56 protein-coding genes and 1 riboswitch (1 of these 57 cut by a window edge) are annotated in these 55782 nt (G+C 70.6%); of the genes, 23 read left to right on the top strand and 33 right to left on the bottom strand.

Features of this window, described 5'->3' with window-relative positions; genetic code table 11:
- The first annotated feature begins 136 nt into the window (after positions 1–136).
- On the top strand, positions 137–700 hold the full coding sequence (locus DEJ25_RS10625; protein ID WP_110903290.1) for a PH domain-containing protein: 564 nt from the start codon (positions 137–139) through the stop codon (positions 698–700).
- A 140-nt stretch (positions 701–840) separates the two neighbouring features.
- On the opposite strand, the gene DEJ25_RS10620 is transcribed toward DEJ25_RS10625, so the two are convergent.
- The 7 genes from DEJ25_RS10620 to gcvT form a co-directional block, all read right to left on the bottom strand.
- Positions 841–2583, bottom strand: coding sequence for an ABC transporter ATP-binding protein (locus DEJ25_RS10620; protein WP_110903291.1), 1743 nt, complete (start codon positions 2581–2583; stop codon positions 841–843).
- Positions 2580–3530: an ABC transporter permease gene (locus DEJ25_RS10615; protein WP_110903292.1), complete on the bottom strand. Its 951-nt coding sequence runs from the start codon at positions 3528–3530 to the stop codon at positions 2580–2582. Before DEJ25_RS10615 ends, DEJ25_RS10620 begins: the two co-directional genes overlap by 4 nt.
- Complete coding sequence (locus DEJ25_RS10610) at positions 3520–4449, bottom strand: ABC transporter permease (protein ID WP_110903293.1); 930 nt, start codon at positions 4447–4449, stop codon at positions 3520–3522. Before DEJ25_RS10610 ends, DEJ25_RS10615 begins: the two co-directional genes overlap by 11 nt.
- A 229-nt stretch (positions 4450–4678) precedes the next feature.
- Positions 4679–6319 (bottom strand): ABC transporter substrate-binding protein, encoded by a 1641-nt coding sequence (locus DEJ25_RS10605; protein ID WP_181421534.1) that lies wholly within the window; start codon positions 6317–6319, stop codon positions 4679–4681.
- Positions 6320–6688: 369 nt separating this feature from the next.
- Positions 6689–9628, bottom strand: a complete 2940-nt coding sequence (gene gcvP, locus DEJ25_RS10600) for an aminomethyl-transferring glycine dehydrogenase (protein WP_111044648.1) — start codon at positions 9626–9628, stop codon at positions 6689–6691.
- Positions 9625–10002, bottom strand: a complete 378-nt coding sequence (gcvH, locus tag DEJ25_RS10595) for a glycine cleavage system protein GcvH (protein ID WP_110903296.1) — start codon at positions 10000–10002, stop codon at positions 9625–9627. The genes gcvP and gcvH overlap by 4 nt, the downstream gene beginning before the upstream one ends.
- 5 nt (positions 10003–10007) lie before the next feature.
- A complete protein-coding gene (gene gcvT, locus DEJ25_RS10590) occupies positions 10008–11132 on the bottom strand; it encodes a glycine cleavage system aminomethyltransferase GcvT (RefSeq protein ID WP_111044647.1) in 1125 nt (374 codons plus the stop codon).
- 178 nt (positions 11133–11310) lie between these two features.
- Positions 11311–11418: riboswitch (glycine riboswitch) on the bottom strand.
- A gap of 115 nt (positions 11419–11533) precedes the next feature.
- Here gcvT and DEJ25_RS10585 point away from each other — a divergent pair.
- From DEJ25_RS10585 to DEJ25_RS10570, 4 genes are all read left to right on the top strand, one after another.
- Entirely contained in the window at positions 11534–11908 is a 375-nt protein-coding gene (locus DEJ25_RS10585) for a BlaI/MecI/CopY family transcriptional regulator (protein WP_110903298.1), read from the top strand.
- On the top strand, positions 11880–12659 hold the full coding sequence (locus DEJ25_RS10580) for a M56 family metallopeptidase (RefSeq protein ID WP_111044646.1): 780 nt from the start codon (positions 11880–11882) through the stop codon (positions 12657–12659). Before DEJ25_RS10585 ends, DEJ25_RS10580 begins: the two co-directional genes overlap by 29 nt.
- Before the next feature lie 80 nt (positions 12660–12739).
- Positions 12740–13222 carry an FBP domain-containing protein gene (locus DEJ25_RS10575; RefSeq protein ID WP_181427414.1) on the top strand — a complete coding sequence of 161 codons (483 nt, stop codon included), beginning with the start codon at positions 12740–12742 and terminating at the stop codon, positions 13220–13222.
- Complete coding sequence (locus DEJ25_RS10570; RefSeq protein WP_111044644.1) at positions 13219–13488, top strand: hypothetical protein; 270 nt, start codon at positions 13219–13221, stop codon at positions 13486–13488. Before DEJ25_RS10575 ends, DEJ25_RS10570 begins: the two co-directional genes overlap by 4 nt.
- A 41-nt stretch (positions 13489–13529) precedes the next feature.
- Here the strand turns inward: DEJ25_RS10570 and DEJ25_RS10565 are convergent, their stop codons facing one another.
- Positions 13530–14414 carry a LysR substrate-binding domain-containing protein gene (locus tag DEJ25_RS10565; protein WP_111044643.1) on the bottom strand — a complete coding sequence of 295 codons (885 nt, stop codon included), beginning with the start codon at positions 14412–14414 and terminating at the stop codon, positions 13530–13532.
- 68 nt (positions 14415–14482) lie between these two features.
- Here DEJ25_RS10565 and DEJ25_RS10560 point away from each other — a divergent pair, with 68 nt between their 5' ends.
- The 3 genes from DEJ25_RS10560 to DEJ25_RS10550 all read left to right on the top strand — a co-directional run bounded on the left by DEJ25_RS10560 (position 14483) and on the right by DEJ25_RS10550 (position 16247).
- Positions 14483–14989 (top strand): GNAT family N-acetyltransferase, encoded by a 507-nt coding sequence (locus DEJ25_RS10560; protein ID WP_110903303.1) that lies wholly within the window; start codon positions 14483–14485, stop codon positions 14987–14989.
- A 104-nt stretch (positions 14990–15093) separates the two neighbouring features.
- Complete coding sequence (locus DEJ25_RS10555) at positions 15094–16014, top strand: SDR family oxidoreductase (RefSeq protein ID WP_111044642.1); 921 nt, start codon at positions 15094–15096, stop codon at positions 16012–16014.
- Between the two features lie 26 nt (positions 16015–16040).
- Positions 16041–16247 carry a hypothetical protein gene (locus tag DEJ25_RS10550; protein ID WP_110903305.1) on the top strand — a complete coding sequence of 69 codons (207 nt, stop codon included), beginning with the start codon at positions 16041–16043 and terminating at the stop codon, positions 16245–16247.
- Positions 16248–16286: 39 nt separating this feature from the next.
- Here the strand turns inward: DEJ25_RS10550 and DEJ25_RS10545 are convergent, their stop codons facing one another.
- Both DEJ25_RS10545 and DEJ25_RS10535 read right to left on the bottom strand, forming a co-directional pair.
- Positions 16287–16667, bottom strand: a complete 381-nt coding sequence (locus DEJ25_RS10545) for a hypothetical protein (protein ID WP_110903306.1) — start codon at positions 16665–16667, stop codon at positions 16287–16289.
- Positions 16668–17058: 391 nt separating this feature from the next.
- A complete protein-coding gene (locus tag DEJ25_RS10535) occupies positions 17059–18246 on the bottom strand; it encodes a MalY/PatB family protein (RefSeq protein WP_258366472.1) in 1188 nt (395 codons plus the stop codon).
- A gap of 120 nt (positions 18247–18366) precedes the next feature.
- Between DEJ25_RS10535 and DEJ25_RS10530 the strand changes: the two genes are divergently transcribed.
- On the top strand, positions 18367–19143 hold the full coding sequence (locus tag DEJ25_RS10530) for an isocitrate lyase/phosphoenolpyruvate mutase family protein (protein WP_110903308.1): 777 nt from the start codon (positions 18367–18369) through the stop codon (positions 19141–19143).
- Positions 19144–19229: 86 nt separating this feature from the next.
- On the opposite strand, the gene DEJ25_RS10525 is transcribed toward DEJ25_RS10530, so the two are convergent.
- The gene (locus tag DEJ25_RS10525; protein WP_258366133.1) at positions 19230–21071 is read right to left on the bottom strand and encodes an amidase family protein; all 1842 of its coding nucleotides are present in this window, start codon (positions 21069–21071) and stop codon (positions 19230–19232) included.
- Positions 21072–21139: 68 nt separating this feature from the next.
- Positions 21140–22015 carry a cohesin domain-containing protein gene (locus DEJ25_RS16715; protein ID WP_111044640.1) on the bottom strand — a complete coding sequence of 292 codons (876 nt, stop codon included), beginning with the start codon at positions 22013–22015 and terminating at the stop codon, positions 21140–21142.
- 144 nt (positions 22016–22159) lie between these two features.
- Between DEJ25_RS16715 and DEJ25_RS10515 the strand changes: the two genes are divergently transcribed.
- Complete coding sequence (locus DEJ25_RS10515) at positions 22160–22771, top strand: HD domain-containing protein (protein ID WP_111044639.1); 612 nt, start codon at positions 22160–22162, stop codon at positions 22769–22771.
- Positions 22772–23060: 289 nt separating this feature from the next.
- Positions 23061–23348 (top strand): hypothetical protein, encoded by a 288-nt coding sequence (locus DEJ25_RS10510; protein ID WP_110903312.1) that lies wholly within the window; start codon positions 23061–23063, stop codon positions 23346–23348.
- A 122-nt stretch (positions 23349–23470) separates the two neighbouring features.
- On the opposite strand, the gene DEJ25_RS10505 is transcribed toward DEJ25_RS10510, so the two are convergent.
- Positions 23471–23812, bottom strand: a complete 342-nt coding sequence (locus DEJ25_RS10505) for a hypothetical protein (RefSeq protein ID WP_110903392.1) — start codon at positions 23810–23812, stop codon at positions 23471–23473.
- Between the two features lie 152 nt (positions 23813–23964).
- On the opposite strand from DEJ25_RS10505, the gene DEJ25_RS10500 reads away from it, so the two are divergent.
- Positions 23965–24429: a nucleotidyltransferase domain-containing protein gene (locus tag DEJ25_RS10500; protein WP_110903313.1), complete on the top strand. Its 465-nt coding sequence runs from the start codon at positions 23965–23967 to the stop codon at positions 24427–24429.
- Positions 24426–24806 (top strand): HepT-like ribonuclease domain-containing protein, encoded by a 381-nt coding sequence (locus DEJ25_RS16440; RefSeq protein ID WP_146240665.1) that lies wholly within the window; start codon positions 24426–24428, stop codon positions 24804–24806. Before DEJ25_RS10500 ends, DEJ25_RS16440 begins: the two co-directional genes overlap by 4 nt.
- Before the next feature lie 16 nt (positions 24807–24822).
- Here DEJ25_RS16440 and DEJ25_RS16710 read toward each other — a convergent pair whose 3' ends face one another.
- The 4 genes from DEJ25_RS16710 to DEJ25_RS10470 form a co-directional block, all read right to left on the bottom strand.
- Entirely contained in the window at positions 24823–24966 is a 144-nt protein-coding gene (locus tag DEJ25_RS16710) for a hypothetical protein (RefSeq protein ID WP_181427413.1), read from the bottom strand.
- A 187-nt stretch (positions 24967–25153) separates the two neighbouring features.
- Positions 25154–25858, bottom strand: coding sequence for a TIGR02391 family protein (locus DEJ25_RS10485; protein ID WP_110903316.1), 705 nt, complete (start codon positions 25856–25858; stop codon positions 25154–25156).
- 235 nt (positions 25859–26093) lie between these two features.
- Complete coding sequence (gene ychF / locus DEJ25_RS10480) at positions 26094–27167, bottom strand: redox-regulated ATPase YchF (protein ID WP_111044638.1); 1074 nt, start codon at positions 27165–27167, stop codon at positions 26094–26096.
- A gap of 338 nt (positions 27168–27505) precedes the next feature.
- Positions 27506–27766 (bottom strand): hypothetical protein, encoded by a 261-nt coding sequence (locus DEJ25_RS10470; RefSeq protein ID WP_111044636.1) that lies wholly within the window; start codon positions 27764–27766, stop codon positions 27506–27508.
- A gap of 60 nt (positions 27767–27826) precedes the next feature.
- On the opposite strand from DEJ25_RS10470, the gene DEJ25_RS10465 reads away from it, so the two are divergent.
- Together DEJ25_RS10465 and DEJ25_RS10460 are read left to right on the top strand one after the other, a co-directional pair.
- A complete protein-coding gene (locus DEJ25_RS10465) occupies positions 27827–28489 on the top strand; it encodes an exonuclease domain-containing protein (RefSeq protein ID WP_110903319.1) in 663 nt (220 codons plus the stop codon).
- 105 nt (positions 28490–28594) lie between these two features.
- Complete coding sequence (locus tag DEJ25_RS10460; protein ID WP_111044635.1) at positions 28595–29353, top strand: GntR family transcriptional regulator; 759 nt, start codon at positions 28595–28597, stop codon at positions 29351–29353.
- A gap of 15 nt (positions 29354–29368) precedes the next feature.
- Here the strand turns inward: DEJ25_RS10460 and DEJ25_RS10455 are convergent, their stop codons facing one another.
- The 11 genes from DEJ25_RS10455 to iolC all read right to left on the bottom strand — a co-directional run bounded on the left by DEJ25_RS10455 (position 29369) and on the right by iolC (position 41610).
- The gene (locus DEJ25_RS10455) at positions 29369–29776 is read right to left on the bottom strand and encodes a tautomerase family protein (RefSeq protein ID WP_110903321.1); all 408 of its coding nucleotides are present in this window, start codon (positions 29774–29776) and stop codon (positions 29369–29371) included.
- A 160-nt stretch (positions 29777–29936) separates the two neighbouring features.
- The gene (locus DEJ25_RS10450) at positions 29937–31130 is read right to left on the bottom strand and encodes a Gfo/Idh/MocA family protein (protein WP_110903322.1); all 1194 of its coding nucleotides are present in this window, start codon (positions 31128–31130) and stop codon (positions 29937–29939) included.
- A gap of 10 nt (positions 31131–31140) precedes the next feature.
- The gene (locus DEJ25_RS10445; RefSeq protein WP_111044634.1) at positions 31141–32253 is read right to left on the bottom strand and encodes a transaldolase family protein; all 1113 of its coding nucleotides are present in this window, start codon (positions 32251–32253) and stop codon (positions 31141–31143) included.
- Positions 32250–33119, bottom strand: a complete 870-nt coding sequence (locus DEJ25_RS10440; protein WP_110903324.1) for a sugar phosphate isomerase/epimerase family protein — start codon at positions 33117–33119, stop codon at positions 32250–32252. Before DEJ25_RS10440 ends, DEJ25_RS10445 begins: the two co-directional genes overlap by 4 nt.
- Positions 33120–33122: 3 nt before the next feature.
- Positions 33123–34184, bottom strand: coding sequence for a Gfo/Idh/MocA family protein (locus DEJ25_RS10435; RefSeq protein ID WP_111044633.1), 1062 nt, complete (start codon positions 34182–34184; stop codon positions 33123–33125).
- 55 nt (positions 34185–34239) lie between these two features.
- Entirely contained in the window at positions 34240–35193 is a 954-nt protein-coding gene (locus DEJ25_RS10430) for a sugar phosphate isomerase/epimerase (protein ID WP_110903326.1), read from the bottom strand.
- Positions 35194–35226: 33 nt separating this feature from the next.
- Positions 35227–37116, bottom strand: a complete 1890-nt coding sequence (gene iolD, locus DEJ25_RS10425; RefSeq protein ID WP_110903393.1) for a 3D-(3,5/4)-trihydroxycyclohexane-1,2-dione acylhydrolase (decyclizing) — start codon at positions 37114–37116, stop codon at positions 35227–35229.
- A gap of 35 nt (positions 37117–37151) precedes the next feature.
- A complete protein-coding gene (gene iolB, locus DEJ25_RS10420; RefSeq protein ID WP_110903327.1) occupies positions 37152–38045 on the bottom strand; it encodes a 5-deoxy-glucuronate isomerase in 894 nt (297 codons plus the stop codon).
- A 7-nt stretch (positions 38046–38052) separates the two neighbouring features.
- Complete coding sequence (locus DEJ25_RS10415; protein ID WP_111044632.1) at positions 38053–39594, bottom strand: CoA-acylating methylmalonate-semialdehyde dehydrogenase; 1542 nt, start codon at positions 39592–39594, stop codon at positions 38053–38055.
- Positions 39591–40580, bottom strand: a complete 990-nt coding sequence (locus DEJ25_RS10410; protein ID WP_110903329.1) for a class I fructose-bisphosphate aldolase — start codon at positions 40578–40580, stop codon at positions 39591–39593. The genes DEJ25_RS10415 and DEJ25_RS10410 overlap by 4 nt, the downstream gene beginning before the upstream one ends.
- Positions 40573–41610: a 5-dehydro-2-deoxygluconokinase gene (iolC, locus tag DEJ25_RS10405; RefSeq protein WP_111044631.1), complete on the bottom strand. Its 1038-nt coding sequence runs from the start codon at positions 41608–41610 to the stop codon at positions 40573–40575. Before iolC ends, DEJ25_RS10410 begins: the two co-directional genes overlap by 8 nt.
- A 150-nt stretch (positions 41611–41760) precedes the next feature.
- Between iolC and rmuC the strand changes: the two genes are divergently transcribed.
- Positions 41761–43020: a DNA recombination protein RmuC gene (gene rmuC, locus DEJ25_RS10400; protein WP_110903394.1), complete on the top strand. Its 1260-nt coding sequence runs from the start codon at positions 41761–41763 to the stop codon at positions 43018–43020.
- Positions 43021–43217: 197 nt separating this feature from the next.
- Here the strand turns inward: rmuC and glpX are convergent, their stop codons facing one another.
- Positions 43218–44207, bottom strand: coding sequence for a class II fructose-bisphosphatase (glpX, locus tag DEJ25_RS10395; protein ID WP_110903331.1), 990 nt, complete (start codon positions 44205–44207; stop codon positions 43218–43220).
- Between the two features lie 156 nt (positions 44208–44363).
- Here glpX and fbaA point away from each other — a divergent pair, with 156 nt between their 5' ends.
- Positions 44364–45392 (top strand): class II fructose-bisphosphate aldolase, encoded by a 1029-nt coding sequence (gene fbaA / locus DEJ25_RS10390; RefSeq protein WP_110903332.1) that lies wholly within the window; start codon positions 44364–44366, stop codon positions 45390–45392.
- 108 nt (positions 45393–45500) lie between these two features.
- Positions 45501–46760 carry a M18 family aminopeptidase gene (locus DEJ25_RS10385; RefSeq protein WP_110903333.1) on the top strand — a complete coding sequence of 420 codons (1260 nt, stop codon included), beginning with the start codon at positions 45501–45503 and terminating at the stop codon, positions 46758–46760.
- Positions 46761–46817: 57 nt separating this feature from the next.
- Here DEJ25_RS10385 and DEJ25_RS16705 read toward each other — a convergent pair whose 3' ends face one another.
- Both DEJ25_RS16705 and DEJ25_RS10370 read right to left on the bottom strand, forming a co-directional pair.
- On the bottom strand, positions 46818–47651 hold the full coding sequence (locus DEJ25_RS16705; RefSeq protein ID WP_181427412.1) for a DUF6264 family protein: 834 nt from the start codon (positions 47649–47651) through the stop codon (positions 46818–46820).
- The gene (locus tag DEJ25_RS10370; protein WP_110903335.1) at positions 47648–48712 is read right to left on the bottom strand and encodes a 4-hydroxy-3-methylbut-2-enyl diphosphate reductase; all 1065 of its coding nucleotides are present in this window, start codon (positions 48710–48712) and stop codon (positions 47648–47650) included. Before DEJ25_RS10370 ends, DEJ25_RS16705 begins: the two co-directional genes overlap by 4 nt.
- Positions 48713–48836: 124 nt before the next feature.
- Between DEJ25_RS10370 and xseA the strand changes: the two genes are divergently transcribed.
- From xseA to DEJ25_RS10345, 5 genes are all read left to right on the top strand, one after another.
- Positions 48837–50078, top strand: a complete 1242-nt coding sequence (gene xseA / locus DEJ25_RS10365; RefSeq protein ID WP_111044629.1) for an exodeoxyribonuclease VII large subunit — start codon at positions 48837–48839, stop codon at positions 50076–50078.
- A gap of 135 nt (positions 50079–50213) precedes the next feature.
- On the top strand, positions 50214–50477 hold the full coding sequence (locus DEJ25_RS10360) for an exodeoxyribonuclease VII small subunit (protein WP_110903337.1): 264 nt from the start codon (positions 50214–50216) through the stop codon (positions 50475–50477).
- On the top strand, positions 50474–51112 hold the full coding sequence (locus DEJ25_RS10355) for a DUF4245 domain-containing protein (protein ID WP_110903338.1): 639 nt from the start codon (positions 50474–50476) through the stop codon (positions 51110–51112). The genes DEJ25_RS10360 and DEJ25_RS10355 overlap by 4 nt, the downstream gene beginning before the upstream one ends.
- Positions 51113–51223: 111 nt before the next feature.
- Positions 51224–51838 carry a carbonic anhydrase gene (locus tag DEJ25_RS10350; protein WP_110903339.1) on the top strand — a complete coding sequence of 205 codons (615 nt, stop codon included), beginning with the start codon at positions 51224–51226 and terminating at the stop codon, positions 51836–51838.
- A 103-nt stretch (positions 51839–51941) separates the two neighbouring features.
- Complete coding sequence (locus DEJ25_RS10345; RefSeq protein ID WP_110903395.1) at positions 51942–53354, top strand: aspartate ammonia-lyase; 1413 nt, start codon at positions 51942–51944, stop codon at positions 53352–53354.
- Between the two features lie 350 nt (positions 53355–53704).
- Here the strand turns inward: DEJ25_RS10345 and DEJ25_RS10340 are convergent, their stop codons facing one another.
- Positions 53705–55093 carry a PhoH family protein gene (locus DEJ25_RS10340; protein WP_375334555.1) on the bottom strand — a complete coding sequence of 463 codons (1389 nt, stop codon included), beginning with the start codon at positions 55091–55093 and terminating at the stop codon, positions 53705–53707.
- Between the two features lie 552 nt (positions 55094–55645).
- Positions 55646–55782 carry the 3' portion of an aminotransferase class V-fold PLP-dependent enzyme gene (locus DEJ25_RS10335; RefSeq protein WP_111044628.1) on the bottom strand. It continues 976 nt past the right edge of the window, so 137 of the gene's 1113 nt are visible here — the last part of the coding sequence; the start codon falls outside the window, past its right edge; it ends in the stop codon at positions 55646–55648.

Below are 55782 nucleotides of genomic sequence, written 5' to 3'. Positions count from 1 at the left end.
CAGACCTCCGGGTTCGCCTCCCCGGGACATCGGGTCTCCTGCCGGTACGTGCTCGGCCTGTCTGGTCCGCTCGGTGGGTGGTCCCGGGGAGGCGCTCTCGTCGCCCGCCGATGCGGTCTCTCCTAGGCTTGCCCCCATGCCCGAACGGACAGCGCCCACCCGGATCGTCGCGACCAACATGCGCCGCTTCGCCGTCGCACTCTGGGTCGTCGCCGTCGCCCTCGTCGTCATCGGACTCGTCACGAACGGCCTCCGCGCCGCGTGGCTGGTGCCGGTGCCGTCCCTCTTCACCGCCTGGTTCGCCTGGGTCGTGCTCTGGCGTCCGCGCATCGAGCTGACCGAGGACGAGTTGGTCGTCGTCGACGTCCGCCGCACCACCCGCTTCGCCTGGCGCCGCGTGCAGGACGTCCGGTCGAAGTACGGGCTCGAGGTCGTCACCGACCAGGGTGAACAGCGGGTCTGGATCGCGCCGCGTCCGACGGCACGGCTCGCGATCGAACGGCCGGGAGGCCCGGTGCAACTCAGCGTCGCCGCTGCGGCGGACGAGATGCGTGCGCGGGTACCCGCCCCGGTCGCGTACGACGGCGCTCCCCCGGCGACGGTCACCGCGGCACCGATCGTGCACCGTGTGCACGGCTGGGCGATCGTCGCCCTCGTCGTCCTCGGGATCGCCGGCAGCCTGGCCGGCGCGCGCCTCTGACCTGACCGACACCGCCATCGACCACCGGGGCGTTCCCGGTGTGCGCGTCGTGAGGCGGGCCTCCCGTCCGACACCCGGAACGACGGAACGCGCCGTCCCGAGGCGGGGCGGCGCGTTCCTCGTGTTGCGGGCTCTGCGGGTCAGCGACCGAACTCGAAGCCGGCGCCGGGGATGGCGGCCAGCAGGTCCTTCGTGTACTGCTCACGCGGGTTGGCGAAGACCTCATCGGTCGTCGCCTTCTCGACGATCTGGCCCTTGCGCATCACGCACACGTTGTCCGCGACCAGACGGACGACCGCCAGGTCGTGGGTGATGAACAGGTAGGTCAGACCGAGCTCCGACTGCAGCTCGGTGAGCAGGTCGAGGATCTGACCCTGCACGAGCACGTCGAGGGCCGAGACCGCCTCGTCGAGGACGATGACCTCCGGCTTGAGCGCCAGCGCACGCGCGACGGCGATGCGCTGCCGCTGTCCACCGGACAGTTCGCTCGGGTACCGGTTGACCATCGACTTCGGCAGTGCCACCTGGTCGAGCAGCTCGAGGACCCGGGCACGGCGCGAGGCCTTGTCGCCGACCTTGTGCGTGCTGAGCGGCTCGGCGATCGTGTTGCCGACGTTGTACATCGGGTCCAGCGAGCCGTACGGGTCCTGGAACACGGGCTGGACGCGGCGACGGAAGTCGAACAGGTCCTTGCCCTTGAGCGCACCGATGTCGATGCCGTCGAACTGCACCGAACCGGACGTGATCGACTCGAGCTGCAGGACGAGCTTGGCGACGGTGGACTTGCCCGAACCGGACTCGCCGACGAGCGCCGTGGTGGTGCCCTTCGGGATCGCGAAGGAGACGCCGTCGACGGCCTTGAGTTCTCGGGTCGCCATGCCCTGACCACGCAGCTTGTAGACCTTCTGCAGGTCCTTGACGACGATGAGGTCCTCGGCGGGCCTGCTCTCGCGCTCGTGGGCGCGGGCCAGGAGTTCGTCGTCCTCGCTGCCGGTGTCGGCGATCGCGACGGACTGGTGCTGCACCTTCGACTGGATACGACGGCTCGCGAGCGACGGTGCCGCGGCGACGAGTCGCTGCGTGTACGGGTGCTGCGGGTTCGCCAGGATCTCCTTGGACGGACCGGCCTCGACGACCTGGCCCTTGTACATCACCACGAGCTTCTCGGCACGCTCGGCAGCCAGGCCGAGGTCGTGGGTGATGAACAGGACCGAGGTGCCGAAGTCGCGCGTCAGGCTCTCGAGGTGGTCGAGGATGACACGCTGCACGGTGACGTCGAGGGCCGAGGTCGGCTCGTCGGCGATGAGCAGCTTCGGGCGGCTGGACAGACCGATGCCGATGAGGACGCGCTGGCGCATACCGCCGGAGAACTCGTGCGGGTACTGCTTCAGACGGCTCTCGGCGTCACCGAGTCCGGCCTCCTGCAGGACCTCGACGGCCCGGGCACGGATCGCGGACTTGCCGGTCGCCATGCCGTTCGCCTTGATGGCCTCTTCGACCTGGAACCCGATCTTCCAGAGCGGGTTGAGGTTCGACATCGGGTCCTGGGGGACGTACCCGATCTCGGTTCCGCGGATCTCGGCCATCTGCTTCTCGTTCAGGCCGACGAGCTCGCGCCCGTTCAGCTTGATCGATCCGCCGGTGATCTGGCCGGTGCCGGGGAGGAGCTTGATGATCGCCTGCGCGCTGGTGGACTTGCCCGAACCGGACTCCCCCACGATCGCCAGGCGCTCGCCCTGCTCGAGCGTCATGTTGACGCCACGGACGGCCTGAACCAGACCGGACTGCGTCTTGAAGCCGACGTGCAGGTCGGTGATCTCCAGCAGCGGGGCGCCGGGTGTGCCGGACGCCTTGGCGTTCGGCTCGGTGAGTGTCTCGCTCATCGGCGGGCCCTCGCCTTCGGGTCGAGCGCGTCGCGGACCACGTCACCGAGGAGGAGGAACGCGAGCACGGTGATGGACAGGGCGGCGGACGGCCAGAAGATCGTCGACGGGCTGGTGCGGATCGACGACTGCGCGGCACCGATGTCGAGGCCCCAGCTGAGTGCCGACGGCGGGAGGCCGATGCCGAGGAACGACAGGGTGGCCTCCGCGACGATGAACGTGCCGAGGGACACCGTCGCGACGACGATGACCGGAGCGAGCGAGTTCGGGATCACGTGCCGCACGAGCGTGGTGAAGCGGCTGACACCGAGCGCCGCGGACGCGGTCACGTAGTCGGCCTGCTTCGCGCTGAGCACGGCACCGCGCATGATGCGCGCGATCTGCGGCCAGGCGAAGACGGCGAGCACGAGCGACACCGTCACGGCGTTCCGCGCCGGCACCACCGACATGATCACGATAGCGCCGAGGACGGTCGGGATCGAGAAGAAGACGTCGCCGATGCGGGAGACGATCGTGTCGAGCCAGCCGCCGTAGAACCCGGCGAGGGCACCGATGACCACGCCGACGATCGTGACGAGCACGGTCGCGAGCAGGCCGACGATGAGGGAGTTCTGGGCACCCCAGATGACGCGGGCGTACACGTCGTAGCCCTGCCGCGTGAAGCCGAGCAGGTGACCGGCACGCGGGCCCTCGTTGCTGTCGTCGAGGTTCGCGGCGCGCGGGTCCAGGTGCGTGAACAGCCCGGGCGCGATCGCGACGACGATGATCAGCAGGATGAGGACCGACGAGATCCAGAACGTGGGACGGCGGCGCATGGACTCCCATGCGTCGGTCCACAGCGAACGGGTCTTCTCGTCCTCGTTGACCTGGTCGACCGCCAGGAGCGGAGTCTCCTCGATCGGCGCGACGTAGTGCGTCGCCGAGCGGGGTTCGGTGTTACTTGGCATAGCGGATCCTCGGGTCCAGGACGGCGTAGAGCAGGTCGACCAGGAGGTTGGCGAGCATGAAGATGATGACCATCACGGCGACGAAGGAGACCACCGTGGGGCCTTCGCCGAGCTTGACGGCCTGGAACACCGTGCCACCCACACCGTGGATGTTGAAGATGCCCTCGGTCACGATCGCACCGACCATCAGGTTGCCGATGTCGACGCCCAGGTAGGTCACGACCGGGATCAGCGAGTTCCGGAAGATGTGCACCCCGACGACGCGACGACGGGACAGACCCTTCGCGGTCGCGGTCCGCACGAAGTCAGCGCTCATGTTCTCGGCGACGCTCGCACGGGTCAGACGCACGATGTAGGCGAACGACACCGACGCCAGCACGATCGCCGGCAGCACCAGCTCGGACCACGGCGCCTGGCCGGATACGGTCACGCGGAACAGGCCGAGGTTGATGCCGAGGACGTACTGCAGCAGGAATCCGACGACGAAGGTCGGGACCGAGATGAGCAGCAGCGAGACGACGAGGGCCGTCGCGTCGAACAGCTTGCCCTTGCGGAGACCGGCGACGACACCGACGACGATGCCGGCCACGGCCTCGAAGACGAGCGACAGGATCGCCAGGCGCGCGGTGATCGGGAACGCCGCTGCGAGCTGCTGGCTGACCGGCAGGCCCGAGAACGTCGTGCCGAGGTCACCGCGGAACAGGCCACCGACCCAGAGCAGGTACTGGACGAAGAACGGCTTGTCGAGGTTGTACTGCTGCCGGATCGCTTCGATCACCTGCGGCGACGGCTGGCGGTCGCCGAACAGTGCGGCGACCGGGTCCCCGGGCAGCGAGAACACCATGAAGTAGATGAGGAACGTGGCCCCGAAGAAGACGGGGATGAGCTGCAGGAGGCGCTTGCCGAGGTACCAGAGCATCAGATCCCTGCCTGGTTCGCAGCGCGCATGTCGTTCAGGTTCATGTCGTGAGGGGTGGACGGTCCGAGGGTCGGCACGGGTGTCCGGTGCGGGCGGCGGCGCCCGCGTTCGTGGGGGAAGGTGTGACCGCCGTGGTACGGGGGCTCGGGGACCGTGGTCCCCGAACCCCCGTCCGGTTGGCCGCGGAGCAGGATACCTGTCCGCGATGTGTCTCGCGAGGAGACGTGTGTTACTTGGTGACCTCGATGTCGTAGTACAGCGGGACGGAGTCCCAACCGAACTTGACGTTCTTCACGTTGTCGGCAGACCAGACACCGGTGACGTTGGAGTACCAGAGCGGGATCTCGGGCAGGTCCTTGAGCAGCAGCTCCTGAGCCTTGTCGAAGGACTTGTTGCCCTCTTCGACGGACGAGGCCGAACGGCCCTTGGCGAGCAGTTCGTTGTACTCGGCCGAGTCGTAGCGCGAGTAGTTGTTCGACGAGCCTTCACCCATGGTCGGGCCGAGGAAGTTGTACAGCGACGGGTAGTCGGCCTGCCAACCGGTGCGGCTTCCGCCCGTGAGCTTGTCGTCCGTCTGCAGCGCGAGCGCCTCGGCGAACGTCGGGAGGGCCTTGCCCTCGGCCTTGATGCCCAGCGTGCTGGAGATCGAGTTGGTCACGGCGGTGACCCAGGCCTCGTGTCCACCGTCAGCGTTGTACGCGATGGTGAGCGTGTCGTTGTACGGCGAGATGTCGTCGGCCTGCTTCCACAGCTTCTTGGCCTCGGACTTGTTGTACTTGAGGACGTCGGAGCCCTTGAGGTCGCCGGTCCAGCCGTCGATCACCGGGGAGGTGAAGTCCTTGGCCGGGGTGCGGGTGCCCTGGAAGATCTTGTCGGTGATCTGCTTGCGGTTGATCGACAGCGACACCGCCTCGCGACGGAGCTTGCCCTCTTCGCCCTTCCAGTGGTCGAGGTAGTAGGGCAGGTAGATCGCCTGGAAGATCGCGGCGGCCTGGTTGACGTTCGAGTCGGGGAAGTCCGACTTGTAGGTCGCGAACGCGGCGTCCGGCACGGCGTCGAGGACGTCGAGGTTGCCGCCCTGGGCGTCGGAGTACGCGGTGTCCTGGGACGTGTAGAACGTGATCGTCAGACCACCGTTCTTCGGCTTGCGCTTGCCCTGGTAGTCCTTGTTCGTGACGAGCTTGATGTCCTGGTTGTGCGTCCAGGCGCTCTTGCCGTCGAGCTTGTACGGACCGTTGCCGATCGGGTTCTCACCGAAGGCCTTGGTGTCGTCGTAGAAGACCGAGGGGAGCGGCACGAAGGCGTTGTAGCCGAGGGACAGCGGGAAGTCCGACTGCGCCGACTTCAGCGTCACGGTGAACTCGTCGTCACTCTTGACCTTGAGGCCGGTGAGCTCGGAGTCCTTGTCGGCGTCGTAGCCCTCGATGTTCTCGAAGAAGTAGCTCGCGCCCTGCGCGTTCGACTTCTGGGCTGCCCAGTTCCACGCCTTCGTGAAGGACTCGGCGGTGATGGCCTCGCCGTTGGTGAACTTCCACCCCGAGTTGATCGTGATGTCGAAGGTCTTCGAGTCGTCGGTCTCGACGCTCTTGGCCAGTTCCTTCACCGGCTTGCCGTCGGCGTCGTACGAGAACAGACCGTCGAACAGCGACGTGATGATCTTGCCGCCACCGGTCTCGGTGGTGTTCGAGGGGATGAGCGGGTTCTGCGGTTCGCTGCCGTTCGTGGTGACGATGCCGGTGGCGTTGGCCGAACCGGAGCCGGAGCCGGAGCCCGAGCCGCTTCCGCCACCGTTGCCGGAGCAGCCGGTCAGGGCAATTGCTGTGGCCCCGAGCACGGCGAGGGCAGTGAGCCCAGCGCGCTTCTTGATCAAGAGTTCCTCCTGGTGCATGGGACGCGCCGGGCACAGAGGTCCCTCCCGGCACGTTTGACTCCTGAACTGTAGGCAGTGCAGAGAGAACCGACCAAACCCTGCGCGCATCGGTTACACGCCTGAAACCAAGTTGCAGGATCGTTGCGGCACAATGCAACTTCCGCGCGTCTGAGCCGGAGTACCGCTCATCTGTTGCGTTTGCATCAACGTCCGTGCAGCGCGCAGGTGACGCCCGGGTGAACCACAGATGTCGCCCGCGAGCGGTTGCATTCGGAGCGCTCCACCCCGCACGATGCGCGCCGGAGGCCCGTGGCGATCCCGCCACGGGCCTCCCGTCCGTCCTGCCGCCCTGTCCGGGCTGCTGTCGTCCTACGCGAACGCCTCCACCGGCGGGCAAGCGCACACGAGGTTGCGGTCCCCGTACGCCTGGTCGATCCGGCGCACCGGCGGCCAGTACTTCCGACCGGCCTGGCCGGCCGACGGGTAGACCGCCTGCTCACGGGTGTACGCGTGCTGCCACTCCCCCGTGATCACCGACGCGGCCGTGTGCGGCGCGTTGACGAGCGGGTTGTCCTCCGCCGGCCACTCGCCCCGGGCGACCGCGTCCGCCTCGGCACGGATGGCGAGCATGGCGTCGACGAAGCGGTCGAGCTCGGCCAGGTCTTCGCTCTCGGTCGGTTCGACCATGAGCGTGCCTGCGACGGGGAACGACATCGTCGGTGCGTGGAAGCCGTGGTCGATGAGCCGCTTCGCGACGTCGTCGACCGTGATGCCCGTCGCCTCGCGCAGGGGACGCAGGTCGAGGATGCACTCGTGCGCGACCAGGCCGGACTCCCCCGTGTAGAGGACCGGGAACGCCTCGCGCAGACGTGCCGCCAGGTAGTTCGCGCCGAGCACGGCGACCTCGGTCGCCCGGGTGAGCCCCTCGACCCCCATCATCCGGACGTAGGTCCAGGTGATCGGCAGGATGCTCGGGCTGCCGTACGGCGCTGCCGAGACCGGCCCGCCGGCGTGCGCGAGGCGGTCGCCGTCGACGGCTGCGTCGGCACCGGTGCGACGGTCGGCCTCCTGCGCCATCGGGTGGCCTGGCAGGAACGGTGCGAGGTGCGCCTTCGCCGCGACCGGACCGACGCCCGGGCCGCCGCCGCCGTGCGGGATGCAGAACGTCTTGTGCAGGTTGAGGTGCGAGACGTCGCCACCGAAGTCCCCAAAGCGGGCGTGCCCGAGGAGCGCGTTCAGGTTGGCACCGTCGACGTAGACCTGGCCGCCGGCGTCGTGCACGGCGTCGCAGATCGCGGTGATGTCGTGCTCGTAGACGCCGTGCGTCGACGGGTAGGTGATCATCAGCGCGGCCAGCTGTCCGGCGTGCTCGGTGGTCTTCGCACGGAGGTCGACGAGGTCGACGTTGCCGTCCTCGTCGCAGGCCACGACGACGACCCGCATGCCTGCGAGGACCGCCGAGGCGGCGTTCGTCCCGTGCGCGCTCGACGGGATGAGGCACACCGTCCGGGCGTCGTCCCCGCGGGACCGGTGGTACCCGCGGATCGCGAGCAGCCCGGCGAGTTCGCCCTGGCTGCCGGCGTTCGGCTGGACCGAGACCGTGTCGTACCCGGTGACCTCGCCGAGCCAGGTCTCGAGGTCGCCGATCATGTCGAGGTAGCCCTGCACGTCCTCGCGCGGGGCGAACGGGTGCAGTCGGGCGAACTCCGGCCACGTCACGGCTGCCATCTCGGTCGCCGCGTTGAGCTTCATGGTGCAGCTGCCGAGCGGGATCATGCCGCGGTCGAGCGCGTAGTCCTTGTCGGAGAGGTGCTTGAGGTACCGCATCATGCGGGTCTCACTGCGGTGCGCGGAGAAGACCGGGTGGGTCAGGAACGCGCTCTGTCGCTCGAGCGCGGCCGGGAGGCCCGTGCCCGCGTCACGCACGGCGGTCTCGGTCCCCGGGACGGTCACGTCGGCGGCACCGAACACCGCGGCGAGTGCGGCGACGTCCTCCGGCGTGGTCGTCTCGTCGGCAGACAGCTGCAGGGTGTCGGCGTCCACGAGGTGGAGCAGGTACCCGGCGTCGTGCGCGGCGCTGACGAGGGACTCGGCGCCACCGGTGAACCGGAGCGTCAGGGTGTCGAAGAAGTCGTCGTGCACGACCTCGGCGCCCGCGGCACGGGCGACGTCGGCGAGCGCCGCCGTCGTCCGGGCGACCCGGTGCGCGATGAAGCGCAGGCCTTCGGGCCCGTGGTAGACCGCGTACATCGACGCCATCACGGCGAGGAGCACCTGCGCGGTGCAGATGTTGCTCGTCGCCTTCTCGCGGCGGATGTGCTGCTCGCGGGTCTGCAGGCTGAGGCGGTAGGCCATGCCGCCGTCGGCGTCGAAGGACACCCCGACGAGACGACCGGGCAGCTGGCGCTCGAGACCGGCACGGACGGCGAGGTAGCCGGCGTGCGGGCCACCGAAGCCGAGCGGGACACCGAAACGCTGGCTGGTGCCCACGGCGACGTCGGCGCCGAGGTCCCCGGGGCTGGCGAGCAGGGTCATCGCGAGCAGGTCGGCCGCGACGACGGCGATGCCGCCACCCGCGTGGACGCGCTCGATGGTGCGGCTCGGGTCGACGACCCGGCCGGAGGCGCCCGGGTACTGCAGGACCACGCCGAAGGCGCCGTCGAGCTGCTCGTCGGTGGGCCCGTCGGCGGCGTCGAAGCCACGCAGGGTGATGCCGACGGCTTCCGCGCGGTGGCCGAGGATCGCGGCGGTCTGTGGGAGGAGGTCGGCGTCCACCAGGAACGCGTCGCCCTTGACCTTCGAGGCACGGCGGGCGAGGAGCATGCCCTCGACGACGGCGGTGCCCTCGTCGAGCATCGACGCCCCGGCGGTCGCCATGCCGGTGAGGTCGGACACCATCGTCTGGAAGTTGATCAACGCTTCCAGCCGGCCCTGCGAGATCTCCGGCTGGTACGGCGTGTAGGCCGTGTACCAGCTCGGGTTCTCGAGCACGTTCCGCTGGATGACCGCGGGCGTGTGCGTGTCGGAGTAGCCGAGGCCGATCATCGCGCGTCGGACGGTGTTGCGCCCGGCGACGGCACGCAGTTCGGCGAGCGCCTCGGTCTCCCCCACCGCGGCCGGCACGGACGAGTGCGCGATCGGTGCGGCGTGGATCGACTCCGGGACGGCGGCCCGGACGAGGGCGTCGAGCGAGGGCTGCCCGACGACGTCGAGCATGGCCTGCTGGTCGGCGGGAGTGGTGCCGATGTGACGGTCGGCGAAGGTGGTCTGCAGGTTCGTCGACGTGGTGAGGTCCTGGTCCGCGGTCATGCGATCGAGGCCCGGTACGTGTCGTGGTCCATGAGGTCCTCCGGGAAGGAGGTGCCGTCGACCTTGAGCTTGACGAGCCAGCCGGCGCCGAACGGGTCCTGGTTGACGGTGTCCGGGGTCGCGACGACGGCGTCGTTGACCTCGACGACCTCGCCCTCGATCGGGGCGAAGAGCTCTCCGACGCTCTTGGTCGACTCGATCTCACCGAGCTGCTCGCCCGCGGTCGTGGTGGTGCCCACGGCGGGGAGCTCGACGTAGACGACGTCACCGAGCTGTTCGGCCGCGTGGTCGGTGATGCCGACGGTGACGACGTCGCCCTCGACGAGGATCCACTCGTGGTCCTTGGTGTACTGCAGTGCGGTCTGGTCGGTCATGGGGATCAGCCTCTCGAAGCGCGACGGTAGAAGGGGAGAGCGGTGACGGTTCCGGGGATGGCGGTACCGCGGACGTCGATGTGGAGGGCCTGTCCCCCGTCGGCGCAGTCCGGGTCGACGAAGGCCATCGCGACCGGGTGGCCGAGCGTGGGCGAGAGGGCACCGGAGGTGACGGTGCCGACGACGACTCCGTCGCGGAGCACGGCGTACCCGGCACGGGCAGCGCGGCGACCCGCCATCGTGATGCCGACGAGCACGCGGGCGTCCGGACCCGGCTGCACGCCGGCGTCCCCGACGAACGAGCCCGAGGTCGCGACGACCCGGCCGAGCCCGGCCTGCGCCGGACGGACGGAGGTGTCGAGCTCGTGACCGTAGAGCGGCATGCCCGCTTCGAGACGGAGGGTGTCGCGAGCGGCGAGTCCGGCGGGCACGACCCCGCGCTCGGCACCCGCGTCGAGCAGGGCGTCCCAGAGCACCGGCGCGGTGTCGGTGTCGCTGTACAGCTCGAAGCCGTCCTCGCCGGTGTAGCCGGTGCGGGCGATGAGGACCTCGCTGCCGTCGAAGAGCGCGTGCAGCACCCGGTAGTAGCGGAGTTCATCGAGCGGGGTCTCCGGCTGCAGGCGGTCGGCGACGACGAGGGCGTCGAGCGTCCCGGCGGCGGCCGGACCCTGGATCGCGACGAGGGCGGTCCGGTCGGAGTCGTCCGTGACCGAGACGTCGTGCCCGGCGGCGCGTTCCCGCATGGCCTGCACGGCGACGTCCCGGTTGCCGGCGTTCGCCACGACGAGGAAGACGTCGTCACCGGTGCGGTACACGACGAGGTCGTCGAGGATCCCGCCGTCCGGGGTCAGGAGCAACGAGTACTTGGCCCGACCGACCGGCATCGTGCCGAACGACCCGGCGAGCGCGGCGTCGAGGTACGGGACGGCGTCGGGCCCCTGCACGCCGATCTCGGCCATGTGCGAGAGGTCGAACACGCCGGCTGCCTGGCGAACCGCGTGGTGCTCGGCGAGGTCGGACGAGTAGCGGACCGGCATGCGGTGGCCGCCGAAGTCGGTGAAGGTGGCGCCGGCGGCGACGTGCGCGGCCTCGAGTGGCGACGAACGCAGCACGGACGATGGGTCTGACATGGACGGAGTTCTCCTGGCATCGGCAGGGCCCGACGACCGTCGTCGGGTGCGGAACTCCCCCTCTGTCATGGGCCTGAGAGCTTCACCGCGGCCCATGAGGTCCGGCGGCTTTCACCGTGGGCGAGACGACGACGCCGTGGGAGGTGCCCACGATCGGGTGTCTGCTTTTCAGAGTGGCCTGCCCGCTGCGGTGTTGGACCTGAGAGATTGGCGGGGAGCTTGCTCCTTCGGTGCCCTGGCCCGGATGCAGTGCGCTCCGAGTCGGGGGCTCTCCCGCGGCGGGTGGTCGGCCGTCGTGTTCTGTTGTCCGGTGAGCATACCGAGCCCGCGTTACGGGCATGTGTCGCGGGTTCGGACCGCGGCTCCTCAGGTGACCCTTCGACATCACGTAGAGTGACGCCGTGGCAGGACAGCGATCGCGCCCCCGTGGGCAGCTCGAGCAGGCGGTGCTCGAGGCGCTCTGGACCGCCGACGCCGGGCTGACTGCACGGCAGGTCCTCGAGGTCTTCGACGAACCGCGGCCGGCCCTGACGACGGTCCTCACCGTGCTCGACCGTCTCGGCCGCAAGGGGACGGTGCTCCGCGAGCAGCACGACGACGCCCCGCTCACCTTCCACGCCGCGCACTCGCGGGAGGACCACACCGCCTCCCTCATGACGAACGCGCTGGCCGCCTCCTCCGACCGCGAGGCGGCGCTCCTGCAGTTCACCGGCTCGCTCGCCTCCGGGGACCTCGAGGTCCTCCGCCGTGCGATCGACTCCCGAACGCGTCCCTGACCGGTCCGCCCCCGTGGTCGTCACCGGCGCCTGCCTCGTCGTCCTCGCCCTCGCCGTCGTCGCGCTCGCCCCGCGCGTGCTGACGCGGGCGGGATGGACCATCGACCGTCCGCTGACCGCCATCGCCGCCTGGCAGGCATCCGTCGTCGTCGGGGTCGCCGGCTTCGTGGTCGGCATCGCCCTGGTCGTCCTCGCCGGGCGCCCGCTGACCGACCCGTTCGGCATCGGCGACTCCCCGAGTCACGGCCTGAACGTCGGTGTCGCCGTGCTCGCCGTCATCGCGTTCGCCGTCGCCGTCCGCGTCCGGCCCGGCCCCGAGCACGAGGCCGTCCGCGAGGCGATCCGCACCGGCGCCGCTCCCCACCGCGAGGTCGACGGCACCCTCGTCGCCGTCCTGCAGGCCGACACGGCCCTGGCCTGCGCGGTCCCCGGTCGTTCCGGCGGGGTGCTCGTCAGCACCGGGCTCACGGAACAGCTGCACACCGACGAGCTGGAGGCCGTGGTCGCCCACGAGCGCGCGCACCTGCGGCAGCACCACACGGCCGTCGTCGGCTTCGCCGAGTCCGTCGAACGCGCCGTCCCGTGGGTCCCGGGAGCCCGTGCGATGGCCCGGTCGACCCGGGTCCTCGTCGAGTTCGCCGCCGACGACGCAGCCGCACGCCGGGTGGGCCGCGACGCGTTGCGCCGGGCGGTCCTGGTGGCGGACGCGACGGGTGCACTCGGCGCGGTGCGGGCCTCCAGACTGTCCTGAACCGGCCGGGAGGGCCGCCCTGCGCCCGCCTGCCGGCGCACGGGGCTACCCTGGTCCGGTCCGCCACCGCGAGGGGAACCGTGCAGCCGCTCACCGAATCCGACATCCGATCGTCCTTCGTCAACGCCACGCCCGACGAACTCGCCCAGCTCCCGATCCCGGGGCTGCACGAGACGCTGTGGAACGAACGCGAGTTCCTCGGCTGGCGTGACCCGCAGGCCGCCCGTCGCGGCTACATGGTGTCCTGGATGGACGGCAAGCCGGTCGGGATCGTCGTCCGGGCAGCCGGGGGTTCACTGCGCGCGGGCATCGCCGCGATGTGCTCGTTCTGCCACTCCCCCCAGCCGGCGACGCAGGTGCGGCTCTTCTCCGCCGCCCGCGCCGGTGAGTCCGGGCGGAACGGCAACACCATCGGCACCTACATCTGCGAGGACCTGGGCTGCCCGATGCTGATCCGCACGGCGCCGCCGCACCTGAACCCACCAGCGACGATCGCGATGCGCTCCGAGTCGTTGCTGCAGCGGTTGCACAACTTCACGGCCGACCTGCTGACGACGGAGTGAACCCGGACCGCTTCCGCACCGCGCGGTGGGCCGTCGTCGAGGAACTCGGGGACGGCCGCTGGCGTCTCACCGTCCGGGACGAGGCCGACGACGAGCTCGGCGCGTTCGGTCTGGGGGTCGAGGGGCCGTGGGATCCGGACGTCGAGCCGCACGTGGGCTTCGTGCTCACGCAGATCGGGCTCGCGCTCGCCGGAGCCCGGCCATGGCGTGCGGACGAGCTCGGCGACCAGCGGGCACCGGTGTTGCCGCTGGCACTCGTCCGCTGACGGTCGCGCTGACGACCGCGCTGATGGGCCGTGCCCGCTCGTCAGTCCGCCGCGGCGAAGTTCCGGAGGACCTCGCGGTCGTCGTCCGACCGTGACGCCCAGACCAGCTCGCTCCGGTGTGCGCTGCCCTCGAGCGGCAGGAGCACCACGGTGTCCGGGGCCGCGAGCGCCGCACTCTCCGGCAGCACCGTCACCCCGAGTCCGACGCCGACCAGGTGCAGCACGGTCGCCCACGTCGTCGCCTCCTGCACGATCACCGGCCGTCGACCGCCGGAGGCCACGGGTGCGGTGTTCCGTTCGGTGGCGAGCGCGCCGGCTTCCGCGGGGAAGAACACGAACGGGTCATCGAGCAGCTCCGGGCCGCGCAACGATGCGCGGCCGGCGAAGCGGTGGTCTCGCGGCACGGCGGCGACGAAGGGCTCGCTGCGGAACCGGACGAACCGCACCCCCTCGGCCGGATCCGGGTCGCGGACCACTGCCAGGTCGAGCTCCCCACGCTGCACGGCCGCGACGAGCCGGGAGGAGAACCCCTCCGTCAGTTCCACGCGGACCAACGGGTAGCGCAGCCGGAACCGCTGCACCAACTCGATCGGGCCGAGCGGCAGCGCCGAGACGACGAACCCGACGTCGAGCCGCCCGGCCTCACCGCGCCCGGTCCGGATGGTCTCGTCGAGGTCCCGCCGGGTCTGGGCGAGCAGCGACCGGGCTCGTCCCTGCAGCACCCGACCGGCCGGGGTCAGCGCCACACTCCGGGAGGTCCGGGTGAACAGGTCGACACCGAGAGCGACCTCGATGCGCCGGATCAGCTGCGACAGGGCGGGTTGGGCGATGCCGAGCCCCGCCGCCGCCCGTCCGAAGTGCAGCTCGTCGGCGAGCGCCAGGAACGCCCGCAGCTGGCGGAGGTCGACCTCGGGAGCACGATCCATGCGCCGAGCCTATCGATCAGACTGAACGAGTATTGGACTTGACTCCGTCGGTTCCGGAGGATGGACACATGCCCGACACCACCACCGAGATCGTCATCGACGACATGTCCTCCGCTGCCGACGCCGCCGCGTTCCAGTCGCTGAACGAGCGGTGGATCACGGCGTTCTTCACGCTCGAGGACGAGGACCGCCGGCTCCTCGGCGACCCCGTGCAGCACATCGTCGACCCCGGTGGCGTGGTCCTCGTCGCCCGCCTCGGGAGTGAGGTCGTCGGCTGCGTCGGACTCGCCCCGCACGGCACCGGACCCGCCCCGCACGACACCGACGAGTTCGAGCTCGTCAAGATGGCCGTCGACCCTGACCACCAGGGACACGGCACCGGCCGCCGGCTCATCCGCGCCGCGATCGACCGGGCGCGGGACCTCGGCGCACGCCGGGTGCTGCTCGAGACGAACAGCGCTCTCACGAGCGCGATCCACCTCTACGAGACGACCGGGTTCCGGCACCTCGGAGCCGACGAGCACCCGCCGAGCCCGTACGTCCGCGCCGACGTGGCGATGGCACTCGACCTCTGACACGGGGCAGGCCGGGAGGCCCGGGACCGGACCGCCCGTCGGCGCGAGCCGGACCACGCAGCGGTTGACGGGCCTCCCGGCCGGTCCGCGTACCGTCCGGCCGCATGCCCCGCGACCAGTACGAGTACAGCGACCCGACCACCCGGTACCCGAGCACCAGCCCCGAGCCGCAGCAGCAGCCCGAACCGGGCCTGGAGTCGCGGATGGACCCGAAGCCGGACCACGGCGAGGACTCGTACCGCGGGACCGGACGACTCGCCGGGCGTCGTGCGCTGATCACCGGCGCGGACTCCGGCATCGGCGCAGCGGTCGCGATCGCGTACGCGCGAGAAGGTGCCGACATCGCCCTGGCGTACCTGCCGGACGAGGAAGAGGACGCGCAGCGGATCGTCGCCCTGATCGAGGCGGCCGGACGGAAGGCCGTCACCATCCCGGGCGACCTGACCGCGAAGAACTACCCTGCCGCCCTCGTCGAACGGGCTGTCGCCGAACTCGGCGGACTCGACGCGATCGTCACCTGTGCCGGCAAGCAGCACTGGCGAGCCGAGGTCACCGACATCCCCGACGACCAGCTCGTCGACACCTTCACCGTCAACGTCCTGTCGCTCTTCCGGCTCGTCCAGGCAGCGCTGCCGCACCTGGAGCCCGGGTCGACGATCATCACCACCGCCTCGATGGAGGCGTACCAGCCGGCTCCCGACCGGCTCGACCACGCCGCGTCGAAGGCCGCGGTCAACAACTTCTCGAAGGGTCTCGCGCAGCAGCTCATCCCCCGGGGCATCCGCGTCAACGTCGTCGCTCCCGGGCCCGCCTGGTCGGTGCTGCAGGTCTCCGCCGGGGTCGACCCGGAGACCCTGCCGGACTTCGGGTCGAGCGAGTCGCCGATGGGTCGGCCGGGGCAGCCCGCCGAGCTGGCACCGGCGTACGTGTTCCTGGCGTCGCATGAGTCGAGCTTCGTCGCCGGCGAGACCCTCAACGTGAACGGCGGCATGGTCACACCCCGACCGCTCGCCGCCGTGTCCTGAGGCGCTCTCGTTGCTACGCTCACGGCATGGCGACGCACGAGGTCCAGGCCGTCCGTGAGCAGGGCATGTGGCAGGTGTTCATCGACGGGTTCCCCGTGACCGAGGTCCGCCGGTGGCCGTCGGTCGCCTTCGTGGCCCGGGAGTGGATCTCGCTCACCGACCAGATCCCGTCGCGTGAGGTCGACCTGCACGTGACCGTCATCGGTCGCAACCACTTCGCGCCCGTCGCCTGACGGGAGCGAGTCTGACCGGAGTAGGTCGGACCGGAGCGGTCAGTCCGCAGCCGCCACGAGCTGCTGGGCCCGCTGGTACGACACGTCGAGCAGCGGACCGATCTCCCGAACGGTCAATCCGGCATCGTGGAGCTCCTTCGCCGCCGCAGCGGTCTCGTCAGCCGCCGCTCGGCGTGCGCGGTCGGCCTCGTCCCGGAGTTCGACAGCACGGTCCAGGTGCGCGCGCACCGAGTCCGGCAGGACGAACTCGACCTGGACCAAGAAGGCCTCGGCCGGGCGGTCGTGCATGTTCGCCAACCAGTCGCGGGCCATCGGTTCGACCTCGCGCTGCCGTCGAGCTTGCGTCCGGAGCTCGCCGTCGATCCAGACGAGCCAGTAGCGCCCGTCCCGCTGTGCGCGCACGTTGTGCGTCGTCGTCATGATCCGTCCTTTCCGTCATCGCAGCTGCGGATGATCGATCGTGCGAGCATCTCCCGGATCTCCCGGTGCCGGGGGATCTCGATGCGCTCACTGCCGAAGAGGAAGACGTCGTGCCTCCCGCCGTGCCGGAGGAGCACGAAGGGAACGCCACGCCGTGCCGCTCGTTGACGGAGCAGGCGAACGAGGTCCGCGCGCTTCACGGTACCTGTCCAACACCGATTGGACAAGAATGTCTAGCAGCGTTGGACGCCCCGTTGCCCTGTTGTCTGGTCTGCACGCAGCCACGATCGCTCGCCGCCGTGAGGCGGCAGGAGTGATCCGCAGTCCCTGTGGACGGACCACCGCGACGCCCCGCCTGAGGAGGACAGCTGGCAGTGGCTCCCGCAGCTCGTCAGGCGACGTGCCAGACGACAGCCTCCTGCGCACTCGACGGGTACGCGGCAGCGATGCGGAACACCGCCTCGCGGAGGGTCTCCGGCGAGCATGCGAGGTTGATGCGGGCGAAGCCCTTGCCCTCGGTCCCGAACGGCAGCCCCGAGTTCAGCGCGACGAACGCGTGCTCGCGCAGCTGCACAGCCGGGTCGTCGCCGAGGCCGAGCCCGCGGAAGTCCAGCCACGCCAGGTACCCCGCCCGAGGCCGGGCGTAGACCACGCCGGGCAGGTGCTCGGCCAGGAGCTTCGCCAGCAGACGGTCGTTCGCGACGATGCGGTCGACGACGTCGTCGAGCCATCCGACGGCCAGGGTGAACGCGGCCAGGTTCGCGTGCAGCCCGAGGATGCTCGTGCGGCAGGCGACCTCCTCCCACAGGGTGTCGAGGAGCGCCGCCGTCCGCGAGTCCCCGGCGACGATGACCGAGCACTTCACGCCGGCGAGGTTCCAGCCCTTGCTCGCGCTCGTCACGCACACGCTCCGCGCACCGAGTGGTTCGGCGATCATCGCGAACGGGGTGAACTGCACACCGGGGTGCGTCAGCGGAGCGTGGATCTCGTCACTGATCACGAGGACGTCGTACTCGGCCGCCAGACGAGCCAGCGCCTCGAGGTCTGCCCGGTCGTGGACGAGACCGATCGGGTTGTGCGGGTTGCAGAGCAGGAACACGCGGACGCCGCCCGCGAACGCCCGTTCCAGGCCGTCGAGGTCCAGCCGGTAGACGCCCCACTGCTCCCGGAGCGGGACCTCTTCCACCTGACATCGGGCCTCTTCCACGAGCTCGAAGAACGGCGGGTACACCGGCGGCGTGATCGCGACCCGTCCGCCGTCAGGCAGCGCGAGCCGGAGCGTCTCGACGATCCCCACGCTGACGTCCGTCGCCAGGTACACGCGCCCGGGGTCGACGTCCCACCCCCATCGGTCGCGGGCGAAGCCGGCGAACGCGGGCGCGAGCGGCCCGGGACCGTCGAGGTAGCCGAGGTCCGACTGCTGCACCCGTTCGACGAGGGCCTGCCGGATCTCCGGCGCGACCTCGTGGTCCATCTCGGCCACGAACAGGGGCAGCACGTCTGGCGCGTACCGCGTCCACTTGATGCTCGTGCGGACCCCGCGGAGCGTGCCGACCGGGTCCTGTTCGTCGCTGGTCATGCGTCCCAGCATGCTCCTGACGGGAGGCCCGGTGCGAGTCCGGACGTCATCGGACGTCGTCTGCCGCCCACTTCCGCCGATCGGGCACGCCCGGATCCGCGCCCGCCTAGTGTCGGCGGCATGACCACGAGCACCGCCGAGAAGGCGACGACCCTCCAGTCCCTGCACACCGCCCCCGAGATCCTCCGCGTCGTGAACGTCTGGGACGCGATCAGCGCGAAGACCGTCGCCGCGTTCCCGGAGACCCGCGCGATCGCGACCGCCGGGCACTCGATCGCCGCGATGTACGGCTACGAGGACGGCGGCATGTCGCTCGACCTCGCCCTCGCTGGCGCGAAGACCGTCGTCGACGCGGTGGACCTGCCGGTCAGCGCGGACCTCGACGACGGCTACGAGGACCCGGCCGAGACCATCCGTCGTGCGATCGGCATCGGCGTCGTCGGTGCCAACGTCGAGGACCGCCTGCGCCCGTTCGACGAGTCCGTCGCCAGGGTGGCCACGATCATGCGCGCAGCCGAGCAGGAGGGCATCGACTTCCAGCTGAACGCCCGGACCGACGCGATCGCCCGTGGCGGCGACCGTCCGATCCAGGAGAGCATCGCGGACGCCATCGCCCGTGGAAAGGCCTTCCTCGACGCCGGAGCCCCGCTCGTGTTCGTCCCCGGTGCCGTCCAGCGTGAGGTCGTCGAGCAGCTGGTCGAGGGCCTGGGCCGCGGCAAGCTCAGCGTCATCGGGCTGCCGGGCGCCCTGCCCGCCGCCGAGTACCAGGCGCTGGGCGTCGCCCGCATCTCCTACGGTCCGCTGACGCAGCGCGTCGCCCTGCGGGCGCTCCGCGACCTCACGGCCGACCTGTACGCGGGCGGCGTGATCCCCGAGGACACCCCGACGCTCAACTGAGCCGTCGACGGACGGGAGGCCCGTGGCGGTGTCGCCACGGGCCTCCCGTCCGTCAGGCGGTCATCATCGCGACCGCAGGTCGCGGCCTACCCGAGCGCCGGGTACAGCGTCGGCGAGGTGCGGGCGTGCGTCGCCTGCTCGAAGCCGTAGCCGAGCCCGATGACGGTCCCCTCGTCGTACGAGCGGCCGAGGAACTCCAGGTTGACGCCGGCGCCGGTGATCGTGGCGTCCGCTGCGGTCGCCTGCCCCATCGGGACCGTGACGGCCGGCATGCCGGTGTTCGGGCTGAGGCGCATGTTGGTGCCCTGCGTGCCGTACGGCGTGCCGGACGGGTAGACGAGCGCGTCGAGGTCCTGCGCGTCCATCATCCCGGTGACCACCTGCTTGCCGGTGGCGATCTGCGTGGTGTGCGAACCGTTCGGTCCCGCCCACGCCTGGTACTGCGCGTCGGTGATCGCGTCACGCTGCTGGTAGGTGCTCTTGCGGCTCGGCACGTACTCGCCCGAAGCGAGGATGCCCTGCAGCGACCGTGCGGTGACGTCCGGGTCCAGGTGCTTCGCGACGTACTGGTCCAGGTCGTGCTTGAACTCGTTCGTGCTGCCGCTGCCCTCGCTGAGGACCCGGTTGAACTCCGTCGTCGCGGTGATCGGGACGACGGTGGCGCCCTGGGCCTCGAGGGTCGCCTGCGCCTGGGCGAAGAGCCGCGCGGTGGTGCGGTTCGTGCCGACCATCGAGGTCACGTAACCGATGCGCTTGCCCTTCAGCGCGGTCGGGTCGAGGAACTGCGTGTACGAGGTGGGGACCTTGCCGGTCTGGCCTTCGGTGACCGGGTCGGCGGCGTCGACCCCGGTGACAGCGTCGAGCGCGACGGCCGCGTCGGTCACCGAGCGGGCGAGGGGCCCGCCGGTGTCCTGCGACAGCGCGAGCGGGATGATGCCGTCGCGACTCGTCAGGCCGACGGTCGGCCGGATGCCGACGAGCTGGTTGTACGACGAGGGGATGCGGATCGAGCCGCCGGTGTCGGTGCCGAACCCGATGCCCGCCAGGTTGGCGGAGACGGCCGCACCGGTGCCACCGCTCGAGCCGCCGGCGGTCTGGCTCGTCACGTAGGGGCTGGCGACGAGGAGCGAGGAACCGGCCGGCTGGTTCGAGGAGAACTCCGACACGAAGCCGTACGCGAACTCGTCGAGGCTGGCCTTGGCGAGGACGACCGCTCCGGCGTTCCGGAGGCCTGTGACCATCGCCGCGTCGGTGGCGGTCTGGTTGTCGTCCCAGCAGCCGCAGCCGCCCGTGGTCGGCATGTCCTTCGTGTCGTAGTTGTCCTTCAGTGCGATCGGCACGCCGAGCAGCATGCTCGTCATGCCGTGTGCCGCTCGTTCGGCGTCGGCGGCCTTCGCGGCGGCGACTGCTCCGGCGTTGGTCGTGACGATGGAGTTGAGCGGTCGCCCGCCCGCCCCCGTGTCCGTGGTGGTCCGGTCGTAAGCCGCGATGCGGTCCAGGTAGTCCTGGGTGATCTCGGCCGAGGTCGTGACCCCGGCGTTCATCGCGGCCTGCATGTCGAGCGTCGAGGCCTCGACGAGCTGGAAGGGCCCGTCGTCGTAGATCATCCGCTGGGACAGGCCGGCGACGTCCGTGAGCGTGATGGTGCCGTTGCCGTCCGCGTCGGCGGCCGAGACCGTCGACCAGTCCGGGTCGGTGCTGGTCGTGCCGAGGTGGTCGGACAGGACGGTGAGGTCGGCCTGCGTGACCTGGTCGTCGCCGGTGAGGTCGAGCGCCGTGTAGTACGGCGCGAGCATGGCGGCGGGGCTCGCGTCGACCGCGGCCGGTGCCGCGTTCGCGACGAGGGACGGGGTCGCGACGACGGCGGTGCCGACGAGGGCCAGGAGCGCGGCTCCGGCGACGGTGGTGCGGCGACGGCGGGTCGTCACGGGGGTTCCTCCGGGGGTTCGGGATGTCGTGGTGTCGTCTGCCAGGTCACGGCGACGGGGCGTGGCGGTCATCGGACGTCCTCCGTCGAGGCGGGGCGACGCGCGCGACGGCGGGCGAGGACGAGGCCGGCACCCGCGAGCAGCAGGGCTGCGCTCGCGGCGATCCAGGGTGCGAGGTCGGCGCCGGTGAACGCGAGCGCGCCGCCGGCGGGCCTGCCGGAGGTGCTGCCCACCGGGTCCGTGCCCGTCCCGGCGTCGGTGCCGGTGCCGGTGCCGTCGGTTCCGCCCGCGATCGGGGTCGCGCTCGGCGTCGCCGTGGGAACGCCGATGGGGGTGGCGGTCGGCGTCGGTGTCGGTGTCGGTGTCGGTGTCGGCGCTGCGGCGATCGTGACGGTCGTCGATGCCGGGTCGGTCAGCGTGGTGGTGCTGCCGTCGGACGCGACCACGGTGACGCGCGTCACGGCGAGGTCGACGGTGGCGGGGCTCGTCGCGGTCAGCTCGACCGAAGCGGCGAGGTCGCCGGAGATCGCCGGGGAGGTCCCGAGCCGGGTGTGCAGCAGCGAGATCGTGTCGCCGTCCTGCTCGACGGAGTCGAAGCCGCCGTCCGGGCCGGTCACGCTGCCGTCGACGACCTCGAGCGAGTCCGCGTCGGCGGCGAGGTCGATCTGGTACGCGAAGACGTCGGTCGTCGCGGGCAGGGTGAGGTCGACCTCGAGGGTGTCGCCGACCGTCACCGAGGCCGACGCGGTGATCGTGGCCGTCGTGGCGACCGGGGCGGCCGACGCCGGGGAAGCGGCGAGGACGGCGAGGCCGAGGCCGCCGACGGCGATGACGGCCGTCCGGAGCGCGGCGGTTCGGGGCGTCGTGGTTCGGGGCGTCGTGGTTCGGGGCGTCGTCGTTCGGGGCGTCGTCGTTCGGGAGCGGAGCCGAGTGCGGTGCTGCATCCGTGCGGGTCCTTCGTCAGGGTTCGGGCTGAACGCTTGCTCAGTGCTCGAACCGTAACGACGGGGTGTTTCGCGCTCAGGCCCGACCGGTTTCCCGCGTGTTACGCCTTCCGTCGGGGCCGCCGGGGCCACTAGCGTGCGGTCATGGCCCTCGACCTCGACGCACTGCTCGCTCCGCCGACGCCGACCGCGGCCCGGGCGCTGGACGTCGTCGGTGCCTGGTCGTCGCCGGCTCTCGTGCACCACTGCCTGCGGTCCTGGGCGTGGGCGACGCTCCTGGCGCCGACGATCGAACTCGCCCCGGACCCCGAGCTGCTCTTCGTCGCGACGATGCTCCACGACCTCGGTGTCACCCCGCACTTCGACGCCGTGCAGGTCCCCTTCGAGGTCGCTGGCGGCGCCGTGGGCAGTGTCTTCGCGATCGGCGCCGGCTGGCCCGCCGCACGCGCGCGGCGCGTCGGGGAGATCGTCGAGCGGCACATGTGGCCCGAGGTCGACCCGGACCTCGACGCCGAGGGGCACCTGCTCGAGGTCGCGACCTCGCTCGACGTCTCCGGCGTCGGCATGGAGCGCTGGGACCACGACGACCTCCGCACCGTGACCGCCGCCCTCCCCCGTCTCGGCTTCTCCGACGACTTCCACGAGCTCGTGCACGACCAGGCGGGTCGGAAGCCTGAGTCGGCAGCTGCCCGGCTGGACCACTCCGGGAACGTGCTGGCCGGTGGCCAGCGGTGGGCGAGCCTCCTGGCCGGTTGAGGCGCAACGGTGTGCCGGGCGGTCCGGTGACGGTCGGGCGGACTGGACAAGTCCTGCTCTCGTGCGTAGAGTGTCTTCCTGGTGCATTGCAGCGAACCCATCTGACTCGCGCACACCGACCGTCTCGAACCGATCCCCCTGGGTCGCATTCCAGCGAGACCACCGCTCCCCGACTGGCGAGCACTTGCACGTCGAATGCCGACGTGCGCGTCCGCGCTCCTGCGGCCGACGAGACCAATGAGTCCGTCCGGCCCCGCGCGACGCCGAACGACTGAAGAAAGACAGCACCATGACCACGAACGAACGCACCATCATCACCGGGACCGCCATCGCGGCTCCCACCGTCTCCCCCGACCGCATCGCCGAGTTCCCCGTCCGCGAGGACCGCTCGCAGCGCGAGTTCCTCGTGCGCATGCCGGCCGACGACCTCGGGCTGTTCCTCACGCCCGGCGTCCGCGTCGCCGTCGACGGCGAAGCGGGCTGGGTCGTCCCGGGCCGCTCCTGGCGCGGCGAGGCCAGCCGGACCATCCTGCAGGCGCGCGCCGTGCAGGCGCCGGAACTGGCCCTGGCCGCCTGACACCCGCGCACACCGGAACGCCGTCCCTTCGGGGGCGGCGTTCCGTCGTTCCGGGCGAAGGCCCCGGCTCTGGCCCTGGCACCGGCCCTGGCCCTGGCCCTGGCCGGGACCCCGGTTGCGCCCTACCTCGCCTGGTCGCCCTCGGCCGCGCCGACGAACCGTCGGCCACCATCAGCGTTCACCGGCTGCTGCCCGCCGCACTGGTCCGCCGCGTCCCGCAGCCGACGGATGAACGTCGGGTCCTCCGGTTCGAGTTCGTCGTCCGGTGCCTGACGCACCACGATCTCGCTCGACGGTCCGACGAGCATCGTCGTCCGCTCGACCGCCCCGTCCTCGCCGACCGTCGGCACCGCGATCGTGTCCGTGCGGGTGTTCGCCCCGAGCACCGCCGCGTAGTCCGCGACCGCGTCCGCGATCAGGTCCCCCGTCAGGATGTCCGTGCCGTCGTAGTGGATGTACTTCACGATGTGACCTCCCTCGTCCTGACGGTAGGCACCGGGGTGCAGCAGACAGCACAGGATCGGGCGGGAGGCGCGGGCGATGGACAACTCGTGACCTGCGCAGCCGTTGAACGGCCAGAGCCCGACGTCTATAGTCGGTGGCTATAGGAGGAGCCATGCGCCTGGACCACGCCGCAGACCTGATCCGCCTCGCACGTGAGGACATCGGCATGACGCAGACCGCGCTTGCGCGCGCCGCGGGCATGCAGCAGCCGACCATCTCCGCCTACGAGGCCGGCCGGAAGCAGCCGCGCGCTGAGTCGTTCGAGCGCATCATGGCAGCGGCGCAGACCAGGCCGAGCATCCCGCTCACTGTTTACGCGGACGAGATCAGATCCGCTGCAAGTCAGCACCGGCTGCGCGATGTCCGGGTCTTCGGGTCGGCGGTTCGGGGAACGGACACTGCGAGCAGTGACATCGACCTCCTCGTCACCACGGAAGAAGGAGCCGACCTTTTCGATCTCGGCGGCTTCGTCTCGGTGGTCGAAGACATCACCGGTTTCCCCGTCGACGTACTCACCGAGGAGCAGCTCGACGACGAGCACTTCGCGCACGTCCGCGACGACGCGGTGCCTCTGTGAGCGACGAAGCGGAGCGCTTCAGCCCGCGCCCACGAATTGTCCCTGGCGGCGGAGTCGACCGCTGGCCCGGGCTCGAAGCCGCACTCCTCGATCTCTTGGCCGAGTGTTCATCGATCGTCGAACATGGGCGAGCCGTGTTCGAAGCGCCCAGGAGCCTGACCTACCGCGCTGCCGAAGCCGTCGTCATCCACTTCGACGATCTGCTCGGACGACTTCCGGAAGACCGCCTCGGCCGCCTTCCCGGCGGACTGTCTCTCGCTGCCGTGCGTCGGACGCGGAACATCCTGTCGCACGACTACCGGGCGGCGCAGAAGTCGATCATCTGGGACGTCGTCGAACAACGAATCCCAGCGGTGATCGCGGCACTGGTGGAATGACGCGCGTCGACCGACCTCAGAGCACCTCACCGGTGGGGTAGAGCACCCACGGGCCGGGACCGGTCTCGGGGCAGTGCTCGTCCATCACCCGCTTCACCACGTCGTAGTCCGCGGGAGCACGCCGGTACATCAGCGCGACGAGGTCCACTTCGGTCCCCACGCGACCGTCCGGCCAGCGCGCGTCGTAGTGGATCGCACGCCTCGGCCGACGGAGCCACCGTGATGTCCGGATCTCCGCGACGGCGCGGAAGACCGTCGGGAGCTCCTCCGACAGCGGAACCGGTCCGCCTGCTGCTCCATCGTCCCCCATGCCCGCGATCTTAGGACGGAGATGCGGACCAGCCGACTCAGTTGTCGAAGCGGAACTCCACCGCGACCTCCGCGCGCTCGATCCAGCGCGACAGCAGGCTGAAACCTGCCAACGCCTCCATCGATTCTGTCTCTCCGAACTGGTGCACTTCTGCTCCGACGTGATTGATCGTGTTCCGAACCGCAGAGTAGAGCCCACGGCCAAGCAGTGACGCACCGACGTGCACATCCTTGAACAGGTCAGGGTTCGACCGGTCCACGAGCCGAAGACGGGGTCGACCCTCCGCGGGCTCCTCGGTGCTGAACGCCTCCTGCAGAAGCTTCGCTTCCCCGATGTCCTTCCGCCCCATCTTCTTCTGAAGCCGGCTGTTCACGTTGACGCCCGCGGCCCATACCGCGGCGTCGAAGTTGCCACTCGACCAGTGCGACTTCGCGGCGTCCCACACCCACGGGTGCATGCTCTCGCCTGAATACGCCGGCGGTGGTTCGTCCAGCCCCAGCCGGCGGCGCACTTCATCGCCCTCGATCAGCTCCCATCGGAGTTTCGTCGCGAGGTCGCGGTTCAACCAGTGCGGCGCCTTCTCGTAGACCGCTTGCGCGATCAGGGAGACGACGTGCCCGGCCTCTTTGATCTGGCGCTCGCTGCCACGAAACCGCGACTTCTTGTTGGGCCGCTGCTCCTCGACCGGCAGGGAACCCGCTCGGTCAGGCTCAGGTAGTTCTCCAGCTGTTCGAGCGCCCACTCCACGTCCACGGGGAGGAGGCTACTGGGAGCCACCGTCAGCGCGATGCCGGCCAGCCGGCGACGGCGTCCGGGCACCGTGTCCTGGATGCTCGTCACCCGACCGGCCGGCACCCGCGTAGGTCATGGCGTCACCGTATCGGTCCGTCGTGCTGTCGGGGTGACCGTGACGAGGAGCACACGTGAGCTTCGCGATCAACTTCCTCGCGTGGCGGCGGTCGCGACAGCCGTGGCGGTCAGTTGTTGAAGCGGAACTCCACCACGTCGCCGTCCTGCATGACGTACTCCTTGCCCTCGATGCGGGCCTTGCCCTGCGCACGAGCCTCGGCGATGGAGCCGGTGGCGATGAGGTCGTCGAACGAGATGACCTCGGCCTTGATGAAGCCCTTCTCGAAGTCCGTGTGGATGACGCCGGCAGCCTGGGGAGCCTTCCACCCCTTGCCGATCGTCCATGCACGGGCTTCCTTCGGCCCCGCCGTCAGGTAGGTCTGCAGTCCGAGGGTCTCGAACCCGATGCGGGCGAGCTGGTCGAGGCCGGACTCGGTCTGACCGGTCGATTCCAGGAGCTCCTTGGCGTCCTCGGGGTCGAGGTCGATGAGTTCGGACTCGACCTGGGCGTCGAGGAACACGGCGTGCGCGGGGGCGACGAGCGCGGACAACTCGGCCTTCCGCGACTCGTCCGTCAGGATCGCCTCGTCAACGTTGAAGACGAAGATGAACGGCTTGGCGCTGAGGAGCCCGAGCTCCTTGATCGGCTCGAGGTCGATCGAGGTCGCGGAGAGGAGCACGCCCTTCTCGAGCTCGGCCTTCGCGGCGTTCGCCGCCTCGAGGACGGCGGGCTCGGCCTGCTTGAGCTTGAGCAGCTTCTCGTACCGCGGGAGCGCCTTGTCGATGGTCTCCATGTCGGCGAGGATCAGCTCGGTGTTGATGACCTCGAGGTCGTCCTTCGGGGAGACCTTGTTCGCCACGTGCACGACGTCGTCGTCGGTGAACCCGCGGACGACCTGCGCGATGGCGTCGGCTTCGCGGATGTTGGCGAGGAACTTGTTGCCGAGCCCCTCCCCCTCGCTCGCACCCTTGACGATGCCGGCGATGTCGACGAACGACACCGGCGCGGGCACGGTCTTCTCAGAGTGGAACAGCTCGGCGAGCTGGTCGAGACGCGGGTCGGGGAGGTTCACCACGCCGACGTTGGGCTCGATGGTGGCGAACGGGTAGTTGGCCGCGAGCACCTGGTTCTTGGTCAGGGCGTTGAACAGGGTCGACTTGCCGACGTTCGGGAGACCGACGATTCCGATGGTGAGAGCCACGGGAGCACAGCCTACCGGCGGCGGCCTGTCGGGGCCGACCCCAGCCTCCCGTCCGTCTCCCTCGTCCCCGCGCGCACGGCGTGCTCGACGACGGCCAGGGCCTCGGCCTGGAGGCGCTGCGACGCCCGCCAGTCGCCGGGCGCCTCGAGTCGGTGATCGGCTCCGTCGACGGTCCGGAGGCGCGCCCGAGTCCCTCGCACCAGTTCCGGTCGCCAGACGGGATCCACCGAACCGCCGAGTGCGGTGTGCGCGTCGTCCGCTGCGGCGAGCGCGGCACGCACCGCTTCGTGGGTGAGGACCGGCGTCAGCCAGACGCCGGGGACGCCCTCACCGATCGCCTAGGGCAGGGCGGCGCAGCCGAACGACTTGGCGACGACGAGGTCCGGCCGTCGTCCGGCGAGCGCGGTCGTCAGCGCCTGCTGCACGAAACGGACCGGTTCGGCCTCGGCGACGTCGTCCACGGCCCATCGGGGTGCGACGACCTCGCAGTCGGCTTGCCGGGCGATGGCGTCCGTCCACCAGAGCAGGGGCGCCTGCTGGCCGTACCCGGCGCCCGCGAGGACCAGGACGAGCGGGGTGCGCTGCGGCGGGTTCTCCATGTCTTCAGGGTAGGAGCGGACATGCCCCCTCGACGCACCACGCCGCGTCCGGTTCCGGTGATGTCGGTTCTCCGTGCAACGATCGAAGGCGTGCTGAACTTCACCGCCATCGACTTCGAGACCGCGAACAACTCGCCCGCCAGCGCGTGTTCGGTCGGACTCGTGAAGGTGCGCGGCGGTCGGGTCGTCGATCGGGCCTCGTGGTTCATCCGTCCGCCGGCCGGGCACGACGACTTCCTCGAGTGGAACACGCGCATCCACGGGATCGTCGCGTCGGACGTCGTGCACGCGAAGTCGTGGGAGCAGCAGTACCCGGACCTGGTCGCGTTCGCCGAGGGGGACGTGCTGGTCGCGCACAACGCCCGTTTCGACATGGGCGTCATCGCCGGCGGTTGTGCGGCGACGGGGATCGAACTGGCCGAGCACCACTCGATGTGCTCGCTGCAGGTCGCCCGCAAGACCTACACCCTCGACTCGTACCGTCTGCCGATGGCGGCGATGGCCGCCGGGTTCTCGGGCTTCCAGCACCACGACGCCGCCGCTGACGCCGAAGCCTGCGCCGCGATCGTCGTGCACGCTGCCGGTCACCACGGGGTGCCGACGGTCGAGGCCCTCGGTGCCGTCACCCGGGTGACGATCAACCCGGTGCGCGCCCGAGTCGAGAAGCCGAAGTCCGCAGTGCAGCCCCGGCTGTCCCGCCGTCCGATGGTCTTCTCCGACTGACGCGGCCCAGCCGGCCGGTCCTGGCCGCGCCACGCCCGGTGGTATTGTCACGACAATCTGCCCGGCGCTGGTGCTCGGGCCCGTTCTCCCCTGCGAAGGACCGCGATGACCAACGATGGCCAGCTGCCGTCCGACCTGTTCATGGACCTGGACCGGTCGGGTCCGATGCCCCTGTACCACCAGGTCGCCTCACGGATCGAGGAGTCGATCCGCTCCGGCGCGATGCCGCCCGGCGCTCGTCTCGAGAACGAGATCGCCCTCGGCGAGCGCCTCGGCCTGTCCCGCCCGACCATCCGACGTGCCATCCAGGACCTCGTCGACAAGGGGCTGCTCGTCCGCCGACGTGGCATCGGCACGCAGGTCGTGCACGGACCGGTCACCCGCAAGGTCGAGCTGACCAGCCTGTACGACGACCTGACGCAGGGGTCGCAGCAACCGACGACGAAGCTCCTCGACCGCAGCGACGTCCCGGCGACCCAGGCCGTGGCCGAGGCCCTCGGCGTCGAGGTCGGGGCGAGCGTCGTGCACGTCCTCCGCGTCCGGTTCGCCGAGGACGTGCCGATGGCGGTGCTCGAGAACTACCTGCCGCCCGAGTTCGCGGACATCACCGATGAGGACCTCCGCGCCCACGGGCTCTACCAGCTGCTGCGGTCCCGCGGGGTGACGATGCGGGTCGCGAAGCAGCGGATCGGTGCCCGTGCGGCGACCGACGACGAGGCTGGTCTGCTCGAGATCGAGGACGGCGACCCCGTGCTGGCCATGAGCCGGACGGCGTACGACGCCTCGGGTCGAGCAGTCGAGTACGGCGTGCACTGCTACCGGCCGGACCGGTACTCGTTCGAGGTCACGCTCGTCGACAAGTAAGACCTGGCAGGCAGGTCAGCTCGCGCTGGGGACCCCGAGTTCTCCAGTCAGGTACTGGGCGCGACCGAAGCCGAACGACCAGTCCTGGGGACCGTTCTCGACGTAGCCGATGAAGACGTCCTCGGAGGCGACGCCCACTCCGGCGAGCGCGTCGTGGATCGCGGCGTAGAGCGCCTGCTTCGCGTCGTCGGACCGCCCACGCTGGGTGAAGACCTGGATCATGACGACGCCCTCGGTGCGTTCGAAACCGAGGCCGGCGTCCTGCGCGATGATCTGCGTCGCCGGGTGTTCGGTGATGACCTGGAAGCGGTCTCGCTCCGGGATCCCGTAGGCGTCGACGATCGCGCGGTGGGTGGCGTCGGCGATCGCGCGGACGGCTTCCGGGGTGCGACCGGTGGCGAGGTCGATTCGGACGAGCGGCATGGTGCCTCCTGCTGGTGATGACTTTGTCAGGACATACTATCGCCCAGCCGCTGTGGTGGCGACCCGCGGGCGTCGTGCGTCACCCCATGACGGACGGGAGGCGCGTCACCACCTGGTGACGCGCCTCCTGTCCGGGTCGTGGTCGGTGGACCCGCCGGGATCAGAACACCGGTGTCGGCGCGTCCGCGGTGAGCAGTCCGTCGATGCGTGCCACCTCGTGCCAGGCCCCGTCGACGAGCGAGGCCTCCGCCGCTTCCACGATCGACGCTGCTGCCAGCCCGTCCGCCACCGACGGCGCGAGTTGGCGGCCGCTCCGGACGCTCGCCAGGAACTGCGCCGCCTCGATCGTCTTGAGGTCGTCGTACCCCATCGCGGTCCCGGCACCCGGTTGGAAGCGGGCGAACTCGCCGTCCCCGGGCGCGACGTACACGGTCGTGTAGCCGTGCGTCTCCTGCCCGTCGAGGCAGACCTGCAGTTCGTTCATCCGCTGGAAGTCCCAGCGGATCGACCCGGCGGTGCCGTAGACCTCGATCGTGTACTCGGCGTGCGGACCGCGCATCACCCGGCTGGAGTCCATCGTCCCGACCGCACCGTCGTCGAAGCGGAAGAGCAGGGCGGCGTAGTCCTCGTTCTCGACCGACCTGCGGTCACCCGTCGCGGCGGCGCTGCGGTCGACGATCCCGGCGCCGGGCAGCGGCCGCTCCGTGATGAACGTCTCGGCGAGTGCGGTGACGCTCGCGATCCGGCCGACGAGGTACTGCGCCAGGTCCAGGCCGTGCGACAGCAGGTCACCGAGCACGCCGGACCCCGCTCGGTCGCGCTCGAAGCGCCAGGTCAGCGGGGCCGCCGGGTCGGACGAGTAGTCGGCGAGCAGGGAGCCGCGGACGTTCGTGATCCGGCCGAGCCTCCCGCTGCGGACGAGCTCACGCGCCCGCTCCACCGCGGGTGCGTGCCGGTAGTTGAACCCCACGCTCGTCACCACCCCCGCCCGTTGCACGGCGTCGTGGATGTCGCGGGAGTCGCTGGCGTACCGGCCCATCGGCTTCTCGATCCAGAACGGCTTGCCCGCCGCAGCCGCCGCGACCGCCATCTCGCGGTGCAGGAAGTTCGGGGAGCAGATCGAGACGACGTCGACCTCCGGGTCTGTGAGGACCTCGTGCCAGTCGGCGACAGCGCGCTCGTAGCCGAGCCGTTCCGTGGCCTGCTCCCGCGCCGCAGGCACCGGGTCGGCCGCGACCACCAGGCGCGGACGGACTCCGAGTTCCGGGAAGTGGTCCGGCAGCGCTCGGTAGGCGCGGGAGTGCAGGCGTCCCATCCACCCCACCGAGATGAGCCCGACCCCGACCGCGTACATCGTCGACGACCTAGGCGGCCGGGACGATGATGTCGCGCACGAGGGCGTCGAGCTGCGCATCGGCGTCGAGGAACTGGCGGAGCGTCGTGACCGTCGCGCCGAACCGGTCGAACTCGTCGATGGTCATGCCGTCGACGTCGTGACCACGGGCGAACTCCGGCGTCGCACGGCGGAGGGCCTCGACGATGTGTGCCGGTACGTCGTCGTCGATCGCGTCCGGACGGAACGGGAACGCGTTGTCGTTGATGTCCTTCGTCCACTGGAACGGCGGCGACACGACGAGGTCACCGCCCTGGAACTCGGACCACTGCAGTGCGTTCCGGAAGGCCGCGACGAGGACCCGGGATCGGAAGCCGCGCTCCTGGAACACCCGGTACGCGTTCTTCACCGCGGCGACCCCGGCCCACTCGAGGTACCCCGGGTCGATCATCACGTGGTCGCGCTTGACGACGGTCTTCAGCCAGTCGTCGAACCGACCGGCCATCAGGGTGACGACGTGCCCGAACTCCTGCTCGGGCAGACCGTCGGCCGCCCGGCGGTCCAACGCCCGCTCGATCGCCTCGCCGACCGCGACGACCTGCGCCACCGTGAACGACACGGTCGCGTTGATCGAGACGCCCCGGTACGCCGCTTCCTCGATGGCCGCGATGCCGACCTTCGTCGCCGGGATCTTCACGATGATGTTCGGCGCGAGGCCGGAGAAGCGCACGGCCTGCTCGACGAGGGCGTCCCGGTCTCGGTGCAGGCGCGGGTCGGTCTGCATGCTGAGCCGGCCGTTGCGACCGCCCGATGCCTCGAACGCCGGCAGCAGCTGCGCGGCAGCGTTGACCGAGAGCTCCTCGACCGCCATCCACCCGAGTGCGGACTCCCCCGCGGTCGGGTGTTCCTCGGCGAGCTGTCGGATGCGCGGGACCCAGACCTCCGGGTCCTGCCTGATGCACGTGTAGGCGATGACCGGGTTGCAGGTCGCCCCGACCGCTCCGTACTCGGAGATCGCGGTCGCGAGCTCGTGCGGGTCGGCGGAGTCGTTCCACAGCGCAGTGGGCGTTTGCTCCGTCGCCTGCAGGGTGACCGGGCGGACGTCGACCACAGCCGCGTCCTGGGCCTCGAGCGTGCTCGTCATCGGTGGAGTCCCTTCGTGATCTGGTCGAGCTGGAACCGCGACACCGCGTCGGCGTTCTCGTCCTCGGCGAAGACGCTCGACACCGCGACGGTGTCGTCGCGGCCGGAGAAGCCCACGCGGTCGAGCGCGCGCCAGAACGCGTCGAAGTCGACGTCGCCCTGCCCGACCGGCAGGTGCTGGTGCACCCGGACCGGGTTCCCGGGCGGGTTCGTGATGTAGCGGAGGCCGTGCGAGCGACGGTGGTCGTACGCATCCGCCACGTGGATGAGTTGGAGGGAGTCACCGGCGGCGTCGATGACCGCGTCCATGTCCCCGCCGTAGTGGAAGGTGTGGCAGGCGACGTAGACGAAGCCGACGTTCTTCGAGTTCAGCCCGCGGATCACCCGGAGTGCTTCGAGACCGTCCTCGACGAAGTCGTCGGGGTGCGGGTCGATGAGCACCCGGAGGTCCGCGTCCTCGATGATCGGCAGGAGCTCCTCCATCGCCCAGTAGAACTGTGCCTCGGACTCCTCGGCACGTTCGGGTCGGCCGGAGAACTCGGTGTTGATGGTGTCCACGCCGAGCCGCTTGGTGATCTCGATGACGCGCTTCCACTGCTTGACGGCGGTCTCCCGCGTCTCCCGGTCGGGCCCGGACCAGCGGAGCACCGGCAGCACCGACGCCACCTGGACGCCGGCGTCGACGCAGGCTGCCGCGAACGCGTCGACGAGGTCGTCGTCCGCCTTCGGGTGCCGGTGGAACGGGATGAAGTCGCGGTGCGGGGTCAGCTGCAGGTACTCGTAGCCCAGCTCGGCGACCTTCCGGGGGAACTCGAGCAGGTCGAGGTCGTGGTGGAACGGGGTCGGATCGAGGGCGATCTTCGGCACGGGCTACGCTCCCGCGAGGACGTCGGCCGGTGCGGCAGCCGCGTCGTAGAACGCCGGCTTGACCACCGCGTACTCCACGGGCTCGGTTGCGCCGGACTGCTGCGCGCGGACGGCGACCTCGGCGACGACGGATGCCGTGTAGCCGTCCCAGGCGCTCGGCCCGTCGATGCCGCCGTCGCGAGCGGCATCGACCCAGCGCTGCACCTCTTCGTCGTAGGCCGCCGCGAACCGTTCCTTGAACGACGGCGTGACGCCCTGACCAGAGACCCCGGCGGACACGATCGTCTGCGAGGTGTCGCGCCCGATGTAGGCGACACCGGACTCGAACACGGCGTCGGTGGTGACCTGGTACCCGAACTGGGCGTTGACGTTGATCTCGACGATCGCCATCGTCCCCGACTCGGTCGTGAACAGCACGAACTGCGGCTCGGGCAGGTCGGCCGGTGCCAGCGAGTTCTTCCGCGGCTTCTTGACCTCGACGCTCGTGATCGCTTCGCCCGTGAGGAACGGGATGATGTCGATCTCGTGGATCACCGAGTCGTGGATGAGCATCGACTCGCTGAAGTTCGGTGGCGTGGTCGGGTTGCGGTGGGCGTGGTGCAGCGCGAGCAGAGCCCCGTTCGCGCCCGACTCCCGCAGCGCCTTGAGCTCCTGGTACCCGGCGTCGAACCGTCGCATGAACCCGACCTGGATCGTCGGACGGCTGGCGTGTTCCTGCTCGAGCTGCACGATGCGCAGGCTGTCCTCGGCGCTGGTCGTCAGCGGCTTCTCACAGAGCACGGCGAGACCGCGCTCGAGAGCGGTCACGAGGATGGGCTCGTGCAGGAAACCGGGGGTCGCGATGATGACACCGTCGATGTCGGTGGAGTCGAGGGCTTCCTCGAACGAGGCCGCGGTGATCGAACCCGGGGCCAGCGCAGCAGCGGCGGCGGCCCGGGACGCGTCCGGCTCGACGACCGCGACGACGTCGGCGTTCGAGATCTTCGCGGTGATGCGTCGGACGTGGTCCGCGCCCATCATGCCCGCGCCGACGACGGCGACGCGGAGGTTCTGCGTGGTGCTCATGGCTGTCTTCCTCTGTGTGGTGGACGTGGTCGTGGTGACGGTGGCGTTCGCGACGTCAGTCGGTCCGCGCGGCCGCGGTCGAACCGAAGATGTGCTGGAAGGTGCGCTCGGCGATCGGCCCCGGGGCGTCGACGGAGCAGCCGTACATGTCCTGCTCGACGATGCCGAACACCTCGGGGTTGATGCGGGCGACGGCCTCGATGATCGGCGCGAGCGCCGGGGTACCGTGCGGCGGCTCGGTCATGATGCCCTGCGACACCGCGGTGGCGAACGGCACGTCGTTCTTCAGCACGTCGAACAGCAGATCGGTGTCGACCTGCTTGAGGTGCAGGTACCCGATGCGGTCCGGGTGCTCGGCGATGAGCTTCAGGTTGTCGCCGCCGTAGTAGGCGAAGTGGCCCGTGTCGAGGCACAGGTTCGTGTACCGCTGGTCGGTGACCTCCAGGAAGCGCACGGTCTCCTTGAACGTCCCGACGTGGCTGTCCGCGTGCGTGTGGAACTGCTGGTGGACACCGAACTCCTCGAGCAGCGCCTTGCCGAGTCGGTCGTGCCCCGTGCCCAGGCGCTCCCACTGCTCGTCGCTGAGCGTCCGGGGCTCGAGGACCTCCTCGGTGGCGTCCGAGCGCCACAGGTCCGGGATCGTCACGAGGTGTTCCGCCCCGAGGGCCGCTGCGAGTCCGGCGACAGCGACCGCCTGGTCCCAGGCACGCTGGAACTGGTCGTCGCCCTTGTGGAACCCGGTGAAGACGGTGCCGGCCGACAGCTGCAGGCCTCGGGACTCGAGCTCGTCGGACAGCTGCGCCGGGTCGGTCGGCAGGTAGCCGTACGGGCCGAGTTCGATCCACCGGTACCCGGCGGCCGCGGCCTCGTCGAGGAAGCGCTGCCACGGCACCTGGTTCGGGTCGTCCGGGAACCAGACGCCCCAGGAGTCGGGAGCGGTGCCGATGCGGATGCCGGCGGTGGTGGTGTCCTCGTCGGGGACCCCGGTGGGGGTGGCGGTGTCGGTCATGACGTCGCTGTCGCTTTCTGTCTCGGATCGGTTTCAGCCGAGCAGCGGACGCTGCGCGGCGACCTGCTGCTCGTACTCGGCGCGGGCGGCCTGCGTGCTGGGGAGCGTGGAGGTCTGTGCGACCGGCACGTCCCACCAGCCGTCGCCGTCCGGCGCGTACACGAGCGGGTCGGAGTTGATGTGCACGAGCGTGGTGTGCTGGTTCGCCTTCGCCTGGCGGAGCGCTGCGGTGAGGTCGGCGATGCTGTCCGGTCCGGGCTGCACCTCGATCACGTCGACGCCGTAGGACCGGGCGTTCGCAGCGAGGTCGACGGGCAACGGCTCGCCGTTGTCGAACGACTGCGTCTCGTCCAGGTAGCGGTACTTCGTGCCGTACCGCTCCGACCCCACGGTCTCCGACAGGTGGCCGATCGAGGCGTACCCGTGGTTCTGGATGAGCACCACGATGATCTTGATGCCCTCGGCGACGGCGGTCACGAGCTCCGTGTGCAGCATCAGGTACGAGCCGTCACCGACCATCACGATGGCATCGCGGTCCGGTGCTGCGCGGCGGACACCGATGCCGCCGGCGATCTCGTAGCCCATGCACGAGAAGGCGTACTCGACGTGGTAGCCGAGGGCGTCGCGGACCCGCCAGAGCTTGTGCAGGTCGCCGGGCAGCGACCCGGCGGCCTGGATGACGACGTCACGCGGATCGCTGGCAGCCTGGACGGCGCCGATGATCTCGGCCTGCCCGGGCAGATCGGCGCCGGACGGGGCGAACGCCTCGTCGACGATGGCGTCCCACTCGCGCTTCCGGTCCCGGACCTCGGCGACGTAGCCGGCGTCGACCGCGTACGACGAGTCGGCGGTGAGGGCCGCGGTCAACGCGACCAGGGCCTCCCGGGCGTCCGCGATCACCGGCAGCTGCGTGCCGTGCTTGTAGGCGTCGAAGGACGCCACGTTGACGTTGACGAAGGTGACGTCGGGGTCCTGGAAGGCCGTGCGGGACGCCGTGGTGAAGTCGCTGTACCGCGTCCCGATCCCGATGACCACGTCGGCCTGCGCGGCGACGGCGTTCGCGGCGGCCGTGCCGGTGGCCCCGATGCCGCCGAGGTACTGCGGGTGGTCCCAGACCAGGGATCCACCTCCGGCCTGCGAGGTGCCCACCGGGATGCCCGTGGCCTCGACGAAGCGACGGAGCTCGTCCTCGGCGCCGGAGTAGAGGACCCCACCACCGGCGACGATGACCGGACGCTTCGCCTGTCGGATCGCGGCGACGGCACGCGCCAACGGACCGGTCTCCGGGATCGGACGCCGGATGTGCCACTCGCGGGGCTGCAGGAACGCGACGGGGACGTCGAGTTGTTCGGCCTGGACGTCCTCCGGCAGGGCGATCGTCACCGCACCGGTCTCGGCCGGGTCGGTGAGGACCCGCATGGCCTGGAGCGCGATCGAGAAGAGCTGCTCCGGTCGGACCACCCGGTCGAAGAAGCGCGAGAGCGGACGGAACGCGTCGGTCACCTGGATCGACGTGTCGTGGGGCATCTCGATCTGCTGCAGCACCGGGTCGGTCGTCCGCGTGGCGAAGGTGTCCGAGGGCAGCAGCAGTGCCGGCAGCCGGTTCGTCGTGGCGAGCGCGGCGGCGGTGAGCATGTTCGCAGCGCCCGGCCCGACCGACGCCGTCGACGCGAAGGTCGCACGACGGCGGTGCATCCGGGCGAACCCGACGGCCTCGTGCACCATCGCCTGCTCGTTGCGGGCCTGGTGGTACGGCAGCAGTCCGGGCTGCTCGACGTGCAGCTGCTTGATCGCCTGGCCGAGGCCGGCGACGTTGCCGTGACCGAAGATCCCGAAGACCCCCGGGATCGTGCGCTCGCGGACGTCACCGTCCACCGTCCACTGGTTCGCCAGGAACTCGACGAGCGCCTGGCCGACGGTCATGCGGCGCGTCGGTCCGGGCTGGCGCTGTGTCGTGGTCACACGTCCTCCTTCAGGTAGGGCAGGCGGGGGTCGAGCGACTCGGACTCCCAGAGCTGACGGACCCACCCGTGGGCGGGGTCGTCGGTGATGTTCCAGACGCGTTCCGGGCCGGGCCCGGCCATCACGTTGAGGTAGTACATGTCGTAGCCCGGGGCGGCGACGGCGGGTCCGTGCCAGCCGTACGGCACGAGTGCGATGTCGCCCGTGCGGACCTGCCGGAACTCGTCGATCGGCCGGTCGTCCGAGGCCGAGGTCCGGTGCAGCGCGAACGGGTCGGCGGCGTCGGGAGCGACGTGCTCGGAGCCACGGGCGACGGCGGACTCGTAGTAGTAGATCTCCTCGAGCTCGGACTCCTGCCCGGGCCGTTCGGTGTCGTGCTTGTGCGCCGGCCACGACGACCAGTTGCCCGCGGGCGTGATCACCTCGCACACGATCAGCCGTGCGGCGTCGAGCGCCGCCGGGGTCCCGAAGTTGTGGACCTGGCGGCTCGACTGCCCGGCACCACGGAGTTCGACGGGCACGTCCTGCCGCGGGATGTACACCGTCGGCTCGACCACGTCGGTGGGGGCCTCGGCGACCGCGAGTCGGCCGGTGCCGGTGATCACCGCGGCGGTCCCCGAGCCGAGGTAGAGGACGTCCGTGGGGCCCTCGAAGACGCTCGTGCGACCCTCGAGCTGCTGCACGGCGTCGCCATGGGTCACGGTGAAGCTGCCGGCGAGCGGCACGACGATCCGTTCGACCGGGGCGGAGTCCAGCCGCAGCGAGCCACCGTCCGTCAGAGTCCCGGTCCGGAGGCCGGTGTGCGCCCACCCCGGCACCCGGCCGTCGACCACGTCGGTCCAGCCGTCTTCCGGCCGGCTGCCCCGCGGGTTGAACCAGTTGTCGGTCATCGTCGGATCAGCCGTTCGAGGGGAAGCCGAGGTTGATGCCGCCGTGCGAGGGGTCGAGCCACCGGGAGGTGATCGCCTTCTGCCGCGTGAAGAAGCTGACGCCGTCCGCGCCGTAGGCCTTGTGGTCGCCGAACAGCGAGTTCTTCCACCCGCCGAACGAGTAGTAGGCCACCGGCACCGGGATCGGCACGTTGATGCCGATCATGCCCACCTGCACGTCCCGCTGGAAGCGCCGGGCGGCGCCGCCGTCGTTCGTGAAGATCGCGGTGCCGTTGCCGAAGGCGCCCGAGTTGATGAGCTCCAGGCCCTCTTCGTAGGTGGCGACCCGGACGACGGCGAGCACCGGACCGAAGATCTCCTCGGTGTAGACGCGGCTCGAGGTCGGCACCTCGTCGATGAGGGTCGGGCCGAGCCAGAAGCCGTTCTCGTCGCCGTCCGGACGGACGGTGCGGCCGTCCACCACGATGACCGCACCGTCCTGCTCTGCGACCTCGATGTACGAGGCGACCTTGTCCCGGTGCTGCTCGGTGACGAGTGGTCCCATGTCGCAGCCGCGGCGGCCGTCACCGATGCGCAGCGTGGCGGCGCGCTCGGCGATCTTCGCGACGAGCTCGTCGGCGACGGGCTCCACCGCGACGACGACGGAGATCGCCATGCAGCGCTCCCCCGCTGAACCGAAGCCCGCGTTGATGGCGTTGTCCGCGACCAGGTCGAGGTCAGCGTCCGGCAGCACCAGCATGTGGTTCTTCGCGCCGCCGAGGGCCTGCACACGCTTGCCGTGCTTCGTCCCGGTCTCGTAGACGTACTGCGCGATCGGGGTCGAACCGACGAAGGAGATCGACTCGACGTCGGAACTGGTCAGGAGTCCGTCGACCGCGACCTTGTCACCGTTCAGGACCGTGAACACCCCGGGCGGCAGTCCGGCCTCGGTGAACTTCGACGCCAGCCAGATGGCCGCGGACGGGTCCTTCTCGCTCGGCTTCAGCACGACGGTGTTGCCGGCGGCGATGGCGATCGGCAGGAACCAGAGCGGCACCATCGCCGGGAAGTTGAACGGGCTGATGATCCCCACGACACCGAGTGGCTGTCGGATCGAGTACACGTCGATGCCGGTCGACACCTGGTCGGAGAACTCGCCCTTGAGCAGCTGCGGGATGCTCGTCGCCAGCTCGACGACCTCTTGCCCGCGGGCGATCTCGCCCAGCGCGTCGAACACGACCTTGCCGTGCTCGCTCGTGATGATCTCGGCGAGCTCGGCCTTGTCGCGGTTCAGGATCTCGCGGAACGAGAACATGATCTGCTGGCGCTTCGTCAGCGACAGCTCACTCCAAGCGGGGAAGGCGGCCTTCGCGCTGGCGATCGCCGTCTGGATCTCCTGCTCGTCTGCGAGGGCGACCTGCTTCGTCACGACTCCGAGGGCGGGGTCGTAGACCGGCGCGGTGCGTCCGGACGTGGACGCGACGTGCGCGCCGTCGATCCAGTGCCCGACGACCGGGCTGTCGGTGCTGGTGGAGTCGGACACGGTCGTGGTGGATCCCGTGGTGGTCATGCGTTGCTTCCTTCCGAGACGGGCTCGTTGATGCTCGCGGAACCGACGGGCCCCGCAGAGGAGTCATGGGGATCTGTGGAGAGATCCGTGTGCTGGGTCCCGCTGTGGACGAGCCCTGCGGCCACGTCGACCGCTCCCGCCACGTCGCCGTCCGACGGGTAGAGGAGCGTCCTGCCGACGACCAGGCCGCGGACGCCCGGCAGCGCGAGGGCATCGGCCCACTTCGCGTAGGTCTCGAGCGGACGGGCCGACGGGTCACCGCCGAGCAGGAGCGTCGGCAGCGTCGTCGCGGCCATCACCCGCTCCATGTCGTCGACGACCGGGATCTTCAGCCAGCTGTAGGCGCTCGACTCGCCGAGGCCCGCGGCGATCGCCATCGAGGTGATCACCGCCTCCGCCGACAGGTCGTTCACGACGGCGCCGTCACGACGGTCGGACATGAACGGCTCCAGCATGATCGGCAGGCGGCGTGCGGCCGACTCCGTCACGGCCTTCGCGGTGGCCTCCAACGTCGGGGCGGTGCCGGCGTCCGACAGGGCCACGCGGATGAGCAGCTTCGCGAAGTCGAACCCGGAGTCCGCGATCGATGCTGCCGAGTACGCCGTGTAGCGGTCGTCCATCTCGAAGGTCGCTCCCCGGAGTCCTCCGCGGTTCATCGACCCGACGACCACCTTGTCGTCGAGTGCCCCGAGGAGCGCCAGGTCCTCCAGGATGTCGGGGGTCCCGAGCACCCCGTCGACGCCGGGGCGGCCGAGGGCCACGACGAGGCGTTCGAGCAGGTCGTAGCGGTCCGCCATCGCGGCCGGGTCGTCCCGCACCGCGAGCGCGCCACGGGCGGGGTGGTCCGCTGCCACGATGAAGAGCTTGCCGTCCTCGCCCAGGAGGGGGCGCCTCCGTCGCGACGCGAGCACCGAGGCGATCCGCTCGGGGTGACCGGCGCGCGTGTCACGCAGGCGGTCGAAGTCGGAAGTGGTCAGCTCAGGCACGGAGAGCCTCCTCGGTGCTGGTTCCCTCGGTGTTGCTTCCCTCGGTCGCCGTGCCCTGCGTCGGGTTGCTCCGCAGGAAGGCGTCGATCTCGTCGCTCGTCGGCATCGCCGTCGAGCACTCGAACCGGGTCGCGACGATCGCACCGGCCGCGTTCGCGAACGACAGGATCCGTTCGAGCCCCCAGCCCTGCAGCAGCCCGTGGGTGAGCGCGCCCCCGAAACCGTCGCCCGAGCCGAGCCCGTTGACGACGTCGACGTGGTGCGGACGGACCTCGACGAACTCGTCACGGGTCTTCGCCAGGACGCCCTTCGGCCCCTGCTTGACGATCGCGATCTCGACCCCGCGCTCCAGCAGGGCGTCGGCCGCGCGCACCGGGTCGGTCTCACCGACGGCGACCTCGCACTCCTCGCGGTTGCCGACCGCGACGGTGGCGTGCTCGAGGGCGACGGAGACCTCCCGCGTGGCGGCGGCCGGGGTCGACCAGAACATCGACCGGTAGTCGAGGTCCAGGACGGTGTGCACCTTCGTGGTGTGCTCGGACGCGCTCCGTGCCGCGTACGCGACGTGGTGCGCGGTCCGGCTCGGTTCTTCGCTGAGTCCGGTGACGGTTGTCCAGAACACCCGCGCCCGCTCGATCTCGTGCAGCGGCAGGCTCTTCGCGGTGATCATCAGGTCCGGCGCCTTGGGCGCACGGTAGAAGTAGAGCGGGAAGTCGTCCGGCGGGAACACCTCGCAGAACGCGACCGGTGTGTTCAGGCCGTCGACCGTGGCGACGAAGTCGTTGGCGACGCCGAACTCGGGCAGCGTGCGGGCGATGTACCGGCCGAACGGGTCGTCACCGGTGCGGGTGATGACGGCGGTGTCCGCGCCGTGCCGGGCCGCCGCGATCGCGACGTTCGTGGCGCTGCCACCCACTGACTTCGAGAACGTCTCGACGTCTTCGAGGGGGCCGGTCTGCTGCGGGTAGATGTCGACGCTGACGCGTCCCATCGTGATCACGTCGTAGGCGTGCGGTGCTTCGATCGTCATGCGACAGCAGGACCTTCCGTGCGGCTTCATCGTCGGACGAGCACGACTGTACACGACCCTTGGCCTAATGTCATGACATAGGTTGCGATCCACGTCGCCGCCGCGCCGGACGGGAGGCCCGGTGTCGGTGGGTCCTGCCAGGGTCGCGTCATGCAGATCCTCGCCCTGGTCATCGGCCTCGTGCTCGGCGCCGTCGTCGGTGCCCTCGTCGCGTGGACGCTCGCCAAGTCCCGTGCCGGCGTCGACGCGGCGGTAGCACGCGCCACCGCCGAGGCGCTGCGGTCCCAGCTCGAGGAATCGCGGAACGACGCCGACGACCGGCTCGACGCGCAGGACACGCAGTACCGACGGCAGGTCGAATCCCTCGAGCGCCGAGCCGCCGAACTGGAGCACCTCGTACAGCGGTTGCACGGCGCGGAGTCCGCTCGGGCGCAGGACGAGTCGAAGGTGCTCACGGCGCTGAGCCCGGTCGCCGACACCCTGCAGGTGATGCGCGAGAAGATCGCCGAACTCGAACGCTCCCGCAGCGAGCAGTACGGCGCGATCTCGGCCCAGCTCCGGTCTGCCGCCGAGTCCGAGGAACGGCTCCGAGCGACCGCCGAGACCCTCGCCGGCGCCCTGTCGTCGAACAGCACCCGTGGGGTGTGGGGCGAGACGCAGCTCCGCAACGTGGTCGAGGCGGCCGGTCTGCTCGAACGCGTCGACTTCGACGTGCAGTCCGCCGTGACCACCTCCGCCGGCGCTGCCCGACCGGACATGATCGTGCACCTCCCCGGCGGCAAGTCGATCGCCGTCGACGCCAAGGTGCCCTTCGCCGCGTACCTGCAGGCGTCCGAGATCCCGGCCAGCGCCACCGGTGCCGAGGCCGCACGTCGTGACCAGCTGATGGCGCAGCACGTCAAGGCGCTCCGGGGCCACGTCGACGCCCTCGCCGCGCGGGAGTACTGGTCCGGTTACGACGCCTCACCGGAGCTGACCGTGGCGTTCATCCCGTCCGAGTCGCTCATCGCCAGTGCACTCGCCGCCGACCCCGGACTGCTCGACCACGCCTTCCGGAAGCGCGTGGCGCTGGCCTCCCCCGTGACGCTGTGGTCGGTGCTGAAGACCGTGGCGTTCTCGTGGCAGCAGGACGTCGTCACGCAGGAAGCGCGGGAGCTGTTCACGATCTCCCGTGAACTGCACGGGCGACTGGCGACGATGGCCACCCACGTCGACAAGCTCGGCCGGTCCATCCGGGGCAGCGTCGTCGACTACAACCGCTTCGTGGGCTCGCTCGAGCGGCAGGTGCTGCCGAGCGCCCGACGGCTGTCACTGCTCGACGAGTCCAAGGTGATCGCGGACCCGACGAGCATCGAGGACGAGCCGCGGTTGCTGACGGCGCCGGAGCTCGTCAGCGCGACGGAGGACTGAGCGCGGCGGCGCGACGCCCGCCCCGGGTGCCGTTGCCCGGTGCCGTTGCCCGATGCCGGCCGGCCCCAGCACAACAGGAACCCGCTCGAACCACGGGATGCCGTGGCGCGAGCGGGTTCCTGTTGTGCGCAGCTGATCGGCACCGCGGGCCGCAGCGGCAGCCGGTGGCGGGGCCGGGGCGCCGTCGACTCAGCGGATCAGAACCACTTCTCGGCGCGGTGGTCGGCCTGGATACGACGGATGGTGTTCGAGCGGGACCGCAGCACGAGCGAGTCGGTGTGGATGACCCCGCGGGACCGACGCACACCGTCGACGAGCACGCCGTCGGTGACACCGGTCGCGACGAAGAAGGTGTTGTCCCCGGTCACCAGGTCGTCCTGGTCGAGGACCTTGTCCAGGTCGTGGCCGGCGTCGATCGCCTTCTGGCGCTCCTCGTCGTCCTTCGGCTGGAGCTTGCCGAGCAGGACCCCGCCGAGCGCCTTGATCGCGCAGGCCGTGATGATGCCCTCCGGCGTGCCGCCGACGCCGACGCACATGTCGATCGCCGAGCCGGGGAGCGCCGCCGCGATGCCGCCGGCGACGTCACCATCGAGGAGCAGTCGCGTCCCGGCGCCCGTGGCACGGATGGCGCGGATGAGTTCGTCGTGGCGCGGACGGTCGAGCACGGCCACGACCATGTCCTCGAGGTCCTTGCCCTTCGCCTCTGCCAGCGCCCGGATGTTGTCGCCGATCGGCTTGTCGAGGTCCAGGACCCCGCGGCCCTCGGGACCTGCGGCGATCTTGTCCATGTAGAACACGGCCGACGGGTCGTACATCGAACCGCGGTCGGAGACGGCCATCACGGAGATGGCGTTCTGGCGGCCAGCGGCGGTGAGCGAGGTGCCGTCGATCGGGTCGACGGCGATGTCGCACGCGGGACCGTGGCCGTTGCCGACGTGCTCGCCGTTGTAGAGCATCGGGGCGTTGTCCTTCTCGCCCTCTCCGATGACGACCACGCCGTCGAAGTTCACTGTGCCGAGGAACTTCCGCATCGCGTCCACCGCGGCACCGTCGGCGAGGTTCTTCTCACCCCGACCGACCCACGGCTGCGCACGGATCGCGGCGGCCTCCGTCGCACGCACGAGCTCGAGCGCGAGGTTGCGGTCGGGCTGGAGGAACAGGGAGCCGGTCTCAGTCGTGGGAGTCACACCCCCCAGCGTACCGAGCGCCGACCGTCCGGCCTCCCCTGCGGACGGATGTGCAGAGCGCGATCCGTCCACAGGCACCCGTCACACCCACCACGCACCAACCGGCCCTGACTAGCATCGACCGGGACATCACCGAAGAAGTCGAAGGAGATCCCAGTGCCCATCGCAACGCCGGAACAGTACGCCGAGATGATCGACCGCGCGAAGGCCGGGAAGTTCGCCTACCCCGCGGTCAACGTGTCGTCCTCGCAGACCATCAACGCGGTCCTCCAGGGACTGACCGAGGCCGGCTCCGACGGCATCATCCAGGTGACCACCGGCGGGGCGGACTACTTCGCCGGCCAGACCGTCAAGAACCGTGCCGCTGGTGCGCTCGCGATGGCGGCCTTCGCGCACGAGGTGGCGAAGAACTACCCGATCACCGTCGCGCTGCACACGGACCACTGCCCGAAGGACGCCCTCGACGGCTTCGTCCTGCCGCTCATCGCCGCGAGCGAGGAAGAGGTCCGCCAGGGTCGAAACCCCATCTTCCAGTCGCACATGTGGGACGGTTCGGCCGTGCCGCTCGACGAGAACATCGACATCGCCAAGACGATGATCGAGAAGACGCGCAACATCAACGCGATCCTCGAGGTCGAGATCGGCGTCGTCGGCGGCGAAGAGGACGGCGTGCAGCACGAGGGCACGAACGACGCCCTGTACACGACCGCGAACGACGTCGAGCGTGTCGTCGAGGCGCTCGGCATGGGTGACCAGGGCCGCTGGATCGCCGCGCTGACGTTCGGCAACGTGCACGGCGTCTACAAGCCGGGCAACGTCAAGCTCCGCCCCGAGCTCCTCGGCGAGATCCAGGATGCCATCGCCCAGAAGCACGGCACCGGCCAGAACCCGCTCGACCTCGTCTTCCACGGCGGGTCCGGGTCGACCGACGACGAGATCCACGAGGCCGTCCGCAACGGCGTCATCAAGATGAACATCGACACGGACACGCAGTACGCGTTCACACGCTCGATCGCCGGCTCGATGTTCACGAACTACGAAGGCGTCCTCAAGCTCGACGGCGAGGTCGGCAACAAGAAGCAGTACGACCCGCGCGCCTGGGGCAAGGTCGCCGAGTCCGCGATGGCCGCTCGTGTCGTCGAGGCGACGAAGGTCCTCGGTTCGGCGGGACAGTCCCAGAGCTGACGACGGACCGGCCAGGAGGCCCGGGGGCGCGTCCGGCGGACGGGCCCCCGTCTGCGTCCGGGGACGCCCACTGCATGCCGGCTCACGACGGCGTGCCACGATGGTCGGATGACCGTCGACGCCATCGCCAGCGAGTTCGCCCACTTCGTCACGGAGTCCCCCACCGCGTTCCATGCGGCCTCGGTCGCCCGTGACCGTCTGGTCGCCGCCGGCTTCACCGACCTCGACGAGACCCAGGCGTGGCCGACTGGACCAGGTGCCTACGTGGTGGTCCGCGACGGTGCCGTGATCGCCTGGCGCCTCCCGGACGGGGCGACCGCGACGACGCCCTTCCGCATCCTCGGCGCACACACCGACTCCCCCGGCTTCCGGATCAAGCCGAACCCGACGGTCCGCGTCGGCGGCTGGGAGCAGCTGAACGTCGAGGTCTACGGCGGCCCGGTCCTGTCCACCTGGTTCGACCGTGACCTCCGCATCGCCGGACGGGTCGTCCACCGCGACGGCACCACTTCGCTCTTCGACACCGTCGACGGGGTCGCCCGCATCCCGAACCTCGCGATCCACCTCGACCGCGGTGCCAACGACGGTCCGGCACTCGACAAGCAGCGGCACACGCTGCCGATCGTCGGCACCGACGCCGGCACGGGTGGCACCGACGTGATGGAGTGGCTGCGCTCCCGCCTCGGCGAGACCGCCGTCTCGTGGGACCTGTTCTTCGCGGACACGCAGGCCCCGTCGCGGATCGGCATCGACCGGGCGTTCCTGGCCTCGGGCCGGATGGACAACCTGACGAGCGTGCACGCCGGACTGCGCGGGCTGCTCGAGGCCCCGGGTGACGGTGACCACATCCCGGTGTTCGCGGCGTTCGACCACGAGGAGATCGGGTCGTCCTCGCCGTCGGGTGCGGGTGGGCCGTTCCTCGAGGACGTGCTGGCCCGCGTGCAGGAGGGCCTCGGTGCCACCCGGTCCGAGTCCGCCCGTGCCTTCCGTGCCTCGTGGCTGCTGTCGAGCGACGCCGGACACCTGGTGCACCCGAACCACTCCGAGAAGCACGACCCCACCAACCGCCCGCGGCCGGGTGGTGGTCCGCTCCTGAAGATCAGCGCGAACCAGCGCTACATGACCGAGGCGAGGGGCACGGCGGTGTTCGCTGCCGCGTGTGGGACGGCCGGTGTCGACCACCAGCCGTTCGTCAACGTGAACACGATCCCCGGCGGATCGACGATCGGCCCGATCGCGGCGACCCGGCTGGGGATCCCCACGATCGACATCGGCGTCGGCCTGCTGTCGATGCACTCGGTCCGCGAACTGGTGCACGTCGACGACCTCGCCGACCTGCACGCGGCGGTCGCGGCCTTCCTGGCCTGACCTGGGCGGCTCGGGTCACGAGGCCCGGGTCCGGAAGCCCGGTCCGGAGACCCGGGTTCAGCCGCCCGAGGCCTGACGCATCATCGCTGCGACGAAGCCGTCGTCCTGGAACACCACGATGACGAAGACGATCGAGCTGAACACCGTCGCGACGGCACCGCCGAGCAGCGGCACCCAGAAGGTGCGCCTGCCGGCCCGGAGCCGGACGACGGACCACCAGAGCACGAGGGCGAAGACCACGAGCATGCCGACGGCGCTGATCATCGCGGCGCCGTTGAGCGTGCCCGGGTCCTGCAGTTCCGTGTAGTTCGTCTCGAGGGTCTGGCGGACAGTGGAGGCGACCGAGCCGATCGACAGCGACTGCACGACGCTGACCAGTCCCATCGCCAGGAGGACGAACGTCAGGAGCACGTCGACCGGCGATGCACCGAGCCGGCGGACGGACGCGCCCTCCCGCGGGGTCGTTCCCCGACCGCGGTCCCCCTGCGGCGAGCGGGCCGAGCTGTCTGGACGCGCCGTGCCGTTCGAACGCGCTGTGCCGTTCGAGCGCTCGGCGGATGCGACGGCCGACGCGGCGGCGTGATCGCGGTCCCGCTGCTCCTGCCGTTCCTGCTCGACGAGGACGGGGTTGACCCAACCCTCGGGTGCGTACTCCCCGTACTGCGGAGCCGGACGACCGGCCGCACTGGAGACACCGGCCGTGCCGGCCGTCCCGGCTGTACCGGCCGCACCGGCCGCACCGGCCGCGCCGGCTGTACCGGAACCGGCGCCACCACCCTCGGGGTCGACGGACGCGTCGGGGTCGACCCGGGCCTCCCGGCCGTCCACCGCCGTCGTCGTCCGCGGCGGGACCCGGGACCAGCCGTCCGTCCGCGGATCAGGGCCGTTCATCGGGTGCGCCCGCCGAGCGGACGCGTCGGCTTGCCGTCCGCGTCGGTGCGGAGTTCGCGGGGCAACGAGAACATCAGGTCCTCGTGCGCGGTGACGACTTCCTCGACCGCACCGTAGCCGGCGTCGGCGAGCTGTTCGAGGACCTCTGCGACCAGGACCTCCGGCACGGAGGCGCCGCTCGTGACCCCGACGGTCTGCACGCCGTCGAGCCACTCCTGGCGGATCTCCTCGGCGTAGTCCACGCGGTGTGCGTCCTTCGCGCCGTACTCGAGGGCGACGTCGACCAGACGGACGCTGTTCGACGAGTTCGCGGAGCCGACGACGATGACCAGGTCCGCTGCCGGCGCGACCTTCTTGACCGCGACCTGGCGGTTCTGGGTGGCGTAGCAGATGTCGTCGGAGGGCGGGTTCTCGATCGACGGGTACTTCTCGCGCAGGAGCCGCACCGTCTCCATGGTCTCGTCGACGCTCAGGGTGGTCTGCGACAGCCACACGAGGTTGTCCGGGTCGGGGACGTCGAGCGCAGCGACGTCGGCCGGACCGTTCACCAGGATCGTCCGGTCGGGTGCGTGGCCCATGGTGCCCTCGACCTCTTCGTGGCCGGCGTGCCCGATGAGGATGATCGTGCGCTCGGCCTTGGCGAACCGGGTGGCTTCGCGGTGCACCTTGGTGACGAGCGGGCAGGTCGCGTCGATGGCGTGCAGGTCGCGGTCCGCGGCACCGGCCACGACGGCCGGGGAGACGCCGTGCGCGCTGAAGACGACGTGCGATCCACGGGGAACTTCGGCGACGTCGTCGACGAAGACGGCTCCGCGCTGCTCCAGCGTGGACACCACGTGGACGTTGTGGACGATCTGCTTGCGGACGTAGACCGGCTCGCCGTACTGCTCGAGCGCCTTCTCGACGGCGACCACGGCCCGGTCGACGCCGGCGCAGTACCCACGAGGTGCGGCGAGCAGGACCCGCTTGGGTCCGCTCACCGGGACGTCGCGCAGTCGACCGCGCGCTGCGGGGACCCGCGGCGGGGCGAGCGGGACCGAGTGGCCGTTGGTGATCGTCACGTCCCCGATGATAGGTGAGCAGGACCCGCGCAGCCTGGGCACCGACGAGCCTGTGGAGGAGCGTCGCCGCCCGGGATGTCCCCGGTGTCCGGCAGCATGGACCGCACGACGAGAGAGGGGCGCCATGGCGATCGAACAGGGGCCGCCCACGGCAGAGGACCCGTGGCCCGTCGCGCTGCTCGGCGCGAAGCTCCGGGACTGGATCGACCGACTCGGGGTCGCCTGGGTCGAGGGTGAGATCACCCAGTGGAACGTCGCCGGCGGCAACGTCTACGGCAAGCTCAAGGACGTCGAGGTCGACGCCACCGTCTCGTTCTCCATCTGGTCGAGCGTGCGCTCCCGGGTGCCGTCGGACCTCAAGCAGGGCGCCCGTGTCGTCGCCGCCGTGAAGCCGAACTACTGGGTCAAGGGCGGCTCGTTGACCATGCAGGTCGTCGAGATGAAGCACGTGGGGCTCGGGGACCTGCTCGAACGCCTCGAGCGGCTGCGTCGGGCCCTGGCGGAAGAGGGGCTCTTCGACCCCGCGCGCAAGAAGCGTCTGCCGTTCCTGCCGCACCGCATCGGTCTGATCACCGGCAAGGACTCCGACGCCGAGAAGGACGTCAAGCGGAACGCGCAGCTCCGGTGGCCCCAGGTCGAGTTCCGGACCGTGCACACCGCGGTGCAGGGCGACCGAGCCGTCGCCGAGGTCACGGCAGCCATCCAGGAGCTCGACGCCGACCCCACGGTCGACGTCATCATCGTCGCGCGCGGCGGCGGCGACTTCCAGAACCTGCTCGGTTTCAGCGACGAGGGCCTGGTCCGGGCCGCCGCGGCCGCGACGACGCCGATCGTCTCCGCGATCGGGCACGAGGCCGACCGACCGATCCTCGACGAGGTCGCGGACCTCCGCGCCTCCACCCCGACCGACGCGGCGAAGCGCGTGGTCCCGGACGTGGCCGAGGAACTGGCCAACGTCCGGCAGGCCCGCGCCCGGCTCGGGCTGCGGCTCTCGCACACGCTCTCGGTGGAGGCCGACCGGATCGCGGCCCTCCGCTCGCGTCCGGCACTGGCGTCCACCGCCTGGCTCGTGGACACCCGCGCCGAAGAGGTCGCTCGTGACCTCTCGCGCGCCCGGGAACTCCTGGACCGGCGCATCGAGCGCTCCCACTCCGAGGTCGGCCACCTGACCGGTCGGCTCCGCGCCCTGTCCCCGCGGGACACCCTGCGCCGCGGGTACGCGATCGTCCAGACGGACACCGGGGCGGTGGTGCGCGGCGCGACCGACCTCCACGGGGCGACACCGGTGCACGTCACGCTCGGCACGGGGACCGCGGTCGGGACGCTCGAGGCGGACGGACCCGGTCCCGACGGCTCGAGTTCCTGAGCCGGGAGGCCCGTCCCCACTCCGCCAGGACGCACGCCTCCGCCCCTCCACCACTGCCGTCCTCCACAGGCGCCGTGTCCTCCACGGAGTTGGGCGGCAGCGGCCACGTCGGTGGCGGCTCGGTAGGATCGGCATGTGTCTTCCGAGCAGCAGTCCGAGCAGTCCGACGTCCGCTCGCTGAGCTACGAAGCGGCGCGTGACGAACTCGTCCGTGTCGTCTCCGAGCTCGAGCAGGGGTCGGCGACCCTCGAGCGGTCCCTGGGCCTCTGGGAGCGCGGCGAAGCCCTCGCCGCGCGGTGTGAAGAGTGGCTCGTCGGCGCCCGCGCCCGACTCGACGCGGCCCGCTCCGCGACCGAGAACGGCAGCGCGGACCAGTCCGCAGCGGGAGACGCCCGATGAGCGACCCGGAGACCGGTCGCCCGATCGTCGCCGAACTCGGGCGCCCCGAGACGGCGGAGGAGACCTGGGCGCGCAAGGACACCGCCCGCCGAGCCCGCCGTGAACACCAGACGGCGTTCAACCTCGTGCTGGCGCTCATCGCGTCGCTCGGCATCGTGCTGTTCCTGGTCGCCGTCGTGGTCCGCCCCGACCAGGCCGTCGACCGCTCGGTCGACTACCGACAGGTCGCGCAGCAGGCCGACGTCTCCGGGGCGCAGCTCCTCGTGCCGGACCTGCCGTCGTCGTACACCTCGAACCACGCCGAGTACCAGTCCGGTTCGGCGCGGGGGGTCGCGGTGTGGACCATCGGCCTCCTGACGCCCGACGACCAGTACATCGGCATGCACCAGGGCATCGACGCGAACGACACCTGGATCGCCGACCAGCTCGAGCAGAAGCCCGCGACCGGGTCGCGCACGATCGCCGGGACGAAGTGGACCGTCTACGACCGCCGTGACGAGGGCAAGGGCGCGGGCAACAACGCGTACGCCCTCGTGACCACCTCCGGCAAGGACACCGTGGTGCTCGCCGGCACCGCCGACCAGAAGTCCTTCACGACGGTGGCGACGGCGGTCGGCAAGGAACTCACCCGCTAGGCAGCACCTCCGCCGGCAGTAGCACGCGACCCCGCACACCACCGAGAACCCGAACACCCCCGCGAACCCGAACACCCCCGCGAACCCGAACAGCCCGAGGAACGACACACGATGACCGACCGCGCCGCCTCCACCCCCGCCGACGCCCTGCGACTCCTCGTCGAGGGCAACGCCCGCTTCGCCGCCGACAAGCGCCGCACCGGCCGGATCGACCCCGAGCGCCGCTCCGAGCTGCAGGGCTCCCAGGCCCCGTTCGCGACCGTCCTGGGCTGCTCGGACTCCCGCGTGCCGTTCGAGCACGTCTTCGACGCCGGCATCGGGGACGTCTTCGCGATCCGCAACGCCGGGCAGATCGTGGACGACGTCGTGCTCGGCTCGATCGAGTTCGCCGTCGTCGCGCTCGGCACCCCGCTGGTCGTCGTGCTCCGCCACACCCAGTGCGGCGCCGTCGCTGCCGCACGGTCCGGCGAGCCGGTACCCGCCCCGCACCTGCAGGCCCTCGTCGACGCGATCACCCCGAGCGTCGAGCGGGTCCGCGCCACCGATCCCGACGTCGCCCAGGAGGCCGTCGGGTCTGCGCACCTCGAGTCCAGCCTGAAGGCGATCCTGGACCGGTCGGGCGCCGTCTCCGACGCGATCGCGGACGGTAGGTTGGCCGTGGTCGGCGCGACCTACGACCTCACCACGGGCGAGGTCACGATCGACACCGTCGTCGGACAGGCCTGACCCGATGACGTGACCGCTCCGGCAGCGACGAGCCGCCGGAGCGCCACCGACACCGCCGCGACCGCGACCCGGTGTGAGCACCACGAGGAAGGACCACGACGACGTGACCGACACCACCACCCCCGCTGACGGCGAGTTCCGCATCGAGCACGACACGATGGGCGAGGTGCGGGTCCCCGCGTCGGCCCTCTACCGTGCCCAGACGCAGCGGGCCGTGGAGAACTTCCCGATCTCGGGCACCGGCCTCGAGTCGGCGCAGATCGTGGCCCTCGCCCGCATCAAGCGGGCCGCGGCGCTCGTGAACGGTCGCCTCGGCATCCTCGACGACGCCGTCGCGCAGGCCATCGCCACCGCGGCCGACTCGGTGATCGGTGGCGAGCACCACGACCACTTCCCGGTCGACGTCTACCAGACCGGCAGCGGCACCTCGTCGAACATGAACATGAACGAGGTCCTGGCGACCCTGGCCTCTCGCGTCGCCGACACCGAGGTCCACCCGAACGACCACGTCAACGCGTCACAGTCCTCGAACGACGTCTTCCCCACCTCGGTGCACGTCGCCGTCACCGATGCCCTCATCCGGTCGCTCGTGCCGTCGCTGGAACACCTCGCCGAGTCCCTCGAGCGCAAGGCCGTCGAGTGGGCGGACGCGGTGAAGTCCGGCCGGACGCACCTGATGGACGCCACCCCGGTGACTCTCGGGCAGGAGTTCGGTGGCTACGCGCGACAGATCCGCCTGGGCATCGAGCGGGTGAACGCCACGCTCCCCCGAGTCGCCGAGGTCCCGCTCGGCGGCACCGCCGTCGGCACCGGCATCAACACGCCGAAGGGGTTCCCGCAGCAGGTCATCGCCCAGCTCGCCGAGGACACCGGCCTGCCGATCACCGAGGCCCTCGACCACTTCGAGGCGCAGGGCGCCCGTGACGCCCTCGTCGAGGCCTCCGGCGCGTTGAAGGTCATCGCGGTCAGCCTGACGAAGATCAACAACGACCTGCGCTGGATGGGCTCCGGGCCGAACACGGGCCTCGGCGAGCTGCACATCCCCGACCTGCAGCCGGGCTCGTCGATCATGCCCGGCAAGGTGAACCCGGTCATCCCGGAGGCCACGCTCATGGTCGCCGCCCGGGTGATCGGAAACGACGCCACCGTGTCGTGGGCAGGCGCCTCCGGCTCGTTCGAGCTGAACGTCGCGATCCCGGTGATGGGGACGGCGCTCCTCGAGTCGATCCGACTGCTCGCGAACAGCTCTCGGGTGCTCGCCGACAAGACGGTCGACGGGCTGCAAGCGGACCTCGAGCGGGCGCGTGCCTTCGCGGAGTCCTCGCCGTCGATCGTGACGCCGCTGAACCGGGTCATCGGCTACGAGTCGGCCGCGAAGGTCGCGAAGTACGCCGTCACCGAGGGCCTCACGGTCCGCGAGGCCGTGGTCGCCCTCGGGTTCGTCGAGCGCGGTGAGGTCTCCGAGGAGCAGCTCGACAGCGCCCTCGACGTCCTGAGCATGACGCACCCGAACTGACCGGTCCGCAGGACGCCGGCGTCCGCACGTGACGCCGCCGAGTGCCCGAGACGCCACCGACTTCGGCGGCGTCTCGCACGTCCGGCGCCGTCCCGGGAGCCCGGCGCCGTCTCGCCAGCCCGGCCGCGTCTCGCACCGCGAGGGACGGGAGGCGCGGTGCGGGCCCGCACCGCGCCTCCCGCCCGTCCTTGCTGGCGTCCACTGCGCCGCGGCTCGAGGCGGCTGCGCACAACGGAAGCCGCTCCGAACCACGGCATCCCGTGGTTCGGAGCGGTTTCCGTTGTGCCTGTCCGGCCAGCGCCGGCAGACCGCGCCGGCCGCGCCAGCGGCCGCGGCGCGCCGCCTGCCCGCTACGCGAGGTCCGGCGAGTCGAGCATCTCGGTCACGAGTGCCGCGATCGCGGACCGCTCCGAGCGCGTCAGCGTCACGTGCGCGAACAGCGGGTGCCCCTTGAGCCGCTCGATCACCGAGGCGACCCCGTCGTGCCGCCCGACGCGCAGGTTGTCCCGCTGGGCGACGTCGTGCGTGAGCACGACGCGGGAGTTCTGTCCGATCCGGGACAACATGGTGAGCAGGACGTTCCGTTCGAGGGACTGCGCCTCGTCGACGATGACGAACGCGTCGTGCAGGGACCGTCCGCGGATGTGGGTGAGGGGCAGGACCTCGAGGATGCCGCGCTCGACGACCTCCTCCAGGACGTTGTCGGAGACGAGCGCCCCCAGGGTGTCGAACACCGCCTGCGCCCAGGGGTTCATCTTCTCGGAGGCATCGCCCGGCAGAAACCCGAGCTCCTGCCCGCCAACGGCGTACAGCGGCCGGAACACCATGATCTTCTTGTGCTGCTGGCGTTCCAGGACGGCTTCGAGTCCGGCGCACAGCGCGAGCGCCGACTTCCCGGTGCCGGCGCTGCCGCCGAGCGAGACGATGCCGATCTCCGGATCGAGCAGGGCGTCGATCGCCAGTCGCTGTTCGGCGGAGCGGCCGCGGAGGCCGAACACCTCGCGGTCGCCGCGCACCAGCGACACCGCGCCGGCCGAATGCACGCGGCCCAGCGCTGAGCCACGTTCGGAGTGGATGACCACACCCGTGTTGACCGGGACGCCGTCGAGTTCGGGGGTCCGGATCTCCTCGGTCTCGTAGAGGTCGGCGACCTGGTCCCCGGACACCTGCAGGGTCGTGATGCCGGTGTAGCCGCTGTCGACGGCGAGTTCCGCGCGGTACTCCTGCGCGGCGAGGCCGATCGAGGCGGCCTTCACCCGGAGGGGCAGGTCCTTGGACACGACGACCACGTCGAGCCCGTCGTTCGCCAGGTTCGACGCGACCGCCAGGATCCGGGAGTCGTTGTCGCCGAGTTGCAGTCCGGAGGGCAGGACCGACTGGTTGGAGTGGTTCAACTCGACGCGCAAGGACCCGCCGTCACCGACCGCGACGGGGAAGTCGAGGCGTTCGTGTTCGATGCGCAGCTCGTCGAGGATCCGCAGCGCCTGCCGGGCGAAGTACCCGATCTCCGGGTCGTTGCGCTTCGACTCGAGTTCGCTCACGACCACGACCGGCAGGACCACCGCGTGCTCGTCGAAGCGGAACAGGGCGCGCGGATCGCTGAGCAGCACCGAGGTGTCCAGCACGTACGTGCGCTGGGCGACCGGCGTGGACGAGTCCGCGGCCCGGCTGCTCGCAGCGGTGTGCTGCGGCGAGGTGGAAGACGTTCCGCGAGAGACGTTCTGAGAGGTCACGACCACTCCATCCCCGGGCCGCGCTCGGCCCGGTCATGTCCTTCGACGCGGCCACTGGAGCGGTCCCGGAGCACCGACCGTGGCCGCTCCGACCGGGCGCGTTGCCCGATGTCGCCAAGCTACGACGCGCGGTGCGACGGCACCAGCGACACGCCTGGTCCTGCGGTTACGGTCGTGTGTCGCGTGGCTGAACGTCCGGGAGGCGCGGTTCGGCCCCGCCACGCGCCTCCCGTCCGTCCCGCCACGCCCAGCAGCCCGCGCCGAGCGGTCACGAAACGTCGCTCCCGCCGCCCCAGAGCGACGAAACGTGACCGCTCGGCGGAGTGCCGACGGGGAGTCGCGACCGCTCGGCGGACGCAGACGGGAGGCGCGGTACGGCCCCGCCACGCGCCTCCCGCCCGTCCTGCCACGCCCAGCACCCCGCGCCGAGCGGTCGCGAAACGTCGCTCCCGCCGCCCCAAGGGGACACAACGCGACCGCTCGGCGGAGTGCCGACGGGGAGTCGTCACCACTCGGCGCCGGACGAGGCCGAGCAGAGCCGGACCAGAAGCGCCGGCGTCAGCCCATCGTCGCGTACGAGATGCACGCGTCGCGGAACATGCCCAGCGTCTCGTCCGTGGTGGACGCGAACGCGGACACCCGCACCTCGCCGAGACGAGCGGTCGCGGTGACGCCGTGGTTGTGCATCGCCGCGG

The organism is Curtobacterium sp. MCPF17_011 (genome assembly GCF_003234145.1).
Classification (GTDB): domain Bacteria; phylum Actinomycetota; class Actinomycetes; order Actinomycetales; family Microbacteriaceae; genus Curtobacterium.
The sequence above is the reverse complement of the archived record's forward strand: the minus strand, read 5'-3'. Positions and strand labels throughout refer to the sequence as shown.

What these genes read in the sequence shown, in the direction of transcription:
- DEJ25_RS10385 (WP_110903333.1), top strand. Translation starts at nt 45,501, where the DNA reads ATGACCGTCGACGCCATCGCCAGCGAGTTCGCCCACTTCGTCACGGAG.
- DEJ25_RS10510 (WP_110903312.1), top strand. Translation starts at nt 23,061, where the DNA reads ATGACCACGAACGAACGCACCATCATCACCGGGACCGCCATCGCGGCT.
- gcvP (WP_111044648.1), bottom strand. Translation starts at nt 9,628, where the DNA reads ATGACCGCGGACCAGGACCTCACCACGTCGACGAACCTGCAGACCACC.
- DEJ25_RS10610 (WP_110903293.1), bottom strand. Translation starts at nt 4,449, where the DNA reads ATGCTCTGGTACCTCGGCAAGCGCCTCCTGCAGCTCATCCCCGTCTTC.
- DEJ25_RS10535 (WP_258366472.1), bottom strand. Translation starts at nt 18,246, where the DNA reads ATGACCAGCGACGAACAGGACCCGGTCGGCACGCTCCGCGGGGTCCGC.
- DEJ25_RS10445 (WP_111044634.1), bottom strand. Translation starts at nt 32,253, where the DNA reads ATGACGAGCACGCTCGAGGCCCAGGACGCGGCTGTGGTCGACGTCCGC.
- rmuC (WP_110903394.1), top strand. Translation starts at nt 41,761, where the DNA reads ATGCAGATCCTCGCCCTGGTCATCGGCCTCGTGCTCGGCGCCGTCGTC.
- iolC (WP_111044631.1), bottom strand. Translation starts at nt 41,610, where the DNA reads ATGACGATCGAAGCACCGCACGCCTACGACGTGATCACGATGGGACGC.
- DEJ25_RS10455 (WP_110903321.1), bottom strand. Translation starts at nt 29,776, where the DNA reads ATGCCGCTCGTCCGAATCGACCTCGCCACCGGTCGCACCCCGGAAGCC.
- DEJ25_RS10415 (WP_111044632.1), bottom strand. Translation starts at nt 39,594, where the DNA reads ATGACCACCACGGGATCCACCACGACCGTGTCCGACTCCACCAGCACC.
- DEJ25_RS10565 (WP_111044643.1), bottom strand. Translation starts at nt 14,414, where the DNA reads ATGGATCGTGCTCCCGAGGTCGACCTCCGCCAGCTGCGGGCGTTCCTG.
- iolD (WP_110903393.1), bottom strand. Translation starts at nt 37,116, where the DNA reads ATGACCGTCGGCCAGGCGCTCGTCGAGTTCCTGGCGAACCAGTGGACG.
- DEJ25_RS10450 (WP_110903322.1), bottom strand. Translation starts at nt 31,130, where the DNA reads ATGTACGCGGTCGGGGTCGGGCTCATCTCGGTGGGGTGGATGGGACGC.
- DEJ25_RS10430 (WP_110903326.1), bottom strand. Translation starts at nt 35,193, where the DNA reads ATGACCGACACCGCCACCCCCACCGGGGTCCCCGACGAGGACACCACC.
- gcvH (WP_110903296.1), bottom strand. Translation starts at nt 10,002, where the DNA reads ATGACCGACCAGACCGCACTGCAGTACACCAAGGACCACGAGTGGATC.
- DEJ25_RS10560 (WP_110903303.1), top strand. Translation starts at nt 14,483, where the DNA reads ATGCCCGACACCACCACCGAGATCGTCATCGACGACATGTCCTCCGCT.
- gcvT (WP_111044647.1), bottom strand. Translation starts at nt 11,132, where the DNA reads ATGTCAGACCCATCGTCCGTGCTGCGTTCGTCGCCACTCGAGGCCGCG.
- DEJ25_RS10625 (WP_110903290.1), top strand. Translation starts at nt 137, where the DNA reads ATGCCCGAACGGACAGCGCCCACCCGGATCGTCGCGACCAACATGCGC.
- DEJ25_RS10350 (WP_110903339.1), top strand. Translation starts at nt 51,224, where the DNA reads ATGACCGACCGCGCCGCCTCCACCCCCGCCGACGCCCTGCGACTCCTC.
- DEJ25_RS10355 (WP_110903338.1), top strand. Translation starts at nt 50,474, where the DNA reads ATGAGCGACCCGGAGACCGGTCGCCCGATCGTCGCCGAACTCGGGCGC.
- DEJ25_RS10620 (WP_110903291.1), bottom strand. Translation starts at nt 2,583, where the DNA reads ATGAGCGAGACACTCACCGAGCCGAACGCCAAGGCGTCCGGCACACCC.
- DEJ25_RS10545 (WP_110903306.1), bottom strand. Translation starts at nt 16,667, where the DNA reads ATGACGACGACGCACAACGTGCGCGCACAGCGGGACGGGCGCTACTGG.
- DEJ25_RS10515 (WP_111044639.1), top strand. Translation starts at nt 22,160, where the DNA reads ATGGCCCTCGACCTCGACGCACTGCTCGCTCCGCCGACGCCGACCGCG.
- xseA (WP_111044629.1), top strand. Translation starts at nt 48,837, where the DNA reads ATGGCGATCGAACAGGGGCCGCCCACGGCAGAGGACCCGTGGCCCGTC.
- DEJ25_RS10465 (WP_110903319.1), top strand. Translation starts at nt 27,827, where the DNA reads ATGTCGGTTCTCCGTGCAACGATCGAAGGCGTGCTGAACTTCACCGCC.
- DEJ25_RS10435 (WP_111044633.1), bottom strand. Translation starts at nt 34,184, where the DNA reads ATGAGCACCACGCAGAACCTCCGCGTCGCCGTCGTCGGCGCGGGCATG.
- DEJ25_RS10615 (WP_110903292.1), bottom strand. Translation starts at nt 3,530, where the DNA reads ATGCCAAGTAACACCGAACCCCGCTCGGCGACGCACTACGTCGCGCCG.
- DEJ25_RS10470 (WP_111044636.1), bottom strand. Translation starts at nt 27,766, where the DNA reads ATGGAGAACCCGCCGCAGCGCACCCCGCTCGTCCTGGTCCTCGCGGGC.
- DEJ25_RS10500 (WP_110903313.1), top strand. Translation starts at nt 23,965, where the DNA reads ATGCGCCTGGACCACGCCGCAGACCTGATCCGCCTCGCACGTGAGGAC.
- DEJ25_RS16705 (WP_181427412.1), bottom strand. Translation starts at nt 47,651, where the DNA reads ATGAACGGCCCTGATCCGCGGACGGACGGCTGGTCCCGGGTCCCGCCG.
- DEJ25_RS10530 (WP_110903308.1), top strand. Translation starts at nt 18,367, where the DNA reads ATGACCACGAGCACCGCCGAGAAGGCGACGACCCTCCAGTCCCTGCAC.
- iolB (WP_110903327.1), bottom strand. Translation starts at nt 38,045, where the DNA reads ATGACCGACAACTGGTTCAACCCGCGGGGCAGCCGGCCGGAAGACGGC.
- DEJ25_RS16715 (WP_111044640.1), bottom strand. Translation starts at nt 22,015, where the DNA reads ATGCAGCACCGCACTCGGCTCCGCTCCCGAACGACGACGCCCCGAACG.
- DEJ25_RS10550 (WP_110903305.1), top strand. Translation starts at nt 16,041, where the DNA reads ATGGCGACGCACGAGGTCCAGGCCGTCCGTGAGCAGGGCATGTGGCAG.
- DEJ25_RS10555 (WP_111044642.1), top strand. Translation starts at nt 15,094, where the DNA reads ATGCCCCGCGACCAGTACGAGTACAGCGACCCGACCACCCGGTACCCG.
- DEJ25_RS10460 (WP_111044635.1), top strand. Translation starts at nt 28,595, where the DNA reads ATGACCAACGATGGCCAGCTGCCGTCCGACCTGTTCATGGACCTGGAC.